At 46.6% G+C, this 57,671-nt stretch carries 53 protein-coding genes and 1 pseudogene (1 of these 54 running past the window's edge); 28 read left to right on the forward strand and 26 right to left on the reverse strand.

The features are described from left to right. Nucleotides 1–158: 158 nt before the first annotated feature. The 6 genes from ACQEXR_RS09655 to ACQEXR_RS09680 all read right to left on the reverse strand — a co-directional run bounded on the left by ACQEXR_RS09655 (nt 159) and on the right by ACQEXR_RS09680 (nt 8,803). A complete protein-coding gene (locus ACQEXR_RS09655) occupies nt 159–2,036 on the reverse strand; it encodes a propionyl-CoA synthetase (protein ID WP_427020228.1) in 1,878 nt (625 codons plus the stop codon). A gap of 54 nt (nt 2,037–2,090) precedes the next feature. Next, nucleotides 2,091–3,269: a 2-methylaconitate cis-trans isomerase PrpF gene (gene prpF, locus ACQEXR_RS09660; RefSeq protein WP_426950653.1), complete on the reverse strand. Its 1,179-nt coding sequence runs from the start codon at nt 3,267–3,269 to the stop codon at nt 2,091–2,093. A gap of 9 nt (nt 3,270–3,278) precedes the next feature. Continuing rightward, complete coding sequence (gene acnD, locus ACQEXR_RS09665) at nt 3,279–5,876, reverse strand: Fe/S-dependent 2-methylisocitrate dehydratase AcnD (RefSeq protein ID WP_427020229.1); 2,598 nt, start codon at nt 5,874–5,876, stop codon at nt 3,279–3,281. 69 nt (nt 5,877–5,945) lie between these two features. Continuing rightward, nucleotides 5,946–7,088, reverse strand: a complete 1,143-nt coding sequence (gene prpC / locus ACQEXR_RS09670; RefSeq protein ID WP_331417023.1) for a bifunctional 2-methylcitrate synthase/citrate synthase — start codon at nt 7,086–7,088, stop codon at nt 5,946–5,948. A gap of 111 nt (nt 7,089–7,199) precedes the next feature. Next, the gene (gene prpB / locus ACQEXR_RS09675; RefSeq protein ID WP_269376800.1) at nt 7,200–8,096 is read right to left on the reverse strand and encodes a methylisocitrate lyase; all 897 of its coding nucleotides are present in this window, start codon (nt 8,094–8,096) and stop codon (nt 7,200–7,202) included. An 11-nt stretch (nt 8,097–8,107) separates the two neighbouring features. Further along, on the reverse strand, nt 8,108–8,803 hold the full coding sequence (locus ACQEXR_RS09680) for a GntR family transcriptional regulator (protein WP_269376801.1): 696 nt from the start codon (nt 8,801–8,803) through the stop codon (nt 8,108–8,110). Nucleotides 8,804–9,139: 336 nt separating this feature from the next. Between ACQEXR_RS09680 and ACQEXR_RS09685 the strand changes: the two genes are divergently transcribed. The 8 genes from ACQEXR_RS09685 to ACQEXR_RS09720 all read left to right on the forward strand — a co-directional run bounded on the left by ACQEXR_RS09685 (nt 9,140) and on the right by ACQEXR_RS09720 (nt 18,267). Next, complete coding sequence (locus ACQEXR_RS09685) at nt 9,140–9,871, forward strand: hypothetical protein (protein ID WP_427020230.1); 732 nt, start codon at nt 9,140–9,142, stop codon at nt 9,869–9,871. Nucleotides 9,872–10,179: 308 nt separating this feature from the next. Next, nucleotides 10,180–11,151: a tripartite tricarboxylate transporter substrate binding protein gene (locus ACQEXR_RS09690; RefSeq protein ID WP_331417020.1), complete on the forward strand. Its 972-nt coding sequence runs from the start codon at nt 10,180–10,182 to the stop codon at nt 11,149–11,151. A gap of 203 nt (nt 11,152–11,354) precedes the next feature. After that, on the forward strand, nt 11,355–11,873 hold the full coding sequence (locus ACQEXR_RS09695) for a tripartite tricarboxylate transporter TctB family protein (RefSeq protein WP_427020231.1): 519 nt from the start codon (nt 11,355–11,357) through the stop codon (nt 11,871–11,873). Nucleotides 11,874–11,891: 18 nt separating this feature from the next. Further along, nucleotides 11,892–13,418: a tripartite tricarboxylate transporter permease gene (locus ACQEXR_RS09700; RefSeq protein WP_331417018.1), complete on the forward strand. Its 1,527-nt coding sequence runs from the start codon at nt 11,892–11,894 to the stop codon at nt 13,416–13,418. A gap of 118 nt (nt 13,419–13,536) precedes the next feature. Then, on the forward strand, nt 13,537–14,949 hold the full coding sequence (locus tag ACQEXR_RS09705) for a TolC family protein (RefSeq protein ID WP_426950648.1): 1,413 nt from the start codon (nt 13,537–13,539) through the stop codon (nt 14,947–14,949). Nucleotides 14,950–14,960: 11 nt separating this feature from the next. Further along, complete coding sequence (locus ACQEXR_RS09710) at nt 14,961–15,938, forward strand: HlyD family secretion protein (RefSeq protein ID WP_427020232.1); 978 nt, start codon at nt 14,961–14,963, stop codon at nt 15,936–15,938. Between the two features lie 14 nt (nt 15,939–15,952). Then, nucleotides 15,953–17,119, forward strand: a complete 1,167-nt coding sequence (locus ACQEXR_RS09715) for an ABC transporter permease (protein WP_427020233.1) — start codon at nt 15,953–15,955, stop codon at nt 17,117–17,119. Next, the gene (locus tag ACQEXR_RS09720) at nt 17,116–18,267 is read left to right on the forward strand and encodes an ABC transporter permease (RefSeq protein WP_427020234.1); all 1,152 of its coding nucleotides are present in this window, start codon (nt 17,116–17,118) and stop codon (nt 18,265–18,267) included. Before ACQEXR_RS09715 ends, ACQEXR_RS09720 begins: the two co-directional genes overlap by 4 nt. A gap of 71 nt (nt 18,268–18,338) precedes the next feature. Here ACQEXR_RS09720 and ACQEXR_RS09725 read toward each other — a convergent pair whose 3' ends face one another. The 3 genes from ACQEXR_RS09725 to ACQEXR_RS09735 all read right to left on the reverse strand — a co-directional run bounded on the left by ACQEXR_RS09725 (nt 18,339) and on the right by ACQEXR_RS09735 (nt 22,009). Then, nucleotides 18,339–21,065, reverse strand: coding sequence for a bifunctional diguanylate cyclase/phosphodiesterase (locus ACQEXR_RS09725; protein WP_427020235.1), 2,727 nt, complete (start codon nt 21,063–21,065; stop codon nt 18,339–18,341). 135 nt (nt 21,066–21,200) lie between these two features. Further along, nucleotides 21,201–21,638, reverse strand: coding sequence for a DUF3859 domain-containing protein (locus ACQEXR_RS09730; protein WP_138972295.1), 438 nt, complete (start codon nt 21,636–21,638; stop codon nt 21,201–21,203). Further along, entirely contained in the window at nt 21,608–22,009 is a 402-nt protein-coding gene (locus tag ACQEXR_RS09735; protein WP_138972294.1) for an ATP-binding protein, read from the reverse strand. Before ACQEXR_RS09735 ends, ACQEXR_RS09730 begins: the two co-directional genes overlap by 31 nt. A 130-nt stretch (nt 22,010–22,139) precedes the next feature. Between ACQEXR_RS09735 and metA the strand changes: the two genes are divergently transcribed. Next, nucleotides 22,140–23,081, forward strand: coding sequence for a homoserine O-acetyltransferase MetA (metA, locus tag ACQEXR_RS09740; protein ID WP_138972293.1), 942 nt, complete (start codon nt 22,140–22,142; stop codon nt 23,079–23,081). A 162-nt stretch (nt 23,082–23,243) separates the two neighbouring features. After that, nucleotides 23,244–23,936 (forward strand): type IV pilus biogenesis/stability protein PilW, encoded by a 693-nt coding sequence (gene pilW, locus ACQEXR_RS09745; protein WP_138972292.1) that lies wholly within the window; start codon nt 23,244–23,246, stop codon nt 23,934–23,936. Here pilW and ACQEXR_RS09750 read toward each other — a convergent pair. Genes ACQEXR_RS09750 through ACQEXR_RS09760 form a run of 3 tightly spaced genes read right to left on the reverse strand, consistent with a single transcriptional unit; the run spans nt 23,933 to nt 25,706 of the window. Beyond that, nucleotides 23,933–24,124, reverse strand: coding sequence for a hypothetical protein (locus ACQEXR_RS09750; protein WP_138972291.1), 192 nt, complete (start codon nt 24,122–24,124; stop codon nt 23,933–23,935). The genes pilW and ACQEXR_RS09750 overlap by 4 nt on opposite strands. Before the next feature lie 20 nt (nt 24,125–24,144). Continuing rightward, nucleotides 24,145–25,197 (reverse strand): 23S rRNA (adenine(1618)-N(6))-methyltransferase RlmF, encoded by a 1,053-nt coding sequence (gene rlmF / locus ACQEXR_RS09755; protein WP_427020236.1) that lies wholly within the window; start codon nt 25,195–25,197, stop codon nt 24,145–24,147. 5 nt (nt 25,198–25,202) lie between these two features. Further along, on the reverse strand, nt 25,203–25,706 hold the full coding sequence (locus tag ACQEXR_RS09760; RefSeq protein ID WP_138972290.1) for a M48 metallopeptidase family protein: 504 nt from the start codon (nt 25,704–25,706) through the stop codon (nt 25,203–25,205). A 116-nt stretch (nt 25,707–25,822) separates the two neighbouring features. Between ACQEXR_RS09760 and ACQEXR_RS09765 the strand changes: the two genes are divergently transcribed. After that, nucleotides 25,823–26,056, forward strand: a complete 234-nt coding sequence (locus tag ACQEXR_RS09765) for a glutaredoxin family protein (RefSeq protein WP_269376835.1) — start codon at nt 25,823–25,825, stop codon at nt 26,054–26,056. On the opposite strand, the gene ACQEXR_RS09770 is transcribed toward ACQEXR_RS09765, so the two are convergent. Continuing rightward, on the reverse strand, nt 26,053–26,298 hold the full coding sequence (locus ACQEXR_RS09770; RefSeq protein ID WP_331417011.1) for a Rho-binding antiterminator: 246 nt from the start codon (nt 26,296–26,298) through the stop codon (nt 26,053–26,055). The genes ACQEXR_RS09765 and ACQEXR_RS09770 overlap by 4 nt on opposite strands. A 239-nt stretch (nt 26,299–26,537) precedes the next feature. Here ACQEXR_RS09770 and ACQEXR_RS09775 point away from each other — a divergent pair, with 239 nt between their 5' ends. Continuing rightward, a complete protein-coding gene (locus ACQEXR_RS09775; RefSeq protein WP_427020237.1) occupies nt 26,538–28,145 on the forward strand; it encodes an RCC1 domain-containing protein in 1,608 nt (535 codons plus the stop codon). 76 nt (nt 28,146–28,221) lie between these two features. Here the strand turns inward: ACQEXR_RS09775 and modF are convergent, their stop codons facing one another. Together modF and ACQEXR_RS09785 are read right to left on the reverse strand one after the other, a co-directional pair. Further along, a complete protein-coding gene (modF, locus tag ACQEXR_RS09780) occupies nt 28,222–29,685 on the reverse strand; it encodes a molybdate ABC transporter ATP-binding protein ModF (protein WP_427020238.1) in 1,464 nt (487 codons plus the stop codon). Between the two features lie 114 nt (nt 29,686–29,799). Beyond that, nucleotides 29,800–30,669 (reverse strand): LysR family transcriptional regulator, encoded by an 870-nt coding sequence (locus tag ACQEXR_RS09785; RefSeq protein ID WP_138972271.1) that lies wholly within the window; start codon nt 30,667–30,669, stop codon nt 29,800–29,802. Between the two features lie 107 nt (nt 30,670–30,776). Between ACQEXR_RS09785 and ACQEXR_RS09790 the strand changes: the two genes are divergently transcribed. From ACQEXR_RS09790 to ACQEXR_RS09800, 3 genes are all read left to right on the forward strand, one after another. Further along, nucleotides 30,777–32,024 (forward strand): MFS transporter, encoded by a 1,248-nt coding sequence (locus tag ACQEXR_RS09790; protein ID WP_427020239.1) that lies wholly within the window; start codon nt 30,777–30,779, stop codon nt 32,022–32,024. Beyond that, complete coding sequence (locus tag ACQEXR_RS09795; protein WP_427020240.1) at nt 32,021–32,593, forward strand: DUF1415 domain-containing protein; 573 nt, start codon at nt 32,021–32,023, stop codon at nt 32,591–32,593. The genes ACQEXR_RS09790 and ACQEXR_RS09795 overlap by 4 nt, the downstream gene beginning before the upstream one ends. Nucleotides 32,594–32,752: 159 nt before the next feature. Then, nucleotides 32,753–33,328, forward strand: a complete 576-nt coding sequence (locus ACQEXR_RS09800) for a nucleoside triphosphate pyrophosphohydrolase family protein (RefSeq protein WP_269376938.1) — start codon at nt 32,753–32,755, stop codon at nt 33,326–33,328. A 302-nt stretch (nt 33,329–33,630) separates the two neighbouring features. On the opposite strand, the gene btuD is transcribed toward ACQEXR_RS09800, so the two are convergent. The 9 genes from btuD to ACQEXR_RS09845 all read right to left on the reverse strand — a co-directional run bounded on the left by btuD (nt 33,631) and on the right by ACQEXR_RS09845 (nt 42,100). Next, entirely contained in the window at nt 33,631–34,386 is a 756-nt protein-coding gene (gene btuD / locus ACQEXR_RS09805) for a vitamin B12 ABC transporter ATP-binding protein BtuD (protein ID WP_426950631.1), read from the reverse strand. Beyond that, a complete protein-coding gene (gene btuC / locus ACQEXR_RS09810; RefSeq protein ID WP_427020241.1) occupies nt 34,373–35,368 on the reverse strand; it encodes a vitamin B12 ABC transporter permease BtuC in 996 nt (331 codons plus the stop codon). Before btuC ends, btuD begins: the two co-directional genes overlap by 14 nt. Nucleotides 35,369–35,474: 106 nt before the next feature. Beyond that, nucleotides 35,475–36,503, reverse strand: coding sequence for a succinylglutamate desuccinylase (locus ACQEXR_RS09815; RefSeq protein ID WP_427020242.1), 1,029 nt, complete (start codon nt 36,501–36,503; stop codon nt 35,475–35,477). 204 nt (nt 36,504–36,707) lie between these two features. Continuing rightward, nucleotides 36,708–38,498, reverse strand: a complete 1,791-nt coding sequence (locus ACQEXR_RS09820; protein ID WP_427020243.1) for a M3 family oligoendopeptidase — start codon at nt 38,496–38,498, stop codon at nt 36,708–36,710. A gap of 13 nt (nt 38,499–38,511) precedes the next feature. Next, nucleotides 38,512–39,135, reverse strand: coding sequence for a histidine phosphatase family protein (locus ACQEXR_RS09825; protein WP_427020244.1), 624 nt, complete (start codon nt 39,133–39,135; stop codon nt 38,512–38,514). Between the two features lies 1 nt (nt 39,136). Further along, complete coding sequence (gene cobU, locus ACQEXR_RS09830; RefSeq protein WP_427020245.1) at nt 39,137–39,679, reverse strand: bifunctional adenosylcobinamide kinase/adenosylcobinamide-phosphate guanylyltransferase; 543 nt, start codon at nt 39,677–39,679, stop codon at nt 39,137–39,139. Then, on the reverse strand, nt 39,676–40,452 hold the full coding sequence (locus ACQEXR_RS09835) for an adenosylcobinamide-GDP ribazoletransferase (RefSeq protein WP_426950628.1): 777 nt from the start codon (nt 40,450–40,452) through the stop codon (nt 39,676–39,678). The genes cobU and ACQEXR_RS09835 overlap by 4 nt, the downstream gene beginning before the upstream one ends. Further along, a complete protein-coding gene (gene cobT, locus ACQEXR_RS09840) occupies nt 40,452–41,483 on the reverse strand; it encodes a nicotinate-nucleotide--dimethylbenzimidazole phosphoribosyltransferase (RefSeq protein ID WP_427020246.1) in 1,032 nt (343 codons plus the stop codon). The genes ACQEXR_RS09835 and cobT overlap by 1 nt, the downstream gene beginning before the upstream one ends. A 5-nt stretch (nt 41,484–41,488) precedes the next feature. Further along, complete coding sequence (locus ACQEXR_RS09845) at nt 41,489–42,100, reverse strand: flavin reductase family protein (RefSeq protein WP_138972278.1); 612 nt, start codon at nt 42,098–42,100, stop codon at nt 41,489–41,491. Nucleotides 42,101–42,646: 546 nt separating this feature from the next. Here ACQEXR_RS09845 and ACQEXR_RS09850 point away from each other — a divergent pair. From ACQEXR_RS09850 to purT, 6 genes are all read left to right on the forward strand, one after another. Further along, nucleotides 42,647–43,333, forward strand: coding sequence for an oxidoreductase (locus tag ACQEXR_RS09850; RefSeq protein WP_138972260.1), 687 nt, complete (start codon nt 42,647–42,649; stop codon nt 43,331–43,333). 122 nt (nt 43,334–43,455) lie between these two features. Then, on the forward strand, nt 43,456–44,880 hold the full coding sequence (gene sbcB / locus ACQEXR_RS09855) for an exodeoxyribonuclease I (protein WP_427020247.1): 1,425 nt from the start codon (nt 43,456–43,458) through the stop codon (nt 44,878–44,880). A 151-nt stretch (nt 44,881–45,031) separates the two neighbouring features. Next, complete coding sequence (locus tag ACQEXR_RS09860; RefSeq protein ID WP_331428293.1) at nt 45,032–45,397, forward strand: CidA/LrgA family protein; 366 nt, start codon at nt 45,032–45,034, stop codon at nt 45,395–45,397. Continuing rightward, nucleotides 45,397–46,074 carry a CidB/LrgB family autolysis modulator gene (locus ACQEXR_RS09865; RefSeq protein WP_331428292.1) on the forward strand — a complete coding sequence of 226 codons (678 nt, stop codon included), beginning with the start codon at nt 45,397–45,399 and terminating at the stop codon, nt 46,072–46,074. Before ACQEXR_RS09860 ends, ACQEXR_RS09865 begins: the two co-directional genes overlap by 1 nt. A gap of 318 nt (nt 46,075–46,392) precedes the next feature. Beyond that, nucleotides 46,393–47,280: a cytidine deaminase gene (cdd, locus tag ACQEXR_RS09870; RefSeq protein WP_331416995.1), complete on the forward strand. Its 888-nt coding sequence runs from the start codon at nt 46,393–46,395 to the stop codon at nt 47,278–47,280. A gap of 243 nt (nt 47,281–47,523) precedes the next feature. Then, complete coding sequence (gene purT, locus ACQEXR_RS09875; RefSeq protein ID WP_427020248.1) at nt 47,524–48,699, forward strand: formate-dependent phosphoribosylglycinamide formyltransferase; 1,176 nt, start codon at nt 47,524–47,526, stop codon at nt 48,697–48,699. Between the two features lie 45 nt (nt 48,700–48,744). Here the strand turns inward: purT and ACQEXR_RS09880 are convergent, their stop codons facing one another. Continuing rightward, nucleotides 48,745–49,395 carry a thiopurine S-methyltransferase gene (locus tag ACQEXR_RS09880; protein WP_426950676.1) on the reverse strand — a complete coding sequence of 217 codons (651 nt, stop codon included), beginning with the start codon at nt 49,393–49,395 and terminating at the stop codon, nt 48,745–48,747. 313 nt (nt 49,396–49,708) lie between these two features. On the opposite strand from ACQEXR_RS09880, the pseudogene ACQEXR_RS09885 reads away from it, so the two are divergent. Then, a pseudogene (locus tag ACQEXR_RS09885) lies at nt 49,709–50,047 on the forward strand (phosphoribosylglycinamide formyltransferase); the annotation flags it as partial. Nucleotides 50,048–50,158: 111 nt separating this feature from the next. Continuing rightward, the gene (locus tag ACQEXR_RS09890) at nt 50,159–51,127 is read left to right on the forward strand and encodes a DUF3187 family protein (protein WP_427020249.1); all 969 of its coding nucleotides are present in this window, start codon (nt 50,159–50,161) and stop codon (nt 51,125–51,127) included. Between the two features lie 5 nt (nt 51,128–51,132). Here ACQEXR_RS09890 and ACQEXR_RS09895 read toward each other — a convergent pair whose 3' ends face one another. Further along, a complete protein-coding gene (locus ACQEXR_RS09895; protein WP_427020250.1) occupies nt 51,133–51,876 on the reverse strand; it encodes a sporulation protein in 744 nt (247 codons plus the stop codon). A 190-nt stretch (nt 51,877–52,066) separates the two neighbouring features. On the opposite strand from ACQEXR_RS09895, the gene hutC reads away from it, so the two are divergent. From hutC to hutH, 5 genes are all read left to right on the forward strand, one after another. After that, nucleotides 52,067–52,780, forward strand: coding sequence for a histidine utilization repressor (hutC, locus tag ACQEXR_RS09900; RefSeq protein WP_331427843.1), 714 nt, complete (start codon nt 52,067–52,069; stop codon nt 52,778–52,780). A gap of 104 nt (nt 52,781–52,884) precedes the next feature. Next, nucleotides 52,885–54,102 (forward strand): imidazolonepropionase, encoded by a 1,218-nt coding sequence (gene hutI, locus ACQEXR_RS09905; protein ID WP_426950621.1) that lies wholly within the window; start codon nt 52,885–52,887, stop codon nt 54,100–54,102. Then, nucleotides 54,095–55,093, forward strand: coding sequence for a formimidoylglutamase (gene hutG / locus ACQEXR_RS09910; protein ID WP_331427844.1), 999 nt, complete (start codon nt 54,095–54,097; stop codon nt 55,091–55,093). The genes hutI and hutG overlap by 8 nt, the downstream gene beginning before the upstream one ends. A 90-nt stretch (nt 55,094–55,183) precedes the next feature. Continuing rightward, nucleotides 55,184–56,881, forward strand: coding sequence for a urocanate hydratase (hutU, locus tag ACQEXR_RS09915; RefSeq protein ID WP_427020251.1), 1,698 nt, complete (start codon nt 55,184–55,186; stop codon nt 56,879–56,881). An 11-nt stretch (nt 56,882–56,892) separates the two neighbouring features. Continuing rightward, nucleotides 56,893–57,671, forward strand: partial view of a histidine ammonia-lyase gene (gene hutH / locus ACQEXR_RS09920; protein WP_427020252.1) — the 5' portion only. It continues 757 nt past the right edge of the window; 779 of the gene's 1,536 nt are visible here — the first part of the coding sequence; the start codon lies at nt 56,893–56,895; the stop codon falls past the right edge of the window.

Here is a 57,671-nt window from a genome sequence, read left to right on the forward strand (position 1 = left end):
ACTGTGAACCATCACAAATGATGAAAAATCAGAAAATACCCCACTGCTACAGAGGGGTCGTTCGCAACAGTATGGTTTGCTATCCAGTGCGTTGCGAACACGTTAAGTGATAGGAGTTGCCTTTGTATGAGGGGCTTAAACTACGTAAGGTGCGCCAACTAAGAGTGAAGTGCTTTTTCTATCTCTTCTAGACTTGTTGGATCATCAATGGTTGATGGTACCGTGTATTGCTCACCATCAGCAATCTGGCGAATGGTACGACGTAGAATCTTACCAGAACGTGTTTTAGGTAAACGCTCAACCACCAGCGCGTGTTTAAAGCAGGCTACCGCACCAATCTGTTCGCGTACCTTATTGATCAATTCACCTTCGAGTTGTGCATCATCAACTTTCACACCATCTTTAAGTACGACGAGACCAAGAGGTAACTGACCTTTTAAGTCATCATGCACGCCAACGACAGCGCATTCGGCAATTGCAGGGTGGCCGCCAACTATCTCTTCCATCTCACCGGTTGATAGACGGTGTCCCGCAACGTTAATCACGTCATCGATACGCCCCATAATGAATAGGTAGCCCTCTTCATCGAGATAGCCACCATCACCAGAAACATAGTAGCCTGGGAACTGGCTTAAATAACCCGATTCAAAACGGTCATGGTTACGCCACACCGTTGGCAAACAGCTTGGTGGCAGTGGGCGCTTCAAAGCAACAAAGCCCTGTTGATTCGCCTCAACAGCCTCGCCAAGCTCATTAAGGATCTCAACTTGATATCCTGGAATAGGTTTAGTCGCTGAGCCCGCTTTCACTGGCATCATCTCAATACCCGTCGGGTTTCCGGCAATTGCCCAACCTGTTTCAGTCTGCCACCAATGGTCAATCACTGGCTTGTCGGCCTTGCTTTCCACCCACTCCAATGTTGGTGGATCTAGGCGCTCACCGGCCATAAAGATTGTGGTTAATTTTGATAGGTCGAACTGCTTAATGAAGTGACCATCTGGATCTTCCTTCTTAATCGCACGAAACGCGGTTGGCGCTGAGAACAACACATCAACCTTGTGCTCTTCGCACACTCGCCAGAAGGCACCAGGATCTGGAGTACGCACTGGTTTGCCTTCAAACAGCACCGTGGTACAGCCATGAATCAGTGGCGCGTACACAATATAAGAGTGACCAACCACCCAACCCACATCAGATGCTGCCCAAAACACGCCATCTTGTGGGATGTTGTAGATGGAGGTCATTGAGTACTTCATCGCGACCGCATGACCGCCATTGTCTCGAACAACCCCTTTTGGTTTGCCCGTTGTGCCCGATGTGTAAAGGATATAGAGCGGATCCGTTGCCAGAACAGGAACGCAAGCATATGGCAACGCAGTTTGATACGCTTTGTGCCAATCAATATCACGTTCACTCTCTAGAGAAGCTTCACACTGAGACCTTTGCAGTACAATGACGTGCTCAGGCTTCCAACGGCTGTCCATGATCGCTTTATCGACCAATGGTTTGTATGGAATGACTTTGTTCACTTCAATTCCGCACGAGGCTGTCATAACGACTTTGGGCTCAGCATCTTCCAAACGCACCGCAAGTTCATTGGCAGCGAATCCGCCAAATACCACCGAATGAATAGCACCAAGACGAGCACAAGCGAGCATCGCCATTGCCGCTTCAGGTATCATCGGCATGTAAATAACAACGCGATCGCCCTTTTCAACGCCCTGCTGAGCAAGCATGCCAGCGATTTTTGCCACCTGATCACGTAACTCACGGTAGCTGTAGCTTCGCTTGGTGTCAGTGACCGGAGAATCATAAATGAGTGCAGTTTGTTCACCACGCCCCTGCTCACAGTGATAATCCAGTGCAAGCCACGAGGTATTCAGTAGCCCATCGGGGAACCAACGCTCTACACCATTCTCGTCGTTCGCCAATATGGTTTCCGGTGCTTTGAACCAATCGATCTGTTTTGCCTGTGCCCCCCAAAACGCTTGTGGTTGATTGAGGGCCCATTGATATTCTTTTTCATATGCAGACATATTGCTTCCTCCAGTATGTCTCGACATTGCTTGTAGGTAGTCAGATTCAGTCAACTACGCAAAGACATCGGAGGGTACGTACACAAATCCCTCCATAATGATTCGAGCACTTCGGCTCATAACCGCTTTTTCAACGAGCCATCCGTTGTCGCTCTCGCTCGCCTTAGCACCTACTTTCAAAGTGCCAGAAGGGTGACCAAATGTGACCGACTCACGCTCCCCCCCTCCTGCGGCTCTGTTTACTATCGTACCTGGTACACATGCAGCGGAAGCAATGGCGACCGCCGCTGTGCCCATCATCGCGTGGTGCAACTTGCCCATTGACAGAGCACGGACCAGCAGATCAATCTGTTGCTCTTCAACCACTTTACCGCTCGAAGAAACATACGTTTTCGCCTCACTGACAAAGGCCACTTTCGGCGTGTGTTGTCTCGCTTGTGCTTGTTCGACTGAGTCAATCAAACCCATCTTTAGCGCACCATATGCTCTAATTGTTTCAAAACGCTCCAAAGCATCTTGATCATTGTTAATGTCTTGCTGAAGCTCACTGCCTGTATAGCCAAGGGCATGAGCATCAATAAAGATGGTTGGAATACCCGCATTGATCATCGTCGCTTCGAAACTACCAACCGACGGTACATTGAGTTCATCAATAACATTGCCGGTCGGAAACATACTGCCTGAGCTGTCCCCTGGCTGCATAAAATCAACCTGAATCTCCGCTGCTGGGAAGGTCACGCCGTCTAGCTCAAACTCCCCAAGCTCCTGCACTTGCCCATCAACAATCGGCACGTGAATCACTATCGTCTTGCCGATGTTTGCCTGCCACACTCTGACAACAGCAATACCATTGTCAGGGATGCGTTCAGGGTCGACTAGCCCTGCATGGATCGCAAACGGGCCAACGGCCGCAGACAAATTGCCACAGTTACCGCTCCAATCGACAAACGGCTTATCTATCGCAACCTGACCAAATAGATAGTCAACATCGTGTTGCGGTTTTTCACTCTTAGAAACGATCACCGTTTTACTGGTGCTAGACGTTGCTCCGCCCATGCCATCAATTTGCTTAGCGTAAGCATCAGGGCTGCCAATGACACGCATTAGCAGACGGTCACGCGCTTCACCGGGCTGTTGAGCTTCCAACGGCAGGTCTTGCAGACTGAAAAACACCCCTTTGCTGGTTCCGCCACGCATATAAGTGGCGGGTACTTTAATCTGACGTAGTTTCATGACCGTCACCTACTGAGCTAAGAAGTCTTGAGCAAAGCGTTGCAATACGCCGCCAGCATTGTAGACATTAACCTCGTCAGCCGTATCTAATCGGCATGTCACAGGCACATCAAATTTCTCACCGTTTGCGCGAGTAACGACAAGTGCCAGATCCGCTCCCGGCTTGATCTCACCGATTACGTCGTACAATTCACAGCCATCAAGCTCAAGAGTTTTGCGGTCTGTCCCCTGTTTGAATTGCAGCGGCAAGACGCCCATACCCACTAAGTTGGTTCGGTGAATACGTTCGAAACCTTCAGCAACAATTGCTTCGACACCCGCAAGGCGAACCCCTTTAGCAGCCCAGTCGCGAGAAGAGCCTTGGCCGTAGTCCGCACCAGCAACAATAATCAGTGGTTGCTTACGATTCATGTAAGTTTCAATCGCTTCCCACATGCGTGTCACTTTGCCATCCGGTTCGATTCGCGCTAACGAGCCTTGTACAACTTCACCATTCTCCTTGACCATTTCATTAAACAGTTTCGGATTGGCAAAAGTTGCCCGTTGCGCGGTAAGGTGGTCGCCACGGTGCGTCGCGTAGGAGTTAAAGTCCTCCTCAGGAACATCCATGGAGGCGAGATATTCTCCAGCCGCACTGCTTGCCAAAATTGCGTTCGAAGGTGACAAGTGATCCGTTGTGATGTTGTCGCCCAATACCGCCAGCGGACGCATGCCTGATAACGTGCGTTCTCCCGCTAACGCCCCTTCCCAGTATGGAGGACGACGGATATATGTGCTCTTCTCACGCCAGTCATAAAGAGGATTGCTGTTACGTTGTTCATCATTAAGTTTGAACATCTGGATGTAAACCTGCTTGAACTGCTCGGGTTTTACATGCTTGCCAACAACTGCGTCAATTTCTTCATCACTTGGCCAAAGGTCACTGAGGTAGATAGGATTGCCATTTTGATCATTACCTAGCGAATCACGTTCAATATCGAAACGCATCGTTCCGGCTAAGGCATAAGCAACAACCAAAGGAGGCGACGCTAAGAAGGCCTGCTTAGCATAAGGATGAATACGGCCATCGAAGTTTCTGTTACCTGACAGCACTGCCGTCGTATAGACATCGCGATCGATGATCTCTTGTTGAATATCTGGGTTGAGCGCGCCACTCATCCCATTACAAGTAGTACAGGCATACGCGACAATCCCAAATCCGAGCTTCTCCAGCTCAGGAAGCAGACCAGCGTCCTCAAGATAGAGTTTGGCAACTTTAGAACCCGGCGCGAACGATGATTTAACCCAAGGTTTGCGAACAAGCCCCAACTGGTTGGCTTTTTTCGCCACCAAACCAGCCGCGACCACGTTGCGCGGGTTACTGGTGTTAGTACACGACGTAATCGCAGCAATGATCACGGCACCGTCTGGTAACTGACCATCTTCAACCTTCGGCTGCTCTGCTGGTGACATCGCAATTCCACGCTGGGTTAATTCCGATGTTGGCAATCTGCGGTGTGGGTTCGATGGACCGGCCATATTGCGGCTGACCTTTGATAAATCGAATTCCAATACACGTTCATATTGCGCGCTTTCTAAATCATCAGCCCATAAACCCGTCTGTTTTGCGTATTGTTCAACCAGAGCCACTTGTTCGTCATCACGACCAGTTAACTTAAGGTAGTTAATGGTCTGCTCGTCGATGTAGAACATACCTGCTGTTGCCCCATATTCAGGCGTCATGTTCGAGATCGTTGCTCTATCACCAATAGTAAGGTCTCGAGCACCCTCTCCGAAAAACTCCAAGTAGGATGAAACAACCCGTTCTGTGCGCAAGAACTCTGTAATCGCTAAGACAATATCCGTCGCCGTGATGCCCGGCTGACGTTTACCAATCAACTTCACACCAACGATATCTGGCAATCTCATCATTGAAGGGCGACCCAGCATGACCGTTTCGGCTTCCAAACCACCCACACCAATCGCGATAACACCAAGAGCATCGACATGTGGAGTATGGCTATCGGTACCAACACAGGTATCGGGATAGGCAATGCCGTCTTTTGTTTGAACAACCGGAGACATTTTTTCTAGATTGATTTGGTGCATGATGCCGTTACCAGCAGGGATCACGCTGACGTTCTCAAATGCGGTTTTACACCACTCAATGAAATGGAAGCGATCTTCGTTACGGCGCTCTTCGATTGCTCGGTTCTTCTCAAATGCATCAGGTTCAAAACCCGCGTGCTCAACGGCTAACGAGTGGTCAACAATCAACTGAGTTTCAACCACTGGATTGACTTTGGCAGGATCGCCGCCTTGCTTTGCAATGGCATCGCGAAGACCAGCCAGATCGACCAATGCCGTTTGACCAAGAATGTCATGGCATACAACACGAGCGGGATACCAAGGAAAATCATGATCACGCTTGCGTTGGATAATCTGTTGCAGGCTTTGAGTTAGCGTGTCTGGATCACAGCGACGAACTAGCTGTTCGGCAAGGACACGTGAAGTATAGGGTAATGTTTCATATGCCCCTTCACAAAGGGCATTGACAGCTTCTCGGGCATCATAAAAATCAAGATGAGTTCCCGGAAGCGGTTTGCGATATTGGGTGTTAACAGTCATAGCGGCTTCCATTCAGGTAAATCGTTTTTCTTCGCTCCCTCAAACTGCGAGGGAGCAGTTTTTGTGGGGCTACCTGTTTTCGATTGGTACCCAATCTTGATGATCAGGGCCTGTATAATCCGCGCTCGGACGGATGATGCGGTTGTTTGCACGCTGTTCGTAAACATGCGCTGCCCAGCCAGTTAAACGGCTCATCACAAAGATTGGCGTAAACAGTTTGGTTGGGATGTCCATAAAGTGGTACGCCGAAGCATGGAAGAAATCGGCATTACAGAATAATCCTTTCTCGCGCTTCATTACCGCTTCTACGCGCTCGGAAACCGCGTACAAATGAGTATCGCCCACAGCCTGTGAGAGCTCTTTTGACCAACGTTTGATCAGTGCGTTACGAGGGTCACTCTCACGGTAGATCGCATGACCAAAGCCCATGATCTTGTCCTTATTGGCTAACATCTGCATGATATTAGCTTCAGCTTCATCAGGCGTTTGCCAATCCTCAATCATCTCCATAGCCGCTTCATTCGCACCACCGTGAAGTGGCCCACGCAATGTGCCGATAGCCGCCGTGATACATGAATGCAAATCGGACAATGTTGATGCACACACCCGCGCCGCAAACGTCGACGCATTGAACTCATGCTCTGCATATAAAATCAATGAGCAGTGCATCACCTGCTTGTGCATGTCTGTGGGTGTTTTATCTGTCAACATTTTAAGGAAGTAGCCACCGATACAAGTCTCAGACTGATCTGCCGTGTCTATGCGCACACCGTCGTGACTAAAGCGATACCAGTAACAAATAATGGCAGGAAACAGCGCTAGCATACGTTCTGTCGCAGCAACCTGCTCATCAAAGCTGGTTTCTTGCTCCAAGTTGCCCAGCACAGAACAACCTGTGCGCATAACATCCATCGGATGCGCAGAGGCTGGGATCAACTCCAGTGCCTGCTTTAGCTCTGCTGGCAGGCCACGTAAACTGATGAGGCGTGTTTTGTATTCATCCAGTTCTGTTTGAGTTGGAAGGTGACCGCGTAACAATAAGTGTGCAACTTCTTCGAACTGCGCATTGTTCGCTAGGTCGGTAATGTCGTAACCACGATACGTCAATCCTGTACCCGTTTTTCCGACAGTACACAAAGCCGTGCTACCTGCGCTCTGACCACGTAGGCCTGCGCCGCCTAACTCTGCTGTTTTGTTTGATGCTTGAGACATTTTGAACTCCTTTTCCATCGGCTACTGCTCTCTTTAGCGGAGCGATTTGATAGCCGACGATTTCACGTTATTGGATTAATTCCGAATTCGTTTTCCTGGGCTTCCGAGTGATTATTTTCCTTCTGAAAATAGCTGATCCAGCTTATCTTCATAATCGTGATATTTGAGGTGAGCGTAGAGCTCTTTGCGCGTCTGCATGGATTCCGTGAGCGCTTCTTGGTTCCCTACTTCCAACAAGTGTTTGTAGACGGTTTCCGCCGCCTTGTTCATCGCTCGGAACGCACTTAACGGGTAAAGCACCATATCCACTCGCGACTTAGCCAGCTCTTCACAACCATACAAAGGCGTTTGGCCAAATTCAGTAATGTTGGCCAGGATTGGAACATGTCTGCCCGTCGCCTGCTCTAACGCTTGAGAAAACTGAACGTACTGCTCTAGTTTGTTCATCGCCTCGGGGAAAATCATATCCGCCCCAGCTTCCACACAAGCGATAGCACGCTCTATCGCACTGTCGATACCTTCCACAGCCAAGGCGTCGGTGCGTGCCATGATGACAAAGCTTTCATCGTTGCGAGCGTCAACGGCCGCTTTGACTCGGTCGACCATCTCCTGCTGGCTAACGATCGCTTTATTCGGTCGGTGACCACAACGCTTTTGAGCAACTTGGTCTTCCATATGTACCGCACCAGCACCGGCCTTCTCCATCGCTTTGATGGTACGCGCGATGTTAAACGCTCCACCAAAACCGGTATCGATATCAACCAGTAACGGTAAGTCGCATGCGTTTGTAATACGCTCTACATCAACCAAAACATCGTTTAGAGTGGTGATACCCAGATCAGGCAAACCATACGAAGCATTGGCGATACCGCCACCTGACAAGTAAATCGCCTGATGACCTAAGTTTTTCGCCATCATGGCGCAGTACGGATTAATCGTTCCGACGATTTGAAGTGGGTTATTTTGCTCGACGGCAAGTCTGAACTTCGCCCCTTGAGATAAACTCATGACTGTTTCCTCTAGTCCCTTAGGATTTGTTGTTCAATCAGTGTGCGGCTTCCAGAAATATGACGACGCATTAGCATTTCAGCCAACTCTTCATCACGGTTACGGATCGCCTGTAAAATGTATTTGTGCTCATCCAACGCTTCTACCGGACGAGACTGTGCTCGCGGTGACTGATAGCGGTACATGCGCAGTAAGTGGTAAAGCTCATCGCATAACAACGAAATCAGCTGGCTGTTGCGACTGGCTAAAATGATTCGGTAGTGAAAGTCGAAATCACCGTGCTGGTGAAAATAGGACGCGCCTTCGACTTCATCAATATGATTTGAATGTGTCGACAAAACGGCTTCAAGGCCCGCCAACTCTTCAGCTGTAATATGCCTAGCGGCTAAACGAGCTGCCATCCCTTCTAGAGCTTCTCGCACTGAATAGAGCTCGATAAGTTTTTCGGGAGAGAAGGTAATCACACGTGCACCGACATGAGGAATGCGCTCAATCAAACCTAATCCCTCAAGGCGCATGATCGCTTCACGCAACGGGCCACGGCTAACTTGATAACTCTTTGCCAGTTCCGGCTCAGAGATTTTACTGCCTGGTGCAATATCGCCATTGACTATCGCCTCGACCAAAGACTCTGTCAGCGTCTCAGACTTAGTATTCTCTTTTTCGGCCGCGCCTTCTTTACGACGAGATTTAAGTTCTAGGTTCATATCTGAATTACTCACGCTAACGACAGCAGACTGTCTACAATTTGTTGGTACAGAATTAAAATAGACCATTATATTGTCGACAATCAAGTAGATTGTCGACAATTTAGACTAAGGTAGTAGGCTAAATGCCAGTAATGAGATAAGCACACAAAGGCAAAGAAAAACGGTGACGTGACCTAGGGCAACATTATTGCAAGGATATCAATGACTCTCAGTCAGCATACAATTAGTATCCTAGATACATTCACCAATAAATAACGACAAAGGCTTATGCGCGTTGGTAAGGTTAAAACCATACTATTAGGGTTAACAGTAGTTACTTTGGCTGGTTGCTCGATGTTTTCTCCAGCAGAACGTCAGCCCTACTATCCCCAGATACGAGACGTAACGTACTCAGATGATGACATCACTGTTATCGAATCGAACAATGTGCTCAAAGCGGCGATTGTGCATAACGAGTTCGTGCTGGTTGAAGACAAACACAGTGTGAATCAGTCTTTCGAGAAGATCTTCGCTGAAGCGATAGAAAACCAAGCGGTGACGGTAGAAGATCTAAAAAGTGAGCAATTTCATCTAGCTTTAGAAGAGATAATCAAACAGTTCAGCTGTGAACTTTATGCAAGCCAACAAGCCAGCGATTCTGTTCAGCTATGCCCACAGCAAAATCAGATTGTCGACAATTCCCTAGATTACCTCCCTTTTCAACAAGGACTACGTTTCACCCAACGCATTAGCACGATAAAACAGAATGAACAGAATACATTACAGTTAGAGATGTTTCTCAAGAGTACCCATGAGCGTTCATTAGACTCTCTGTGGGGAGCCGTTCACGAGCTGGGTAAATTTAAAGGCAGTAGACTCGCCCCTGAACAATTGGTACTGACCATCAATCTCAAGGCATACAAAAAGTCCTCTAGTGACCATACGTGGAAGTACATCTATCCAGAACCACTGGTGTTCTTTGTCGTACTTCCTTCTGTCGATCATCTCATCCAGCGACCAAACGAAGTGGAAAGCATGGCTTTCGCTTATCGCACAGCCAAACTACTGATAGTGGATAGCCAATAAGCTATCGTGGTTAATAGCCAAGCGATTGTGACAAAAGGATCAGCAACTGACCTTAATCGATTTGGCTCTGGCTTGCCTATTTCTCAGTTTTGCCGACTTTTGGTTGACGACGTCATGCCGTGAACTTTATGAACAAAACCACCAAAATGCCCAATATTGTTTTTATCAACGCATTACAGACAAAGTTTTAACACACTATTAACCTTATGTTCATCTACTAGCAAGTATCCCTTCCTTGGTAGCAGATAATTGATAACGATAAGCCAGTTCTCAATGAAGAACAGGCGTACACATAAGGAACGTGAATCATGTTTAAGGTACTCAAACCAACACTGGCAGCATCCATCATCGCTGCGTCTTTTTCTTTCAACGCTTTTGCAGCAGATGTTGAGAAAATCCACTTTCTAATCCCTGGTGGCGCTGGTGGTGGCTGGGACATGACAGCTCGTGGTACAGGCGATGTTCTTGTTAAATCTGACATCGTTGAAAATGTCTCATTCCAGAACCTATCTGGTGGCGGCGGCGGTAAAGCGATTGCACACCTAATCGAAACAGCACAGCGTCAAGAAGATACTCTGATGGTTAACTCTACACCGATCGTCGTTCGTTCGTTGACTGGTATTTTCCCTCAATCATTCCGCGACCTAACTCCAGTTGCAGCAACAATCGCCGACTATGGTGCAATAGTGACGGCCGTTGACTCTGGCTACAACACTTGGGAAGACGTAGTTAAAGATTTCGAGTCGAACCCACGTAAAGTGAAAATTGCTGGCGGTTCAGCACGAGGCAGTATGGACCACCTAGTGGTTGCTGCTGCATTCAAAGGTGAAGGCTTCGACGCGAAGAAAGTACGTTACATTGCGTACGATGCAGGCGGTAAAGCAATGGCTGCTCTACTTTCTGGTGAAACTCAGCTTCTTTCTACTGGTCTGGGCGAAGTACTAGAAATGTCGAAATCTGGTCAGGTTAAAATTCTTGCTGTCACCGCTCCTAAGCGTCTAGAAGTGGCTCCAGATATCCCAACACTAACGGAATACGGCAACGAAACTGTGTTTGCTAACTGGCGTGGATTCTTTGCAGCACCAGGTGCTAGCCAAGCGAAGATCGACGAGTGGAACGCAGCACTTACTAAGATGTACAAAACGGATGAGTGGAAAGTGGTTCGTGACCGTAACGGCTGGATCGACAACTACAAAGCAGACAAAGAATTCTACGCTTTCCTTGAAGATCAAGAGAAGCAAATGGGCGACCTAATGCGTGAGCTAGGCTTCCTGAAATAGATTTTTAACCTAGTTTGAGGGTGAACAACTCACCCTCTTCCCCTTTCGCCGTACATGAGTAACAAACAATCTCCTCTGTTTATGTATAAACAGTTAAGCCTCCTTGACTAGCAGCAAATGGCTTATTTGTTAGTGAAACATGCTCATTAACTCTCTTGTACGGCTTTTTATTTCCCCTGCCTGTTACGTTTATGGAGTTGGATATGTCGGACTTGCCAACGAATTCTTTCAAAAACGGGAGCTTTTTCTCTAAAGAGAATCTCCTATGCCGTGACCGTGTCGGTGCGATGATTTTTTTAATCGTCTGCCTTTGCTACGGCTACCAAACGTCCCAAATCCCAATGTTCCCTGGTGATGAGTATGAACCGTTCACCGCTCGTACTTTACCAACCATATTGACCTTTATTGGCGTTGGACTCTCTTTGATCCTGCTCGTTACGGGTCAACCTGATGTTAAAAGTGGAGCTGTGCTTGAATTCAAATGGAAACTGCTGATTGGCTTCTTAGTGTTAATGTCACTTTATGGCGTCGGTCTGACGTACATCGGATTTGTGTTAGCAACCAGTCTGTTCTTGCTGGCTGGCTTCTATTTGTTAGGTGAACGTCGTGTGAAAGTGTTGCTTGGTGCCTCTTTCCCATTTGTTATTGCGTTCTACCTACTTCTTACCCAAGGCCTAGATATCTACTTAGAGCCTGGTGTTATTTTCAGCTTGTGGTCGTAATTTATAGGAAATGACATTATGTTAGATGGAATCTTACAAGGCCTATCTACTGCCGTAATGCCAATGAACATCATGATGGTGATCGTTGGTTGTTTCGTCGGTACCTTTATTGGCATGCTGCCGGGTCTCGGCCCTATTTCTGCAATCGCGCTAATGATACCTATCACTTACGGTTTAGACCCTTCGTCAGGTCTGATCCTGATGGCAGGTGTTTACTACGGTGCCGTATTTGGTGGCTCAACTTCATCCATTCTGATCAACGCGCCAGGCTGTTCCTCAACTGTTGTAACCGCATTTGACGGCTACCCTATGGCTCAGAAAGGTCAGGCTGGTAAAGCGCTTGCACTCGCTGCTTACTCGTCGTTCACCGGCGGTACGCTATCTGCCATCATGCTGCTTGTTGCCGCTCCTGCTCTAGCCAGCGTTTCGCTTAGCTTCCAGTCTTCGGACTACTTCGCACTGATGCTACTTGGTCTATCGGCTGTTGCAGCCTTTGCAGGTAAAGGTCAGGTAATCAAAGCGTGGATGATGACTGTGCTTGGCCTGATGCTATCAACCGTCGGCATCGATAAAGGTGTCGGTGTTGAGCGATTCACATTTGGTCTTACCGATCTAATGGATGGTTTCAGCTTCCTATTGCTCGCGATGGCAACATTTGCACTGGGCGAAACGCTGATGGGCATTCTAAAGCCAGAGAATGATACCAGCGCGGAAGAGCAAGCTAAGATGAGCAACATTGGTAGCATGAAAGTGACCAAAGAGGAGTTCAAGGAAGTCGCTCCCGTCTCAATTCGTTCATCAATTCTTGGTTTCTTTACAGGCGTATTACCAGGTGCAGGCGCGACAATTGCCGCTTTCCTTAGCTACGGTATGGAACGAAACCTTGCACCAAAAGGTAAAAAAGAACAATTTGGTAAAGGTAGCATCCGTGGTTTGGTGGCACCAGAATCTGCAAACAATGCGGCGTCCAGCGGTTCATTTGTACCGCTACTCACTCTGGGTATTCCTGGTTCAGGTACGACTGCGATCATGCTAGGTGCGTTGATAGCTTACGGTATCCAACCTGGTCCTCGCCTGTTTGTAGAGCACCCTGATGTATTCTGGTCAGTTATCATCTCAATGTACTTTGGTAACATTGTACTGGTTATTCTCAACCTACCATTGATCCCGTACATTTCTAAACTGCTTGCAGTGCCAAGAACGGTATTGTTGCCAATGATTCTGTTCTTCTCGATAACGGGTGTGTACCTAGTGTCATTTAACACTATGGATGTGTTTGTGATGCTGTTGATTGCCATGGCGGCTATTGCTTTGCGATTAGCCAACTTCCCGTTAGCGCCGCTGCTACTTGGTTTCATCTTAGGCGGTCTAATGGAAGAGAACTTACGTCGAGCACTAATGATTAGTGATGGTGAACTGAGCTTCCTATGGGAACGTCCTATCACTCTGGTCTTCACTGTACTAGCAACTCTTGTTCTGTTTAGCCCAGTGTTAGTCAAGCTGTTGCAAAAGCTAAAACCGACCCCAAGTAAGGTCGAACAATAACTGAGTAACATTCCTATGTTGGTTTTTGGGGGCTTCGGCCCCCTTTTTTGTGCGTTGCGATTGCCACACTGCACACTAGAGTATAAACTCTATTTTTTAACAATTAGGGTACATTACTATGTCGTTGCGTCCCGCTGCGCTGCTCCTTGGTTGCCTTGGACTCTACTCCCCTGTTTCGCACTCTGCGGCCATAAGCTTTGAGCAAGCATGGCAGGTCTTACAGCAAGAGAACTATTCACTGGCGGCTCAACGGTCGAATGTTGAACGTTATGAGCATCTCGAAAATGCAACGGATAATCTCAATCTACCCTCGGTATCGATCGGTGCCAATTTCACTCGTTTAGACAAAGACGTCACGGTCTCTGGTGAGCAACTTTTTGAAAGTACCGGTCAGGCACTGCCAAATTTGGGCCCTGTACTTGGTCCTATGCTCACTCCACTGATCTCCCAGCTAGGTGGTGTGACATCAACCATCAGCGAACGCGACATCTTCACTTCTTCAATTCGCGCTATTTGGCCTATTTTTACTGGTGGTCGAATTAATGCTGCGCAATCGGCAGCGGAAGGCAAAAAAGATCAAGCCCGCAGTGAACTCGCGATGGAAACACAAGCGCGCTTTGAGGATTTGAGTAAATATTACTTTTCTGTCGTACTGGCGCAAGAGGTGGTGAAAACCCGCCAACTTGTCGAGCAAGGCCTCACTCAACACCGTGACAATGCAGTAAAGATGGAACAACAAGGGCAAATAGCTCGCGTTGAAAGACTTCAGGCAGAGTCAGCCCTCGACAAAGCAGTGGTTGAGCGCAAAAAGGCACAAATGAGTTTAGAAATTGCTCGCGCCGCATTGACCAAAATCCTTAACCAAACCACCACCGTTGAGCCCGCTGATACGCTATTCGTCAATCAGAACTTGCCGGATCAAACTCTATTTGTCGAACAGACACTGGCAACTTACCCTGGCTTAGCGCTACTTGACGCTAAAGAGAAGCAAGCATCAAGCTTGATCAAAGCAGAGCAAGGCAAGTACTACCCAGAGGTTTATCTTTACGGCGATTATAGTCTTCACGAAGACGACTCATTGGCAAGTCAAATGAAACCGGACTGGTTGGTGGGAGTCGGAGTCAACATTCCGCTGATCGAAAACTCAGGTCGCAGTGATCAAGTAAAAGCCGCGCACAGTGCGGTTTCTCAAGTCCGTTACCTTAAAGCACAAGCAAAGCAGGACTTGTCTGTTCTTGTCCAGAAAACTTATCTTGAAGCTCTGCAAGCGCAGCAAGAGGTGGAAGGATTAACCTCAAGTCTCGATTTGGCCAACGAAAATCTTAAGCTTCGTCAGACCGCATTCTCTCAAGGTCTTTCTACATCAACGGACGTGGTTGATGCTCAGCTTTATCTGGCCAGTGTACAAACCCAGCAATCTGTCGCGAGCTTTAACTACCTCATCTCGCTATCAAAACTGCTGGCATTGTCCAACAAAATGGACGCATTTAGCCAATACCAACACAATGCTATCAACACTTCTCGTTTATAAAAGGGTCTAAGATGAAAAATGCAAAACCACTTCTGATCACTGCCGTTGCATTCGGTGTCGCATCTTGGATTGGCTATAGTTTCTATCAAGCATACCAGCCTAAACCTGTGCGTTTGCAAGGTCAGATTGAATCTCAGCAATACAGCATCTCTTCCAAAGTACCGGGGCGCATTGATCACGTTTTGGTCCGTAAGGGCGATCAGGTTAAACAAGGTGACCTGATTTTCACCCTACACAGTCCTGAAATCGAAGCGAAACTCGAACAAGCGAAAGCGGGTGAAAAAGCGGCTGATGCTATGGCGTTGGAGGCTGAAAAAGGCGCCAGAATTCAGCAAATTCAAGCCGCTAAAGATCAATGGCAAAAAGCCAAAGCCGCTTCTGCGTTAATGGAAAAGACTTACTTGCGCGTTAACAATCTCTATCAAGATGGTGTCGTCGCCGAACAAAAGCGCGATGAAGCTAAGACTCAATGGGATGCGGCAAAATACACCGAAAGTGCGGCTTACCAGATGTACAAACTGGCTCAGGAAGGTGCGCGTAGTGAAACCAAACTTGCGGCAGCCGAAAAAGCTCGCATGGCGGCGGGCGCAGTAGCCGAAGTTGAAGCCTATGCACAAGACACCACCATCAAGAGTTGGTTCAAAGGTGAGGTTTCACAAGTTATGCTGCAAAGTGGTGAGCTTGCTCCTCAGGGTTTTCCTGTCGTGACTGTGATTGACACAGCAGATTCATGGGCGGTATTGAATGTCAGAGAAGACTGGCTGAAGTACTTCAACAAAGGCGCCACATTCAACGCTTACCTACCAGCACTTGATAAGCAAGTGGAATTCAAGGTCTCACACATTTCAGTTATGGGTGATTTCGCAACCTGGCGCTCCACTGATGCCTCACAAGGGTTTGATCTCCGCACCTTTGAAGTCGAAGCCATTCCTACCACGCCACAGCAAGGGCTGCGTATGGGAATGAGCTTAGTCGTCGAGTTAGACTAACGGTTGCAAAATATATGCAAATTCACAACACCTCTCAGTTAGCAGTGATCCGTCGTGACAAGTGGTTGCTCTCCAGTCTGACGTGGATCCCTATTCTACTTGCGGTGATGATTTGGGCGATATTCTCGCAAGGAATAGCCCAAAATCTCCCTGTTGGGGTGGTTAATCTGGATAAAGGTGCGTTGTCACAGCAGTTGATTCGATACTACGATGCAACCTCAAGTATGGCGATTCAACGCGAATACCAAAGTGTCAGTGATGCAAAACAAGCGCTAGTTCAAGGCGATATCTATGCCTATGCAGTTATCCCATACAACTTTGAGCAAGACACATACAAACAGTTGGCGCCGCAAGTCAGTGTGTTTTACAACAGCCAGATGATCCTTATAGGAAAACTGGTAAACTCCGCTTTTTTACAGGCTCAAGGTACATTTAACGCCCAGCTAAGTACCATTGGTAACTTAGCTCAAGGCAACCACCATGTTCTTGCTTCTGCAATGGCGAGTGCTGTGCCAATCAGAACTCAAATTACGCCACTGTTTAACAAAAATTCCAACTACGCTCAGTTTTTGGTTTCTGCGGTTGTGCCTGCGCTTTGGCAAATCGTTATTGTCGTCAGCACCATCCTAATCCTGTCAGCGAATCTTCGGGATCGTGGGCTGAAAGTTTGGCTACAACTTCAGCCATTCAAATCGTTATTGAACACGCTACTGCCGTACAGTTGGGTATTCGCACTGCAAGGTTTTGCCTTTCTATGCTGGTTTTATCTCGGCTTTAAGTGGCCGATGAACGGTAGCTTTGTCACCCTAGTATTTGCTCAATGGGTCACGATTATCGCGTGCATGATCATGGGTAGCCTGTTTTTCTTTCTCACCTTAGATGCGGCTCGTGCCATGAGTTTTGCCGGAGCATTTACCGCGCCTAGCTTCGCTTTCATGGGCATCACCTTCCCTGTGACCGATATGAGCAGCCTTGCTCAGGCGTGGAGAGCACTACTACCAATCAGCCACTACATCGAGGTGCAAGTTAGTCAGGTCAGTTATGGTTTGCCGCCAATGTCATCATTGCAACATTTACTGCCGATGTTGGGTTACGCAGTGCCATTGCTTATGGTGATGTTACTGATTAACAAGCATCTCTCCATCGATTCAGGATTGCCACAAAGTAAGGAGCAACGATGAGCTTGTTCGAACTTGTCAAATCAGAGATTAGAGCGATATTGACGAATCCTGTCGTCGTCCTGACCGTATTTGGTGGCGTTGTTTTTTACTCGTTTCTCTACCCTTTGCCCTACAGTCATCAGACTCCAAGGGAACAGAAGATTAGTATCGTCAATCTTGACCAGAGCAAAACCAGTTATCACCTTGAACGTATGGTTGACGCGACACCACAGGTTAAAGTCGTACAGCGCGATCACACCATAGCAGATGCACGCGCCGCGTTTCTAAATGGTGAGATCAGTGGAATTTTGGTGATTCCTGAGCATTTTTATAAAGACTTGATGCTAGGTAAAAGCCCAACCCTTGCTTACGCTGGCGATGCTTCTTATTTCTTAGTGTACGGCACAATTGTAGAAGGTTTAGCCCAAGCAGGCGGAACATTATCTGCACAAACTAAAGTGGCCAAACTCGTTCTTGAAGGACACCCACTCTCACAAGCCGTCAATCAATATTCAGCCACGACATTGAACTTAAAACCGACTTTTAACCCAACCATGGGTTATGTAGACTACGTTGTTCCGGCTGTATTTGTGCTAATTCTTCAGCAAACTCTGGCAATGGCGTCTGGTTTGATGGTCGGTAGTCAGCGCGATGGGACAGGTTATTGGAGTCAAGTTTCTCCTTTCAAATTACTTTCTGTACGCTATCTAGTGCTGATTGGTATCTATTACTTTTTGAGTATGTACTACTTTGGCGCCAGCTTTTCCATGCATGGAGTGAATCAACTCGCTCATGCAAGTCAGATTATCTTGCTACTGCTCCCTTTCTTGCTCGGTTCAGCTGCGATTGGTATCTGGCTTGGTGCAGTCACACCGCGACGAGAATTAGTGACCCTAGTGGTTTTAATCAGTTCGATGCCGTTGGTTTTCAGCGCCGGTTTTATCTGGCCGACTGAGGCGATTCCAAGCCCGATCGTGTGGTTGGCTCAACTATTTCCAAGTACAGCAGCAATTAAAAGCTTTCTGACTATCAATCAAATGGGTGGTGACTGGCAAACGGTCAGAGGGCTGTATAGTCAGCTGTGGATTCAAGCATTCGCTTGGTGTGCTCTCGCCCATTACAGCTATCAGAAACATACCGCCCAACAGCGTATTGCTTTAAGTCGATAACACGGCACGTAAAAACAACAACGCCTCCATGTTTGGAGGCGTTTTTATTGAGACTTAGTGCATTGACTTAGCTAACTACGTGAACGATCGAGTAACTCAAAAATCTTGTCGCTCGGCATCGGCTTGTAGAAATAGTAGCCCTGTATTTCTTCGATGCTCCAGCTCTTGAGGCGACGCACCTGAGATGCCGTCTCTACGCCTTCTGCTACTGTGGTCAAGCCAAGTTCTTGAGCCATGTTGGCAATGTTTCGCACCAGACTCTTCGCTCTGTCATTGTGCTCAATTTGGTCAATGTATGACTTGTCGAGTTTTACAATATCTAATGGGAAGCTACATAACGTACTGAATGAAGAGTAGCCCGTGCCAAAATCATCTAGAGCGAACAGCACGCCAAGCGCTTTCATTTGCTCCATTCGACTAATCACTTCCTGCTCACCACTCATCAGCATACTTTCAGTGACTTCAATCACCAACTGACCGGCTTGCAGCTGATAGCTATCGATTAACTTGACCAACAGTTGAGGTAAATCTGCGTGATAGAAATGTGGAGCACTAAGGTTCACATGGACCGTCAGCATCGCCTGCCCAGTTCGCTTCCGCATCAAATTGACTTGCTGAATAAACACGCAAGCTTGCTCTAAGATACTTTCACCTAACGCAATAATGAGTTGATTCTGTTCGGCAAGAGGAATAAAAACACCTGGTGACACAAAGCCAAAATCAGGATGCTGCCAACGCGCTAGAGCCTCAAATCCATTGATTTCACCATTGCTGGCTTCAACGATTGGCTGATACACCGCGAGGATTTCTCCATTCGCAATGGCACCACTTAAATCCCGCTTAATTGCGACTGCTGTTTTCGCCGATTCGAATAGTTCGCTGTTCACAGTGACCACACTAGGGAGTCTACGGACACTTTTGTCTGTTGTAATACTATAAATCGCAGCCTGAATTAATGTGTCGAGGGGCTCATGAGTAATTTCAGGGCTGACAAAAGCAACGTCACATTTCAGATCCAACTCAACATTTTCTACGGTATGTTTGTCAGCTAACCCAATCATCATTTGTTCAGCGCTATGAATCGCTTTCTCGCAATCGAGACGATTCGCAATCAACACCAAGAATTCATGCTCACTGATTCTCCCTACTGGGTATGGCGTCAACATCTCACCAAATTTAAAGGCCATCAATTCCATCGCTGCATCAAAGATTTGGTGACCATACACTTCAGAGATATGAGACAAATTAGGGACGGATACGTACATAAACGAGAATCTATTGGGTGCTATACCGAGTAAATTACGGGCTTGTTCCATAATGGATTTTCGGTTCCATAGACCCGATAGATGGTCTCGTTCAACCAGATCCTCAATCAACTTAGCTTGTTGTTTGTGTTCACGTACATCAACAATCGACAGCATCAGCGTACTTTGTCCCTGATACTGGATCATGCTGATTTCAATTTTACAGTCTATCTTTTCATGACTACTGGTAATCATCTGCGCTTCAAACTGAGTCTGCCCCTGCCTAAAGCTGTGATACATACGGTCAATTTGACATTCAGGCTGCTCAGAATCTGGGCACAACACATCGAGCGGCTGGTTCATTAAATCATCGTACTGATAATTCAGTAGATCTAATGCTGTTGGGTTGATATCGACAATTACCCTAGCTCTCACCAAGAGAATTGCCGTCGTGCGACTCTGATACAACGCATCGAACTTCCGCTTGGCATCCAGTAGCTGCTCTTGGGTAGCGGAAGTGTTATTTGCGAGGGTCTGAACCAGCTTCGTTAGTCTATCCAACTCATCTTTATTAGGCTGATCAAGACCTTCAAGTTGATAGGCAGAAAAAAGCGCATCAATATCTTTCTCTAAGTCAGAGAAACGAACCGCGACGCGGCGCTTAAATGTAAGATAAGTAATCAATGAAATAACGATTGTCGCAATCGCTACGGCAGCGAACAAATAGGTGAACAGCACGTTCCCTTTCTGAAAATGAACACGTTCGATGGTCGTTTCTAGTTGCGCAATAACCTGCCCCGAAACTCCGTGTAAGTCCGCCAGTTGGGTCATGGCTTGCTCGGTCTTGTCAATTTTGGATCTAGAGTCCACATCTGGCGTTGAAGTGATGCTATCCACATTCACGATTTGGTTATCAGCGACAAGAATTGACTTAAAGTCTCCAGGAAATCTGACAGAGAGATTGCGTCCCCAAATCAACCAACCTAACGACGCTGAGGTACCATCGCTGTTTCTCACTGGAGTAACTGCAAGTGTCCAAACGTCACCATTGACCGAGAACAGGCCACTCAAACCATCTCTGGCACTATCCAACACTCGATTCATCAAATTGATATGTTTGACGACTCTCTCATTTGTCGCGACCGACTCAACCAACAGCTGAGTCTCACTTTCAGTCAGAGAAATCCCTTCCACGACCTGCCCATGCAGATCGGTGAGCAACATAAGATCAACGCTAAGTGCATCCAAAGTTTCTGGTGCTAAGTTGCGTTCACGGTAACCTTTTAGATCGCCGCCAAGGAGAACTTCATAGCTCTCATCCCAGTAGGCCCAGTCATAAGAGTGTTCTGCCAGTTTGTCACTCATCATCGCAATGACATGCTGAGCCTGTTGACTGGCTCGATTCGACTCCATTGTTTCCAAATTACTCAGGCTAACAACGAAGAAGTAACGTGTGATATAAAGGCAGCTCAGCGTGACACCCAAAAGACCTAGTAAAAAGTACAGGGCGGTTTTCGTTTGTAGATTAAGGTTTAGCAAGCGCATCTGCTTCATTGACTATTTTTGTAATTCTTTATTAACCATCTAGTCTAGTAAAAATAGCCTATGTTTAGCTTGATATACATCTAAGTTATTAATCTTTAATGAATCAGACGATTTCGCAATGCCAATACTCTGTGGCTCCGTCGCTTAAAAACCTCTTTGCTTCCAGAACTCTCCCTCATCACGTGCGTAAAGTTCAAACGTTTTGTCAGCAACAACATTGTCCCTCATCGAGATGGTCATACGCCACTTGCCGAGATTTGATTCATATCCGTTCATATCACCAAGCAACTGTATGGTATCCCCCAAGTAGAAGTCCCAATCATTGCTCCCAACATGCATATCGCCGGTAAAAGGTTCGAGGATTTGGCCTTTTTTACCCACTATTCCTGGGTGGTCGATGCAAAACTCGATCACCTCTCCTTTGGCTCTTTTAATATTTACAATAAAACCAAATTCGATCCCCTCTTCGGCAACAACCTTGGTCGTGAACTGTGCTATTTTTGGTAGGTTTTTAGATTTGGAATCCCAGCCTTGATAGATTCCATAAGAAGTCATTTCGACGATTGGCGTGCGTTTCGCCATGATTGCCACCGTTTCCTCATACTATTGATCGTTTCTTGCGTCACACCGTGAATGTTGCCGTAATCATTGGTGCATTCAAGCACTTCAAACTCAGCATCATAGCGTTTAGCCATATTGAAATACGGCACTATTTCCCAGCGCTGAACGAAAGTGTTGGATACAACGACATCTCGCTTTTCTTTCAGGCACTGCTCTGTCATCGCTTGACACCATTGATGAGCATCGGCAATTTTGTCTGGTTGATAAACATATTCTCCAGACGGTTCAATAAAGAACATGTCGGCTTCTAGATGTTGTGCGTTGAATGTCTGAGCCAAAGTGCTTTTCCCTGAGCCTGGCAGCCCGCGAATCAGCGTCAGTTTAACCGTCATATTTCACATTGTTTGTGTTCGTTGCTATGAATCATATTATAAATTGGCTCGATATAGCTATCGACATCTCTGTGTGATTGGGTTAAGTTTGGAAGTATAGACGTCCACAATCAAGCTTAGGGAGAAAGCTGTGCCTATTAAGATCCCCGATCAACTACCTGCTTCTGACGTGTTACGCACTGAGAACATCTTTGTCATGCCAGAATCACGCGCGTCGACTCAGGAAATTCGACCGCTAAAGGTTCTGATCCTCAATCTTATGCCTAAGAAGATTGAGACTGAAACGCAATTCTTACGTTTGCTATCAAACAGCCCACTCCAAGTAGACATCGAGCTTTTACGCATTGATGATAGACCGAGTAAGAACACGCCAACAGAACATCTAGACAACTTCTACCGCCAATTTGAAATGGTCAAAAATCGCAACTTTGATGGGCTGATCATTACTGGTGCACCATTGGGCTTAGTTCAATTTGAGGATGTGCTTTATTGGGAGCATCTGCAATCGATAATGAACTGGGCAAGAGACCATGTAACTTCAACACTCTACGTCTGTTGGGCTGCGCAGGCAGGTCTAAAACTTCTCTACGATCTTCCAAAACGAACGCGTAAAGAGAAGCTTTCTGGTGTGTACCATCACAAAATCCACCAGCCTTACCATCCAGTGTTGCGTGGCTTTGATGATACCTTCTTGGCTCCACACTCTCGCTACGCCGATTTTTCGCCAGAGTATCTCGAACAACACACCGATTTAGACATTTTGGCGACTTCCGATGTGGCTGGCGTCTACCTCGCAGCGACTAAAGATAAACGTAACGTGTTTGTTACTGGCCACCCAGAATATGATTCGCACACCTTGCACCAAGAGTATATTCGCGATTTAGGCGAAGGTATGGAGCCCGCGATTCCGGTTAACTACTACCCCAACAATAATCCAGACAACAAGCCTTGTGCGAGTTGGCGCAGTCATGGGCATCTGTTGTTCTCGAACTGGCTCAATTATTGTGTCTACCAGCAAACGCCATACGATCTCGAACACTTCAGTGAAGCGAATTTCACCAAAGACGAATAATTGCGAGCAAATTAAAAGGGGAATGACCTATTCTGTCATTCCCCTTTTACATTATTTTGTTCATTTCCCATTTCCTACATTCCATCGTTAGCCACCGTCCGTTGCACGTTAGGCATTTGTCGTTTTAGCTAAATCATCGACTTCGACACGACTTCAGCCACAATGCGTATTCTCATCTTATCTACATTGATGCTATTCGGATGCATTCAATCACAGACAAACCATGCCCTAGTCACTAAGCAGCGCGCCGACGCGAGAATAACCCTTGGATTAGGCTATCTCGAACAAGGCAACTACGTTAAAGCGAGACAAAACCTCAACAAAGCGATCGAATACCAACCCAAGTACTACCGAGCTCAACTCGCATTTGCCCGTTATCTCGCTAAAGTGGGCGAAGACGTAAACGCTAATCAACTCTATCAACAAGCCGTTCGCGAGCACCCAAATAACGGCGACGTGCTCAACAACTATGGGACATATCTCTGTGAGCAAGGTCACTACCAACAAGCAGAGGAGCGATTTCTGCAAGCCATTCGCTCGCCTGACTATTACAACATTGGCGATAGTTATGAGAACGCGGCGTTTTGCGCTCTTCAAGCACAACAGATAGACAAAGCTCGGCTGTATCTCCAGCAAGCGCTTTTACATCAACCCGACAAACCTCGCGCTTTACTCTATTTGGCAGAGATAGAAATAGCCAATTTTGCATTTGTTGAGGCGCAGAGACGGCTAAATCAATACCAGAAGTGGTATGGAGCGAATGAACTATGGCTGCAGGCTACCCATAAACTAAATCAACAACGGGCACTTTATGCTCAAGGGCAAACGGAGATTGATTTGCGAATTTTGCACTAACGTTTACGACGTGAATGGTGCGTTTGTCTACGCCGTCTAACGTCTGAAGCGCGATGAATCTTGAGATACTCTTTGTAAAGGATATAGATAAAACCGCCAAGCCCAAGTATAAACAGCACAGCGAACAGTAACAGGAAACTGTCACATATCCATACGGGTTCACAAGGCATATAAATCTCAAACTCCATATGCCCTCCTAGACCTCGGCTTATTTATTCAACGTCAACCAACGCTTACGCTGTTCTTGAGTTTGGAATGTCCAGGCGATAAAGCGACTGTTTTTCTGTCCCTGACTCATTTCCACAATATGGATCTCGGTCGCGGCGGCTTTTTCAAGATTCTTTCGCATCCAACGAACGTTGTCTTTTTTAGAGATTAGCGTAGAAAACCACAGCACTTGGTGCGCGAACTCACGACTTTCAAAAGCCATGTTTTTGATAAAGGCGGCCTCTCCTCCTGAACACCACAGTTCGGCCTGCTGGCCACCGAAGTTGAGAACCGGTTGCCCTTTTTCCGTCGCTTGGGTTTTACCCTGACCACGCTTAGCCTTGTTCGCAGACAAATTACTGATCTTTCTCGCACTGCCTTGCTGCGCTTCTTCGAGAGATTTATGAAACGGAGGATTGCACGTTGTGAGGTGATAAAACTCGCCCGGTTTGATGATTCCTTTAAACAGATAACGACTGTTCTGTTGTAAGCGGCATTCGATCTTATCTTTAAGCACCGCGTTATTGGCTGCAATCTGATTCGAGTTATTGACCGATACTGGGTCAATGTCCGACCCCGTATAATACCAACCGTATTGGGTGACACCCACAATTGGATAAATACAGTTTGCACCGACACCGATGTCTAGAGCATTAATGCGCCTCGCAACAGATTGCCCGCAATCGTCAGCCAGTAAATCGGCTAATCGATGAACATAATCAGCGCGACCAGGAATTGGCGGACAAAGGTAACCGTGTGGAATATCCCATTGAGTCACAGAATAATGGTGCGCCAGCAACGCCTTATTAAGCAGTTTAACCGCGACGGGGTCAGAGAAGTTAATACTTGCCTCCCCTTTCGGGTTTTTCACTATGTGCGCGCTTAATTCAGGCAATGCATCGGTCAACGCTTTGAAATCGTAACGTCCATTATGCAGATTTCGTTTGTGCAGACCCGCTTTCGCTGGGCGCTTAATCACTTTAGTCTCTGATGTTGCTGGTTTGGTTTGGCCCATATCATTGCTGGACTTAGTATTGTTATTTCGACGAGTCATCACGATTAATTGCGGTTCACTGTTTCTAGGTAAATCATAAACAAACGAGCATCAAGCTCCAGCTGATGGTATTCCGGTTCCATATGGCAACAAAGCTGATAGAACGCCTTGTTGTGCTCTTTCTCTTTAAAATGCGCTAACTCATGAACGATCAGCATACGCAAAAGCGGCTCCGGCGCATTCTTAAACACGCTGGCAATTCTAATCTCGTTTTTAGATTTGATCTTGCCACCATGAATCTTGTTGGCATAAGTGTGTAGCCCAAGCGCGTTGTTTATCAGATGAATCTTGTTATCGTAGACCACTTTACTCAACGGAGCTGTCTTCTTCATATAGCGGTTTTTGATCGCTAAAGCATACTCAAACAACGCTTTTTCACTTTTGATTGTATGATTATCGGGGTAGCGTTTCTCAAACCAAGCGACTAAACGTCCAGACTCCACCAATTGGCTAACGGGAGTCACGATATGTTCAGGATAACCTTGGATGTAGCGTAATGAAGGATTCATATTTAACACAAAGCGAAGTCTGGTCTACAAAAGGGGCATAAGTCTACCCTATTCACACTTGCCATTCACGGTCTTTTCATTAAACTCTGCGCTGAATATCTGCCTAGGAACACAAGATGAAACGACTCGTACTGTATGTAAAAGACAAATGCCCTCACTGCAAAGACGCTCAGCGTTATCTCGATTCGAAAGGCTATCAGTACCGTTTAACCAACGCTAAGATGCAGCGTGGTCGTAAAGAGCTGGATGCAATTGGCGCTCGCTCACTGCCGGTTTTGAAGATTGGTGACCGTTATATGATTGGTTGGAACCCAAATAACTTTGAAAAGATGTATAACTCCAAGGGTTAGATAAAACGTTTTTGCGCGAAGTGCGGATTCGCCACCAAGACGTCCATTAATGAAATTTCGTCGAGTACGACCAAGTGCTCGACACCGTCTACGTCGAGTTTAATCACTTCTTGCTTGTCCTGATTACGAGCAGTATCACGAGCAATACCTTCCATGCTTTGACCTGTTGTTAGCGTCAAACGAACAGGATAACGGTACAAACACACTATCTCGATATAGTCATAATCGTTGCAGCTAATCATTTTACTCTCCGCTCTAATTCATTGATGGACAGATTTGGCTCACAGCCATTGGCCCTATTGGCACCAACAACAAACACTCTACCCATGCAAGTCATACAACTCAAGTCGTTGTCTCTCCAAGATTTACAGCACTGAGTTAGACATAAACGTTAAATGCCTGCGAGACGTTACCCAACTGAAACATTGGCAGCCTAAAAACGGCACATACTTTTGGTGTTTTGATTATATGGTCCAAAAATATGAACCGAATAGGCTTGTTGTTTATTATCGTCCCCATGTTCATTTTAGGTTGCAATGGCAGCAGTGAGCCAGTCTCCCTTGTGCCCCCTAAAAAGCCTACGCCGCCTCCCCCCATAGAGATCAATAAATTTGGTGCTTGGTACGGCAATTCCAGTACTGGCTATATAGGTGTCAAAGCATTTTGTCATATCTGCACTCACCAAGATTTTGACTACCAGTGGGAAACGGATAGCAACAACGACGGTACGTTTGATCATTCAGACTCCGTATCATTTGGGCCGATTAAAACAATCGATGTGGCGACCTTTGGCAAAAGAGTTAAGTTAACCGTCGCCAATGACGAAGTCAGTTCTCCGCTAATCAAATACTACGCTCCACCTGAAGACCTCATTGAAACTATCTATAGCAACGCTAAAGCTTTCGCCGCACTCAAGAGAAACGGGACGGTCGTGACTTGGGGAGACCCTTATTATGGCGGGAGTTTAAACCGTGATCTTTCGGATATAAAACGCATCTATTCCACTGGAGGCGCTTTTGCTGCACTGAACAGCAAGGGGCAAGTCTTTACATGGGGCGACAACACACTCGGCGCCAACAGTAGTCAGGTCAGCTTTAACTCGAGCGGTGTCAACACTATTTACTCCAATGATTATGCCTTTGCCGCCCTGCAAAATGACGGTAGCGTCGTCACTTGGGGAAGTGCCAATAGCGGTGGGAACAGTTCTAATGTCGATCTTTCAAGGGACATTGAATCGATATACTCCAATGACGCATCCTTCGTCGCAATCAAAACTGATGGAAGCGTTGTCGCATGGGGCAACAGCTTTACTGGAGCAAATCTAAATGGTGTTCACTTCAACAGCACGGTAAAAAAGGTCTTCGCGACGGATGCTTCGTTTGCCGCTTTGCTGGACGACGGTTCTGTCGTCGCATGGGGGCACCCTGATACTGGAGGGCGCCAACCGACTCAAATTAACGACATTGTTGTTGATATATTCTCAAATGACGGTGCATTTGTCGCACTAAAAAACGACGGTTCTATTACTGCGTGGGGGCACCCCTCATATGGCGGTGTCGTGAGCCAAATCAGTAACGTAGAAACCGTTGTTGCAACAAAGAAAGCGTTTGCTGCGCTAAGGAAAGATGGTTCAGTGATCACATGGGGAGACGCGGCTCACGGTGGAAACTCAACCGGTGTCGACTTTTCCGGCGGAGTAACATCGATCTCAGCCACCAAACAAGCATTCTCAGCGGTTAAACTCGACGGTACGGTCGTATCGTGGGGACTCGCTAGCGCAGGAGGAGATTCCTCAACCATAGATTTCTCGCAAGGGGTGGAAAAACTCTTCACCAACGGTCATGCTTTCTTCGCCTTAATGAAGGATGAAACGGTCTTAACGTGGGGACATTCAAATTTTGGCGCTGACTCATCCAACGTTGACCTTAGCAATATACATTCTGTCTATGCTACCGATACCGCATTCGCTGTACTCAAAACAAATGGCACAGTCGTCTGTTTTGGCGACGGTAATGGAGGTGGTGATTTAACTCAAGCCGCTCATCAACTTGAACTCAAAGGCAAAGAGGTGGAATATTCGACACCATAAATGGTGTGAATCGAGCTAGCTGTTACTTAACCTAGCTAGCTCGTATGGAACGAGTTATCGCTGATAAACCAAGATGTTAGTGCGTCTCGCCAGATGAAACATTCGCTCTGTAGCAATGAGCAGTTTCATCAAACACAAACTCGACCTCATTGACAATACTTTCCAGTTTGTCGTTTTGGTAATGTGAAACATAAAGAAGTTGGCTTAAGTTTTCCTTGGCAATCAGCTCGAGAGTATTTTTTACCAGCCGCCTTCCTAGATAATCCAACCCTTGGTATGGCTCATCCAATATCAGCAGCGCGGGCTGTTTAACAATCGCACGAGCAATCAACAGCAACCTCTGTTGACCATATTCCAGTTCTCTAAACGAGATGTTGGCATACTGGCTCATATGGAGAATTTCCAGCCACTCTTTAGCAACCTGAATCTCTTTCTTAGAGGGTTGCTGGTAAAGGCCAATTGAGTCGTAAAAGCCCGAAAGAATGACTTCTAGTGCCTTACAACTGACACGGTATTGGAGATGCAGAGCAGACGACACCATGCCGATGTGCTTTTTTATTTCCCAAATAGATTCACCAGAGCCGCGCTTTTTGCCAAATATCTGGATGTCATTGGAATAACATTGCGGATGGTCGCCAAAAATGAGCCCAAGCAGTGTACTTTTTCCACAGCCGTTTGGCCCTTTGATTTGCCAGTGTTGTCCATTATCAATTCGCCAGTTCAAGCCCGTAAAGATGGTTTTATCCGTGTACGCGACTTGACCTTGTGTGATTTCAAATACCGGGTTATCGAAATGGTGGCTATGTTGGTAGCGGTGGATTAATGCCAACATCTGTGCGCTCTGCTGCTGAGACTGTGCCTTAATCTGACGAATAACAGGATGCGACTCCCATTCACTCTTGGGCATAACACTTTCAAGTTTGCCGTGATTGAACATCGCAATCTGCTCAACCCATGCCGGTATATCCTCTTCACGATTGAAAGTAACAATCATCTGGATAGATTTCGATAACTCATACAGATAGTCGGCTAGCGATGCTCTGTGGGCGACATCGAGGCCAGTAAAGGGGTTATCAAGCACAATCAGTTGTGGCTGTGTTGCCAATGCACGGGCAAGCATTACACGACGAGTTTCTCCCGTAGACAGCACGCGGAAACCGCTTTTTTCTAAGTGGCAAAGATCCAGTTTTTCAAGCAGGTTTTTAGTCACTGACTCAGAATGACACTGACGATAAATCAATGTGTAAACCGATGTGCCTGTATCAATTCTATCTAAAAAATCTGTCTCATCATTGGCGATTTCCTCTTCCAATAATCGTTGCTGTTCAACCAGCGAAACTTGAGCAATGCCTCCTTCGCTTGCTGAAAGCATGGATTCCGACACCGTATATTCGCCCGTAAGTAGACATCCTAATGCGGACCCAATATCGCCTTCAGTACTGAATACGCCCCATGATTGTCCATGGTTAATCGTCCACTCGTCGATTTCGAGTCGATTAGTACCTGTTTCTAAAGCGAGCTGGTTGATAATTATTTGCATAGAATGGTTTCCCTACCCTTCAAAACATAGATTGATAGCCTCAAATTACTTCAAACCTAGGCTTAGTGCGATAGGGAAATAGCAAAGTGTGATATTCACAACGAGATTAGAGCATTAGGCGTATTGCTTAACAAAATCAATAAACGTTCTGTCCGCCATAGATAAGTATCCATCCTTTCGCCACGCCAGTAATAGATCGATTTTGACTCTTGGTTCAAACGGTACTCCAACCACCTCTTTCTCATTTTGGGTCACTAATTCAAGTAGTGCCGTAATCGCAAACTCGTGTTTTACAATGCTTAGAATCATTGGCAACAGATTGGTTTCAAAAGAGAAGCGCATCTCTTTGCTGCACTGCAATGCCTTTTCTTCGAGAAAGTTACGGTGAAAATAACCTTGTTTAAACATCACCAGCTCATGGTCAAAAAAATCCTCGAAGCCGACCGATTTCTGTTTTGCGAATGCATGCTCTTTGGCAACAACGGCCAACATTTCCACTTGCAAAAGATGGTCGGTTTCTAGGTCTTCAGGCACATTTTCATCGTCAATCACACCAATATCGAGCTCGCCGTTAAGTAGCATCTTGCGAATATCTCGAGTGCCCGCATCGACCAAAGTTAATTTCAGATTGGGATAACGGCTGTTAAATGCCATCAGCACCTGTGGAAAGAAATAGGATCCCATCATACTTGGTGCACCAAGCCGAACTTCACCTTTTTCAAGCCCTTTGAGCTCATCAATCGCAAGTTGAGCATCTTCCAATTGCTGTAAGATACGTTTGGCGTGCTCATACAGAACCTCGCCTTCATCGGTGAGCGATATTTGCCGATCTTCACGTCGAAACAGTTCGACTCCCAGACTTTGTTCCAGCTTTTTTATCGAAATGCTCAAAGCCGGCTGTGCGATATGCAGTGCTTTGGCTGCTCGAGTGAAATGCCCATGTTGTGCGACAGCAACAAAGTGCTTGAGATGCTTCGAGTCCATGCTTATCTCTATATAATTTTCATATCACAATAATATTTTTAATATATTTTATTTATCACATTTTGACTGATATTTTGCTCACATATCTCCTTATTTGAAGCGCCACTATGATTGAGCTTAAAACCAAGCAGTACCGGAACGTCACTTTTAGTTTAGCCTTAGGCTCATTTTTGGTTTTTTGTAACCTGTACCTGTTCCAGCCGATGCTTCCGTTTATGGCGACGCATTTCTCCGTTTCCGAAACCCAAATTAACTGGGTGTTTGCCGCCAGTACGCTTGCCTTGTCCGTTTGTCTCGTTCCTTGGGCAGTCGCGTCCGAATCATACGGGCGGCGCAAGATAATGCTCGTAGGTCTGCTGGCTATGCCGGTGATTGGCCTGTCGATGTTGGTCAGTGATTCACTTGTTGTTCTCGTTATACTTCGTGCGCTCATGGGTATGGCGCTGGCTGCATTCGCCTCCGTAGCGGTTGCCTATATGGTTGAAGAGTTGTCTGAACAGGCCTTCGCCCAAGCGATCGGCGGATACATTGCTGCCAATTCTCTGGGCGGTATTGCCGGAAGAATCATTGGTGGTACTCTGACAGATGCACTTGGCTGGCAGCAAGCCGTCATCGTCGTCGCACTGGTGTCACTGTTCGGTGCGTCAGTGGTGTTCTTTACCCTACCAAAGCAGGTGAACTTCACGCCTCAACGAGGTATGTTGCGCTACCATAATCGTGCTGTGGTGAAGCACCTTAAAAACAAAACGATTTGGATTGCGATGGTACTTGGTGGGGTTAATTTTGCCCTGTTCGTCAATCTGTACTCAGTGATGGGATTTCGCTTGGTCGCGGCTCCGCACAACCTGCCAATCGGTCTTGCTTCGTTAATCTTCCTTTGCTATCTGTCAGGTACGTTGAGTTCAAGATTAACTTCGGTTTGGCGTAAGCGTCACCAAAGCGTGTCGGGCATGGTTACGGGGACCACCATTAGCCTAATTGGTATGCTGATCGCTTATGTAGATTCACTGACCTTTATGATTTTAGGCCTACTCCTGATCAGTTTTGGCGCGTTCTTCACTCATACACTCGCGTATGCTTGGGTCAGTCAAAAGGCGACACACGCTAAAGCAACTGCGACTGCGCTTTATCTCGTTCATTACTACATCGGCGGTAGTATTGGTGGGTTCTTCCTTATCTACTGCTGGCAACAAGGGGGCTGGGCGTATGTCATGGCGGGAGGCTCAATGCTTTATGCTTTGGTGTTTATCCTCTGCCATAAGCTGTCGAGAGCCGAGGCTAATGGCCCAATAGACAAGCCAGCACCAGTAGAATCTGCTATTCTTGCGCCAAATTCTAATTTGGAAGCAAAATGACTAACCAAAGCTCAACACAGATGAACAAACAGCAAGTGGCAAGCGCTGTAGAACAATGGCTAAACGATGTGGTGATCGACCTTAACCTTTGTCCATTTGCCGCCAAGCCACAACGCAACAAACAGATTAAAATTTTCGTTAGCGAAGCCGAAACAGAAGAAGCGCTGCTGGAAGATATTCTGACTCAGTTGCTTGAACTGGACTCTACTGAGCCGGAGCAACTTGAAACCACACTGGTTGCGGTTCCCAATATGCTCAGTGACTTCTACGACTACAACCTGTTTATCGACTGGATCGAAGCGCTTATACGCCAGCAAGATTGGGAAGGTATTTTCCAATTAGCCACCTTCCACCCAAACTACTGTTTTGGGGGTGCAGAGCCTGAAGACGATGAGAACCTCACCAACCGTTCTCCGGTACCCGTATTTCATCTGATCCGCGAAGAGAGCATGGAAAAAGTCCTTAAACATTACCCAAATCCTGAGGCGATTCCAGATACCAACATTGCTCGCGTTGAGTCCTTAACGGCTGAAGAACGTCGAAAACTCTTCCCATACCTATTCCGCTAACGAGTTGAAGCGACAAACGACAAGCTGACCTTATTGGGCACTTGATCCCGCTCTGTTCAATTGTTTGTCGCTCGACTGATTTATTTTATAGCGCCGATAGCAGGATTTAACCCGCTTTGGTAGTATTGCTCCACCACAATGACATCCGGATTAATGGATATGCACCTTTCAAAACTGACCACTGATATTTTCAATCACCTTTACCGTGATATTTCTGAGTTCCGTAGCACCTTCGATTTACCTGTCGCTTCTCCTGAGAGCCTAGATGACAAGGCTGACACTCTACACACTTCTCTTGCAATCGAAGAGTTAACTGAGTTAGCAGAAGCTGACAATAAAACAGAACAAGCGGACGCGATCATCGACAGTGTATACGTTTTGATGGGTCGCTTGGTGCATCTAGGCCACGACAAAATTGAAGACAACCTAGCCATCAACTACCTTATCGACCTGCTACTTAACGTTGCGGTTAACCGTGGCATTGACTTTGTTCCATGTTGGGATGAAGTGCACTCAAGCAATATGAGTAAAGTATGTCGTAACGAGCAAGAGTACGCTGATACTGAAGCACACTATGCAGAGCAAGGTATCAAGCTGATGGCAGTACAAAAAGGCGATTACATTATCGCTAAATGTGCTGAAGATTTCGTCGCTGAAGGTAAGACGATCCGTCAAGGCAAAGTACTGAAGTCGGTTTACTACCGTCCTGCGGATCTTGCGCCTCTGACTAAATAGGTCGACGCTAGATAAAAAGACGCCACCTTCGGTTTCCCTTAGGTGGCGTAAGCTGCCATAGTCAAAAACTGACTTCATTAACATTTGGTTTGTTACCACTCTCGTAGAACTCCCCTCTAGTTAAATCCGCCTAACAAGAACGAGAATGTATCGCTATCACTATTGCCAATAGCGTGCCAATCTTGAATAAAATTTAACTCATTGATTTTTAATGGATTTACAAAAAAGCAGCGACACGAGTCATTGACCCGCGATCTAAACCAGTGCAAGACGCACCAAACTAATCCTTTCGGGGTAAATAATTACTCAAACAGCAGGATGGGCTCTCCATCCAACATGACGTGCTTAACTTGGGTTTTAAACACTCGTGACAGTTCGCTTGCGTTCAGCACTTGCGTCACGTCGCCGAAGCTTTGCAGTACTCCTTTATCGAGCAGCAATGCTTTGTCTGCATGCTTGAGGGTCCGGTTGAGATCATGATTGGACATAATCACACTAATTCCCATCTCAGCCACACGGCGAATAAGTTTATACAGTAGGCTTTCCTGACCGATATCGAGCGGAGCTGCGGGCTCATCTAGGATTAGTAAACGAGCATGTGGGTTTAAAGTTGGCCATATTTGCAAACAGATCGCGCACAGACGTACCCTTTGCCACTCCCCTCCAGAAAGGTGATGAATGGAACGGTGAAGTTTGTCGTCAATCTCTAAAAGTTGAGCCAATTCCTCAATAACGCTTTCAATTTCACTGGTTGCAGAGTTAATAAAGGCTGGCAAAGAGAGTGACACATAGTGAACAACATCGAGGTTGAACGCTGGACGGTCACTTTGTGTAAGATACGCACGACGTTCAGCCAAAGTAGAGATTGAACTTTGTGCAACATCAAAATCAAAGATGGTTGCTTGACCTTCAAAATTGAGTAATCCCGCGACCGCAGATAGTAAGGTACTCTTACCACTGCCATTCGGACCAATAATATGAAGGATCTCACCGCGCTCTACTGCGAAGGATAGTGGCAACAATCTAGCGCCGACGGATAAACTGTTAACGTGAATCATGATTACTTACCAACATCCAAATAAAGATTGGTGCACCGATTGACGTGGTGACGACCCCTAACGGCAACTCCGCAGAATCAAGCGCCGTTCTGGCGATCAAGTCCGCAAAGACCACGAGTGTCGCACCTGCCAGAGCGGAAATAGGCAGTAAGTATCTATTTTCACTGCCAAAAGCGAGTCGCAGAAGATGAGGGACTACGAGACCGACAAAACCGATGACTCCCCCTAATGCCACCGCACCACCAACAAGAATCGATACGGCAAGGATCAACTTCCAACGAGCATTATCAACATCGACGCCTAGTTGCTTCGCATGCTGTTCACCCATCATCAACTTATCTAGCAAACGCCCTTTGCAACATAACCAGACCAACACAGGCACTAACAACAAGGTCAACATATGATGATACCAACTTGCCGCGCCTATGCTGCCCATCAACCAATACATCAACTGACGCAGGCTTAGATCATCACTGAAGTAAAACGCCCAAGTGACAATCGCACCAGATAGAATGCCAAGGGCGACCCCTACCAGTAATAACCGAGTGGTAGTCAAACGCAGAGACTTTGCAACAAACACCAATAGCAGAGTAAAGGCTAGCGCCCCTAACACCGCAGCCAGCATAAAGCCAATGGGCGTTGCCAACAGCGGAAAAAAGAACAGTACCAGCACCATCATGACGCTAGCGCCACCTGAGATACCGAGTACCCCAGGTTCTGCAAGCACATTGCCCAGTAATACCTGTAGCACGGCCCCAGAAACGGCTAACGCCGCTCCTACCGCGACGGCCGCCAATAAACGTGGCAAACGTAGCTGCATAATTAACTGTTCTTGCAATGATGAAAGTGTCTCGAAAGGCGAAATGAATACTTCACCGACCATGAGATAAACGGCACTGATAACAAGTAGAGTGATCAAGAAAAGTACACCAAAGTGCGTCCATCTACGTTGTCTACGGTTAAGTAGCTGAGAGAATTCCATGTTGTCGTTATCTATTTGGCAAAGCCGTAAATAATAATGGCTTAACGATACCGTTAAGCCATTAAAATAGAAAGCGTACAAACCTAGTTAGTCACAAAATATGGTCTTAATCGTAAACGACCTGACCTTCTTCATAACGAGTTTTCACTGGGCATACCATTAGCGCAGCACGTTGACCGACAGCGACATAACGGTTAGGGAACACAATCGCTTCACCCTCATTTTTTGCCATCAATGGTTTATCGCCATCATGTCCGAACACTTCACCATGTTTAAATGCCGTAAAGTTTTCGACGTTGTCATCGAATAGGAAATCAAAATCATCGTGAAGACGAACAATCGTACGACTCACACGGTACATGGTCGGTTTGCGTGGCAGATGCTCCGCCTGACTGTCTGACACTAGGTCACGTAATGCCAGATCAAATGCGACCAGCTTATCGAGTTCATTCTCACCGATTTTAGCCACGCGACCAAGTTCAACGGTCAGCGCTTGAGCACCAAAGTTTTCCGCACTAAACCAACTAAAGGTACTCGAAGGTGCATTTGAGAACATTACGGCTTCAAGATGAGCACTGGATACAAACTCCATCAAAGCCTGACTGCGGACAGGATGACGAACCTTAGGGCTAACGACAAACGAGTAATGTTTCGATAGACGAATCGCACAATGTAAATCGAGATGCCAACGCTGCTCTTGCTCTGTCCCAAGATAAAAATCACTCATAACCTTCTTCAAGTTCTTCGCGATCTCAAGCTCTTTAGACGGTTGATACTCTTTCTCATCAAACAGACGGTTGAGATTCATTTCAATGAATCTCGTATGCGCGTTAGTCGCTTCTGGATGAGCATTAATGAAAAGCAGCCGGTTAGTCACCGTTTGGAAACCAGATTGAATATCAGTGATGATCTTATCCGTGATCTCCATCGGCGCGGTCTCATCGCCGTGAATACCACAGGAAATAATGATGTGCTTACTATCTTCAGACAGCTTCGCTGGAATGACCTCCAACACACCACGTTGATGAATTTTAAAGACAGTTCCACCAGCAACCGTGACTTCGTTGGCTGGCATTTCTTGTTCTAAATTTAGACTGTCTAAAAGAAATGATTGGCGAAAGAGGTTTTTCGTCATGCGCTACTCCTTTATTGCACAGCGGGTATGTTAATGAATTGTTCGGATAAATTTTGTAGGTGCGATCCCACTTATTGACACCAATCATGTGCCTCATTGCAATTTATCCAATTGCCACTAACAGATGTGGCAAATAGGTCTTCCACTGTACAAATTGGCCAAGTATTGGCTTGGCCAACCGATAATATCATGATTTTGATATGATTATTTTTGATCTAACAAGGATTCAAACTCATCTATCTTAGTTTTCACTCGATCTATGCTCTGTTGCCAGAAATCTGCTTGTGATAAGTCCATGCCGAGATGTTTCTCAACGACTTCTTCCGCCATCATTGAACCCGTGTCGCGTAATAGACTCACGTAATCGCGATAGAACTGATCGCCTTTGCGCTCACGCTGGGCATAAACACCAATACTGAACAAATAGCCAAATAGATATGGATAGTTATAGAAGCTCACTTCAGAAATAGAAAAGTGAAGTTTACTTGCCCAAAAGTAAGGATCTGGCTCTGACATCGAATCGCCGTACCACTCTTGCCAAGTTTCGCTCATCAGATCACACAGTTGAGTCGGGCTCAGTTCACCTTGGCTACGTTGACTGTAGAAGGCTTTTTCAAACTCAAACCGCACAGGGATATTGATCATTAGTGCGTAGCAGGATGTAAGTTCTTCCCACAACATTTCGAGTTTTTCTTCACGGCTACTCACTTGAGCAAGCAAATAGTCTCGAACGATGTTTTCAGCGAAAATTGAGGCAGTCTCTGCGAGCGTCATTGGGTAGCGAGTTTGACATAAAGGCATATCACCCATCACCCAGTTGTGGAACGCATGCCCCAACTCGTGCGCTAAAGTGAGCAGATCGGAGCGACTTCCTCCCCAAGTCATGAATACCAGAGGCGAACGTGTGGCGGCAAACTTGGTGCAGTAAGCACCTAAACGACGATTTTCAGTCGGTTGCGCATCAATCCAACCATTTTCAACCATCACATCAACAAATTCGGCCATTTCACTATCCACTTGAGCAAATGCGGTGCGGATAATCTCAATCGCTTCATCAAACGCATACACTTTAGGTTCTGCGTTAGTAATACTCGGCATTCCCGCAAGATGATTCCACGGACGCATCTCTTGTAAGCCATGAACTCGAGCCATTAACAGGCCAGCTTTTTGACCTATGCTTCGATTGGCTTTAGCCGTCATCATCATAGCGTCTAGGGTCGAACTCTCTATGCGGCTTTCATGTAAACTGGCATCTAAAAAATGGACATCCGTTAACTTAGAACGTTTTTGATATTCCGTTAAACGCCAACCCGCCAAGGCATTAAGGATCGCAGCAAATGATTCTTGGTTGGCTTTCATCGCGGCCTGTATACCACGCCACGCGGGCTCTTGGCTCACAAAGTCTGTCCCATACAGCAAACTCGCGGCATGAGAAAAACCGACTTTACTACCTTGCCCATCCTCTAACGTCACCTGTAGAGATCCTGTGATGTTGTCATACAGGCGCCCCCAGGCATCACGACCGTCCACTTGCATTGCTGTCAGCAGTTGCTCTTCAGCTACCGATAGCTTAATCGCCGCTTGTTTACGCGCACACTCTATCTGGAAAGCTTGTCCATAAACATCACCACTTGGGTGAGTGAGCACGTCACTAATAAAGCTCTCTGGTGCTAGGGTTAAGGTATTTTCGTACGGTGCAAAAGCCTGCGACAACTCAGAGTTGAGCTTGGCAACACGGCCTATCAGGCTTTTGGCATCATCGTTTGATGCATCAATAGATGCGTGGCAGTGAGCGAAGGTATTGATTGTCGCCAACAGTTTTCCAGCAGCTTCGCTGGTTTGAATAGCATTCTGTGTCACAGACGGTGACTCACGATGATCAACATGGATAGCGAGCGCATGGATACACTGCCTGATCAAATCGATGTCTTGTTCGATTTTCGTGTCGTTCAAATCTTGATAAGCGATGGACAAGTCCCAGCTTGGTGCGGTCATGATACTTCCTTAGCTATCCGTTTAGCGGTTTACCTATCATACAAACCCGAGGATAGCTCTGTTCAGCCTTGGTGATTTGTATATGAGTTAAAGAATGGTGGGCGATATTCAAGCTCGAATAAAGGGCTGGATTGCTCCAGTCTAGCTTGAGTACCTTAGCTAAAATCATTCTGATCGTGCCACCATGGCAAACGATGAGAGTGTCTTTTTCGACAGTTTGCATAAATTTATCCCACGCTGTCGAGATCCGTTGGTAAAAAAGGTCCAAGGACTCAGCATTGGGCAAGCGGCTGTTCGCTGGATCTTGCCAAAACGTATCAAAAACTGGCCATGATTCTGGTACTGTTGCAAAAGGAACTCCATCCAAATCACCAAATGATATTTCGCGCCATTCATGGGCGACAACATAATCGAGATGTTTGGCATTGTCGTATATCAACTCGGCTAACTCTTTACATCGTTTTAATGGTGAAGTAATCAAAGTATCGAAACCAAGCCGCTCACTCATAAGGCTTTGATAAATGTCCTGCTGATGTTCTGCTGCAACCGACACATCGGTGTGACCATACAGAGCAGGCTCACCAAGTGTTTTACCATGTCTAAGCAAGTAAACATTGATGCTTTTGATTTGACTCACACTAGGCTCCATCGACTTGTTTGAGTGTCATTGGCAATCCCGCCGCGATAAGTGTTACGCGATGAGCGACCTGAGCCAAAGCCTGATTCATCCAGCCAGCGTGATCGACAAATAAACGCGAGACTTCGCCCAAAGGCACAACGCCGAGGCCGACTTCATTTGAAACCAAAATCACGTCTGCCTTACAGGAGACAATCGCTTGGTGTAACTCTGAGACGTGCCGCTTTATCTGCTCTTCACTCAGGGTTTGACCATGATTGTAAATGATGTTGTTCAGCCACAACGTTAGACAATCTATCAACACCACATCCCCGAACTCAAAACGAGCGAGCAGTGACGCCAGCTCAATGGGGCACTCATGCTCAACCCAGTCATTGCCTCGCGATTGCTGATGATGAGCAATACGCTTGACCATCTCCTCATCGAAGGCTATCGCTGTTGCGACGTAGTGCTTCACTTTTTTGCTTGCGATGGAAGTAACTTGCGACTCTGCATAACGCGACTTACCCGAGCGTGCGCCTCCAAGTACTAGATGGATAGTCATAAGTTAACTCCCTGTACGGCTATCAAGGAGAGATAGATCAGCATTTCACTCAGTTGTTGCGCTGCGCCTAAGCAATCACCTGTAAATCCACCAATTCTTGCCATCAACCAACGCTTGAACAGCACTCGAAACAGGGCAAGGACAGCAATCAAAATGAGTGTTTGACCCAAGCCAAGTAACCAGCACGGTAGCACACCCGTGAGTAACAATATCACTAACTCTCGACGAGATTGTCGTTCAGCTAAGGGCTTACTTTTACTCGTATCCGTGCCTGTGACATACGGCATATCGTAGATCAGTGAAGCGGCGACAGCCCGACTTAAACCATAGCTAACGACAATGATTAATAAGATTTGCTGCGACTGAATCAACTCTGATAGCAGAACGTATTTCACCAGCAAGGTCATGATTAACGCGCTAGCCCCATAAGTACCAATACGGCTGTCTTTCATGATCTCAAGCCGGCGCTCAACCGTCATACCACCACCGATACCATCGGCCATATCCGTCAAGCCATCTTCATGAAAAGCACCCGTTAGAAGCAAGCTAAACACCATCATCAGCACAATGGCGACAGGAGACGGAAACACCAACTGCAAAGCGTAAAGCACCAAAGCACATAACGCCCCTAGCATTAAACCAACAAGGGCAAAATACCGCCCAGCCTGATTCATTCGTTCAGGGCTATATGGAATAGATACGGGGACGGGGATCCGAGAAAAGAAGCCTAATGCGAGCATAAACAGCTGATACTGATACTTGATTGTAGACATTAGTCGACGACCACTCCTGCTTGCTCAAAACTCGCCATATGGTTATAAAACTCGGCAGCTGCACGCAGCAATGGCATCGCCAGAACGGCACCTGTGCCTTCTCCCAGTCGGAGAGAAAGATCTAATAAGGGTTGTGCGTCTAGCTGTTGCAATAAGTATTGATGTCCAGCCTCATGAGACTGGTGCGCGAAAATCATGATTTCTCGACAATCTGGGTTGAGCATACTAGCCGCATAGGCTGCTGCCGAGACAATAAAGCCATCAACCAATACCGGCGTTTTGCTTTCTGCCGCGGCTAAGAATCCACCCACCATCTGAACGATTTCAAAGCCTCCAACTTCTGACAAGACATCGATGACTTCAAGCCCTTCACAACGATTGACACCTTGACTCACCAAGTCGACTTTCTTTTGCCACTGTTGATCCGTAATACCCGTTCCACGACCGACGCATTGGGTGACAGGCAGGCCACTAAGTGCAGAAAGAATCGCAGCGGCACTACTGGTGTTACCTATTCCCATTTCACCAAACATCACTAGGTTCGAACCTGAATCAATGATCTTACTGACCATCTGTTTACCGAGCTCTATACCCTTATTTGCTTGTTCTGGCGTCATGGCCGCCTGACGCGCCAAGTTATTCGTTCTCTCACCAAGCCGTTGGACAATAAAGGCATCTGAATCATGAGCGACAGGTATTAAGATGCCACAATCGACCACTTTTAACGCCACCTGATTGGTGCGACAAAAACAGTTAATCGCCGCCCCACCTGCAAGAAAGTTCAACACCATCTGCTGAGTTACCGCGCTGGGCGCAATACTTACACCTTCGTCTGCTATTCCATGGTCGCCAGCAAACACAACCGCTGTCGGTTGGCTAATTTTAATATCAGTGACAACGTCACCCTTTGTATTACTTTGGATCAGCGCCAGTTGGTGCGCCAATGTCTCTAATTGTCCTAAAGCACCAAGCGGTTTTGTTTTCTGATTAATGCGCTGCCAAATAGATTCTGAATAACTGTGGTCTAACATAATGCTTATTCTGGCCTCGCGACTGAAAACACGTTATCAATAGTGGCATACTGACTACCACCAAGACGGGAAAGTGGATTGACTTTAAGAGCATCAACAACCAAGCGATCACTGCGCTCACCGATGACTTGCGGGTCCACATACACCTTTTCGATCTCTGCAAAAATCAAACTTTGTGGTGTCTCACCGATCTCTTTCACTTCAACTAACTTGCAAGCAAACGCAATAGGACAACCTTTGACACGCGGCAGTTCAAAGCCGTCGAAATCAACCAAGTCTAGTCCAGTCGCTTCAATTTCTGATTCACCATGGGGTAAGGTTGCCGCAGTTTGAGTCACCTCTTCGGCCTGTGATTGCTGCGCTATGTGGACAACAAGACGCCCCGTTTCCAATACATTTCGCGTCGTGTCCTTCACTTCACCAGTTGGCTTCTTACCCACAGAAAACATCAGCAGCGGTGGATTACTGGATACCGGCGTAAAATAGGAAAATGGCGCTAGATTGTAACAACCTTGGTCGGAGTCAGTTAATACCCAAGCGATCGGCCTTGGGATAATGGTTTGAGTCATTAAGTGGTAAATTTGGGTAGGTGCTAGAGTGCTTAGCTCAATATTCATCGATTTTCCTTGAGTGCCAAATCCTTTGCGCTGAGTGTAACGTGAAATCATACAGTTAACACCCCTAACCGACTCCCAAAAACTCGATGAACTGTCAAAAAGACTCTGAGATTGCATCCAAAACTGCAATTTTTCACCCAAAAGTCCTATCTTTTAGTTTAGGGAGTGCATTTTATAACGGCACAAAGTATGCATTTATCTAGCCGTATCACTGTTTTCTCCCACTTGATGTGCAAGGAGGTTGTATGTTTGCCAATCAAAAGTCAAAAAAACAGAAACAGAACAAACCACAACAACGTAGCCAAAAGAAAGTACCTTTGTCATTAACCTGACGTTACGACCAGACCTCGCCATTCGGGCGAGGTCGATAATGCCCAATATGCCAAATCACTCCCATTTCAGCCCTACACCCCTCCCACTCTCGAGACTATTGGCCAATCTCAAGATCCGATCACAGAATTTATTACCACTTTGTTAGAAGCTTGCTTGTCTCAAGCTATGCGACGACGCGTGGTAAATCATATCAACGGACAAGGTACGTAGGCTTTGGAACAAGCTAACTCCCTCACCACCATAATTGCCGGTTCTACTGGCTTGATTGGCAACGAACTCATTAAGCAGATGTTAGATCAGGCTCCTTTCAATCACATCTACGCGCTAAGTCGACGAGAGCTTCCTTTTTTCCATCCCAAACTCGAAGTGATCCAGCACCCCGAACTTCGTATCCAACACTGGGATGATGAAAAGCCGCAGCCTGAATTTGGTTTTATTTGCTTAGGTACAACCCTAAAGCAGGCAGGCTCAAAGCAAGCGCTAGAAAAAGTCGATTATGAGTTGGTTTGTGATGTTGCTCAGGAGATGAAACTGCTCGGCGTGAAGCAACTTGCGGTCGTCTCTAGCTATGGTGCTTCGGTACGTTCATTTTCTCACTATCTGCGCTGCAAGGGACGAATGGAGCTCGCCATAGAACGAATGGGATTTGAACGGGTAGTATTTGTGCGACCAGGACCATTAAAAGGCTTACGTGAGATCCCACGTAAAGACGAGGTGGTGATTCAAACTATGATGACCTTTCTAAAGCCACTCATGCTCGGCCCGTTGGCCAAGCTCATTCCAATCGACGCGGCTCAAGTCGCCCAAGCGATGCAGTACCAACTTTTTGCGCATTCAAACAAAACGTTGGAGATACTCGACAGCGCCGACATGCGTAGACTGATCCATCAATATCAGTGACCCGTTTGCAAACATCGACCATTTTTCTACCACTCAACCTGATATCGACTCAACCCGATTGCCTTGACCTTGTTGCAATGGTCTAATACCAAAGTGAATTTTAAACACTTGGTAATCAGATAATGCAACAAGAGCATCAACCTACGTTTTTCTTCTTCGACTACGAAACGTGGGGAACCAGCCCTGCTAAAGATCGTCCGTGTCAGTTTGCAGGCATTCGCACCGATATGGACTTCAATATCATCGGTGAACCACTGGTTATCTATTGCCAACCACCCGCTGATTACCTGCCGTCCCCAGAAGCCGCGCTGATAACGGGCATTACCCCTCAAACAGCTGAAACTAAAGGGCTGAGTGAACCTGAATTCATTGCCAAGATTCACCAACAGTTAGCAACACCAAATACCACAAGCCTCGGTTACAACAGTATCCGCTTTGACGACGAAGTGACTCGTTACACCTGCTACCGCAACTTCATCGACCCTTATGCGTGGAGCTGGCAGAACGGCAACTCTCGCTGGGATTTGCTTGATGTGATGCGAGCGTGTTATGCCCTACGCCCTGAAGGTATTCAATGGCCTGAGAATGAAGAGGGATTTATTAGCTTTAAGCTTGAACACTTATCTAAAGCGAACGGCATCGAACACGAAAATGCGCATGATGCGATGGCAGACGTGATCGCAACAATCGAGATGGCAAAGAAAGTCAAAGCGGCTCAACCAAAGCTGTTCGATTACTTTTTAAGTATGCGCCACAAGCGTAAACTCAATGAACTTATCGATATCGTTAACATGACGCCCTTGATGCACGTATCAGGCATGTTAGGTAAAGAGTGTCATTACACTAGCTGGATCGTGCCTGTCGCTTGGCATCCAACTAATCAGAACGCGGTCATCTGCGTTGATTTGGCCAAAGACCCACAGGTGTTGCTCGATCTGGATACCGAACAACTCAACCAACGTCTTTACACTAAACATACGGACTTAGCGCCAGATGAGTTGCCAGTGCCAGTTAAACTGGTTCATCTCAACAAATGTCCGATCCTAGCACCCGCGAAAACATTGACAGCAGATAACGCAGAAAAAATCGGTATCAACCGCGAAAAATGCCTAGAAAACCTTGCACTATTGCGACAGCACCCTGAAGTTCGAGAAAAGCTAATTGGTATTTACGCGATTGAACGAGAGTACGAAAAAAGCTCGGACGTAGACAACATGCTTTACGATGGTTTCTTCTCTCCTGCTGACAAAGCTGCGATGGATATTATTCGAGAAACCGATCCCAATAATCTCGCCGCACTCGATATTGCCTTCAGCGACCAACGCATTGTGCCGCTGCTATTCCGTTACCGCGCTAGAAACTATCCGTGGACATTGGATGAAGTAGAACAACAACGCTGGGCTTCACACTGCCGAGATTATTTCGAAAGTCGTATTGAAGAGTACATGCTAAATCTCGAAAATTTGGTTCACGAGCATGAAAGTGACCAAAAGAAAATTGCAATCTTAAAATCCATCTACCAATACGTGCAAAAGCGAGTATCCTAGTAGTCAAAAATTATAATAGTGACCAAGTCCTGCACCCTACAAGATCGCTCAATCACCAAAATAACCAATAGACGTTGGGATTGGGCCTAAATAAAAATTTATTGAGCCTTATACCCCAGTTTATGGCTCTTCAGTTGGACAATACTAGATTATGGCGAAAACTTTGCTTCATTTTGTTGTGTCTATGGGGCTGATCTTCTTGTGCCTAGTTGCCGGCATTAACATTCAGCACCTAATCGACATTTCTATCCCCGGTAGCATTATCGGAATGCTGATTTTATTTAGTCTGCTTGCCAGCGGGCTCGTACCTGCGCACTGGGTTCGTCCTGGCGCAACTGTGTTTATCCGTTATATGGTGTTACTGTTCGTCCCCATCAGTGTGGGATTAATGGAACATTTCGATATGCTGATAGCCAATGCACTGCCGATTTTAGCGAGTGCTGTTGGTGGTACTTTTATCGTCTTGGTGCTGCTTGGCTTGATGCTAGACCGAATGCTTAAGGGAGGACAAAAGTAATGTGGTTACTTGTTACTATTGCGGTCTTCTTCTCAGCACGTTGGTTATGTCAAAAATTCAATAGCCCGTTAATGAACCCGCTGTTGGTCAGCCTTGCGGTATTGATCCCTTTACTCACGTATCTAAAAGTCCCATTTGAGACTTATTATGCAGACAACCATTGGATCAACTATCTGCTGCAACCCGCTGTTGTGGCCCTCGCCTACCCACTATACGAACAATTACCTCAAATCCGAGCTAACTGGCGAATCATCATGCTTGCCTGTGGCGTCGGCAGTGTCATGTCGATGTTTACAGCCAGTATGATTGCCGTCTACCTAAAAGCGGATATCTCCTTGATTGCGAGCTTACTGGGTAAATCGGTAACCACACCAATCGCTATGGAGGTCTCTAGCCACTTAGGCGGTGAACCCGCAATTGCCGCTATCTTAGTGCTGATTGTTGGTTTGTTTGGCGCCATCATGGCCTACCCAATCTACAACCTGCTGAACATCACTCACCCGATAGCAAAAGGCTTGACGATGGGAACCGTCTCACACGCACTTGGCACTGCTACCTGCGCGGAGAAAGACCCGCGAGACGCTGCGTTTAGTTCTCTTGCCCTAGTCGTATGCGGAGTGATTACTTCGATACTAGCGCCTTCCTTCTTTACCCTAGCGGTTTGGTTGTCAGCTTAAGAGAAAAATCGATACTTTCTGGCAAGGTACAGATGCACAGCAACCAAATGACCGCTAGGATTTAAGATGATGACGTCTCGTTTGCCCTAGGTCTGTTTCGTGCTACGACACACTTCATAAAATTTAATCGTGCAATCGTTATCATGTGTGAGCTCACTCTAATTATGTAACGACAAACGCCATTACAAGCAATATTGTGATTTAGATCTCTGAACATTTTTGAGTCTCACATAAAATGTAATACCAATATCAGAGTTTATTCTTCTCTTTTGACGACTAAGCTCAAAGATATCAATTACGCTGAAACAAGGATTCACTATGAGAAGCCGCATTGAACAAGCGCTGTCAGCAGCGCCAAAAAACGTAGCAGATTTCTTATCGCCTATTCTTCTCGCTGACGATTTTGACGCGACACTCACTGCCGAGCAGTTTGAACAGTTACTGACTATTTCCGGAATGGAAGATGCTGACCTACGCGTAGCACTGCTGCCATTCGCTGCGGCCTACTCTTATGCCCCCCTTTCAAACTTTTATGTTGGTGCTATTGTCCGTGGTCTTTCTGGTAAGCTTTACTTTGGCGCAAATGTTGAGTTTTCAGGCGTACAGTTAGGCCAAACGGTACACGCTGAGCAATCCGCAATTAGCCACGCATGGATGAAAGGTGAACAAGGTGTTGCTGATATCACCATCAACTTCAGCCCATGTGGCCATTGTCGCCAATTTATGAACGAACTTTCGACCGCAGATAAACTGAAAATTCAGTTACCAGAGCGCGAAAGTAAATCACTACAAGAATATCTCCCTGAATCGTTTGGCCCAGCAGACCTTGGTATCAAATCAGCACTGATGACCAACGTCGATCACGGCAAGAGATGTGATGAGCAAGATGAGCTGGTTCAGGCAGCGATTGACGCTCTCAACCGCAGCCATGCTCCATACACTCATAACTTGAGTGGTGTGGCGATCAAGATGAACAATGGCAAAGTTTACCAAGGGGCTTACGCTGAAAACGCGGCATTTAACCCTAGCCTACCGCCACTTCAAGTTGCCCTAGTACAACTGTTACTGGACCGCCAAGATCTCGCAGAGATTGATTCGGCAGCACTAGTAGAAGCTGAAGGCGGTACAATTAGCCATCTGGCCAATACGCAATCCACTCTGGAAGCAATTAACCCTGATATTCCAATGAGTTATTTGGAACTTTAATGCATCTCGAAGGCGCTAATCTAGCGCCTTTTTTAATCCTGCTATTCGCTTCAAGCGCCATTGCGCTCTCGATTGTTTTCTCCATCAGCTATTGCTTATACACCCTCTTTTCGTCACGAGTGGCTGTTGCGGTTCTTTACGACCATTTTACTACAACAAACCCCACGCAAACGTTTGCTTTTTGTTTCACAATCAGTATGATTGCCTCCATTCAGCTAATCCTCGTAGAGTTTAAGGTTAATTATGTTTGGTACAGCAACAGCAAAAAATGCAACCCGTGTGATGCTTCTTGGTTCAGGTGAACTCGGCAAAGAGGTCGCGATTGAATGTCAGCGACTAGGGCTTGAAGTGATTGCGTGTGATCGCTACGAAAATGCGCCTGCGATGCAAGTCGCTCACCGCAGCTATACATTAGACATGCTTGATGGTGATGCCCTTCAGGCAATTATCGATAAAGAACAACCTGACTACGTTGTACCTGAAATTGAAGCCATTGCGACTGACACTTTAGTCGCACTTGAGGCAAAAGGGCTTAATGTTGTCCCTAGCGCAAAGGCAACCAAGCTGACGATGAACCGTGAAGGTATCCGCCGTCTTGCAGCTGAAGAGCTACAACTGACCACTTCACCTTATCACTTCGCTGATACCTATCAAGAGTTTAAGTCAGCGGTTGATGCAGTAGGTATTCCGTGTGTTTGTAAGCCGGTAATGAGTTCTTCAGGCAAAGGCCAGAGCGTAATTAAAAACGCCGACGATGTGGAAAAAGCTTGGAACTACGCTCAGGAAGGTGGTCGAACCGGAGCTGGACGCGTCATCGTAGAGGGCTTTATTGACTTTGACTACGAAATCACTCTATTAACCGTTCGCGCTGTCGATGGTACTCATTTCTGCGCTCCGATCGGTCACCGTCAGGAAGATGGAGACTACCGTGAATCTTGGCAGCCCCAAGTGATGTCAGATGCCGCACTTGAAGCCGCTCAAGATGCCGCGGGTAAAGTCGTCAACGCACTTGGTGGCTTTGGGATCTTTGGTGTCGAACTGTTTATCAAAGGTGATACAGTGATCTTTAATGAGGTCTCCCCTCGCCCACACGATACCGGCTTAGTGACTCTTATGTCACAAGATAGCTCTGAGTTTGCTCTACATGTTCGTGCATTTACAGGGTTGCCAATATCTGCCATTACTCAATATGGCCCAGCAGCTTCAGCGGTGATCTTAGGTCAGGGAACATCGACAAACATTCGTTTTGAAGGCGTTGCGGATGCTTTAGCGCAGCCTTTAACGCAAGTTCGTTTGTTTGGCAAACCAGACATCGATGGCCGTCGCCGTCTTGGTGTCGCGATCACTCGTCGCGAAGATATTGAAACTGCGATTAAAGACGCCGTAGAGAGTGCGAGCAAAGTAAACATACTTTACTAACACCGCATAACAGAAAAAGGCTTGGTTGAACCAAGCCTTTTTCATCTATTCACTTTCGATTAAATAGACTTCCTCGGCAAAACGAGTTAACCCCTTGTTGGCAATCTTAGGGTGTTCTTCATCCGCTTCATCTCGGTAGAGTCGCGTTACTTTGAATTCAGAAAATAACGTTCGAATCTCTTGTTCAGCAACCGAGAACGGAGGGCCAGCCATCTCATCCTGTCGATAATCAAGACTCACCAGTAAAATTCTGCCGCCAGGTTTGAGCAGCGACTTAATCCTTGCAACATATTCCACCCGCATCTCTTCTGGCAGCGCCACCAGTGAAGCACGATCGTAGACGATATCGACAGGCTTAAGGGGAGCAGTAAAGAAGTCTCCGGTGTAAATGGACAACTCATCAAACTGGAACAGTTCGTGCTGACCGTTGATAGGCACTACCATCGGCGTATAGAAATGTTCAGCGAAGAAAGCTCGCACCGCAATATTGCTTAGCTCCACGCCCTGCACATCGGCATGTTTCGTCGCTAGCCACACCAAATCTTCGGACTTTCCGCATAAAGGCACTAGCACCGTATCCTCATGGTTTGGTTTCGTGTGCTGCCAATACTCAATAAGTAATGGGTTCACATCTTCAAGATGAAAACCAATCTGATTTGCGGCCCATTTGCCATGCCAAAACTCGGGATCTCTCATTGTCATTCTCTATTGCTTACTTACTAGCGCATAGCCTATCTGAAAGCATCAAGAAGTGGTATAGCCAAATGCGCTTAGCTGAAAAGTTCATTCAGATTAAGTTCATATGGTCTGTTTATACTTGGTTACATAGTTGCGCTGAACCTTTTAAAAACCGAGGCACTCTAAACAGTGACATAGGATATGAGATGCTGTTCAAACTTTTGTCATTATGGTTCAGCAAGCGATTGGAAACGCGAAATCTACCCCCATTACTATGTAGAGATGAGCGGACTTAGTGATTGAATCTTTTTCGACACCTTTTAGCTAAGCCGAAGTACTGAATCGTGAAACGACCGTGGTTAAGGTGAAAAACCGTTTTAAGAAACCCGCAGCTTCGGGTTACCGAGACCTCAACCTTTTAGTCAAACTACCAAAAACGAACCTAATTGCAGAGGTGCAACTCCATCTTAAAGCTATCGCCGATGTAAAGAATGGTCCTGAGCATAAATTTTACGAACAAATCCAAAAGATAGAACGATTAGCGGCTGTTGAATCTCGCCAAATTAACGAAATTGAACAGGCACAAATTCGTACCATGCGCCACCAATCCAAAGAGCTCTACCAAAATGCGTGGCAACCCTACATCACGACTCATCTAAAAGCCGCTTAATAACGAAAAACTTGTCCCGTGTGGGGCAAGTTTTTTGCGTTATTTAGCAAAGCCTCATATTTTAAACTATATTGTTATCATAAACATAACAATAATAGGTGGAGGCTTAGTATGCGGTTTCCTATCTGGCAATTCACTCTTGTTTTCAGCCTGTTTACCAGCATTCTTTCCTACGGTCATGATGGCTATGGCCCTTTACAAAGCTATACCCAGTCTCCATTTCATACCAACAGCCTTTCGCCTCAGTTACGCTCTGGTTTCTCACTGCAAGACGATCAAAGCGAGATCTACACTTCCGGTACCATTTCCAGTATTTGGGCCGTGACCGCAAGCTACGAACTCGATTACTATCAAAATCAACTCGCGTTTGGTGCTAAGTGGCAACTCGATCCTCTCTGGCAACTCGACCTACATTACCGATGGAACTATGCTGGGAACAATCACCTTGACGGCCTAACCATCGCTTTTCATGACTGGTTTTCACTGGAACAGAACGGTAGAGAAGAGGTCAATAACAACCGCTTTGTTATCAACATGCCTGAGTATGGTATCGAACTGGAAGATTTTCGCGGCGAAACCCTCAGTCATGCAATCACTGGTTATTTGCAGTATCAGGTGTTTACCCAAGAGCATCACGGTTTATCGGTGGGAGCATCGCTTTATTACAACGATACCAAACACGGTATTTTTAGCTCTTCAGAGTTCGAACAAGCGATACAGGCCAACTACGGCTACCGAATAGATAAACACGCTTTAGACACCACGTTAGCACTAACATTTCGCAATACGCCGACTGTCTTTGCACAATTGCCCTATCGCAGTACCACTTGGTCAATGGGCGGCAGTTATCAGTATCAGATGTTTGAACACCATGCTTTTATCGGCCAAATTAGTGTCCATCAAGGGATCACTACAGACAATGGCGAGTTTTCAAAACCTTCAACCGAATTTACTATCGGCTATCGTTATACGCTAAAAAACACCGCAGTAGAGATCACCGCGGTAGAAAATATGTTTAACGCTGACAATAGCACTGACATCGCGTTTGGCGTTGCCTTCCGATATCGTTTCGGCGGGTAGGCCCTTTAGACGGCGAGAATACGGTTCACCGCCGCGGCAATTTCGGCATCAGAAGCTTGGCGCTGGAGAGAAAATGAGAGATATTGATCACCACGGACACTCAAAGAGCGATCCACTTCCGCCAAGCAATGCACTGTTGCACCTTCTAATACAAACGAAAGCTCAATCTCTTTGCTACTTATAAAGCCACTGTTACGAAACTCAATTTCCTGATAACAGCCCGATTTTGAGCTAAAGTTACCGCCACGTAACAAGCCTTTTTCTACGTCTGCTTTTACCATTGCAAAACCCGCCTGCTCTATTGCAGAAAGGATCTTTGCCACCACAGGTAAAGGTCTGACTTCGACAAAATCCCTATCTTTTGGATCGATGGCAAAATCAATATCCAACGTGGTTTCTAGCCAAACGTGGCACTGATTTTTTAATGCATTGAGCGCCGTGATTGGCGTTTCTTCATCTAAACGCATTTCAAAAGGCACCTGCTTGTGCTCATTTGGCTGGATGACAAATGGTTGTACCGCTTGAAGTTTAGCTAAAATAAAGTCCTGGTAACTGGTACTGTCTTCACTTTCGACCTTTACTTCCGTACACAATTTAAGATTAATGGCGTCAATTTGCTGCTCAACGTCTCCGCCTTTGATATGAACCGTACCTTTCAGTGTGTCACCTTGCATAACTGACAAGCTTTCTAGCACTGTATCCACTTTGGCCGCGCCAATACCCAACGACGCTTTTAACTTTCCAAACATAGTAAATCCTTGTAATTTTGTTGCAGTTACTGATCTAACGCGCTCAATGACTTATATCAAGTCGTTTCTTCACTAACGGTGTAAGAAAACGTGCGCTCGAATTCAATTCATTGGCTTAAATTGGGGCGATACTTGCAATCTTGGCACAAATGTATAACCATTTGTATAGTCAATTATAAAGTTAAATATTATGAGTAATTCTCCCCTTTATCTCCAGATCAAACGGTATATTGTCGAGCAAATTGATCAAGGTTATTGGCCTGTCGGCCATCGTATTACCACCGAGCTTGAACTGACGAAACAGTTTGACGTCAGTCGTATGACGGTAAACAAAGCGATACGAGACCTTGTATCAGAAGGACGTTTAGTCAGACGCCCTCGCCTCGGTACGTTTGTTTGTGCCCCAGACGACAAAGCGGAATCACCATTACTCGATATTCGTAACATCGCTAAAGAAGTTGAACAGCGTGGTAGAGCATACAGCAGTAAAGTGGTTAAACAACTGGCATTAACCGCCGATGATGTGGTCGCCATGAAGCTAGGTGTCATGTTAGGTAGTGACGTTTTCTACAGTGAAATCATTCACTTTGAAGATAAATCCCCCATACAACTCGAGTTGCGCTGGGTGAACGCAAGTTATGCTCCCAACTATTTAGAACAAGACTTTACGCAGATCACGCCCAACCAATATTTATCAGAAAACTGTCCTCTCAGCGCAATAGAGCATACGGTTGAAGCTATCGTTGCTGACGAAAGCGTGCGTGCGGCGCTTCGCCTTGCGATTAATGAGCCTTGTCTGCTGCTTAACCGCAGAACATGGAGCCAAGAAAAGCTCGTCAGCACTGCATTACTCTATCATCCTGGCACGAGATACAAATTAAGCTCTAAAGTTCTCCTTCCTTAGAGCATTTCATACTTTTTGACTGATCACATTTTTGCAACATTGCACTTGATCATTTAGCAAACTTGAATCAGTATTTGTATATACATTTGATTATGAGTATTACTATGAAGTCCTCTGTTGATGAAATCATCTTAACCAACGCTAAAGTAGTCACTATGACTCAGGGGAGCCGTGGCTATGCCATTTCGCCTCTGAGCAATATTCATATCAAACAAGGTCAAATCCTATCGTTAAGCGAATCGGCTATCTCTTCTGAGATCAATACATTTGATTGTGAAGGGAAACTGGTCACGCCGGGATTTATCGACTGTCACACTCATCTTGTTTTTGCCGGTAGCCGTGCAGACGAGTTCGAACAGCGTCTCAAAGGCGTTCCATACCAAGAAATCGCTCAACAAGGTGGCGGTATTCTGTCTACTGTACGCGCAACCCGCGCAGCCAGTGTTGATCAACTGACGGAACTGGCATTGCCTCGTTTAGACGGGCTGATTGCTAGCGGCGTGACGTCTGTCGAAGTGAAGTCAGGCTATGGATTGACGATAGAAGATGAAATCAAAATGTTGCGTGCTGCGCGTGCTCTCGAAGCTCACCGAAAAATTCGTGTTACGACCACATTACTTGCCGCACATGCCTTGCCGCCTGAATTTAGTGGACGTGCGGACGACTATATCGAGTTCGTCTGCCAAGAGATCATTCCTCAAGTAGCCGAAGAAAAGTTGGCGACGAGTGTAGACGTATTTTGTGAGTCCATTGGGTTCAACCTAAAGCAGACTGAACGCGTGTTTGTCACAGCCATTGAACATGGCCTAAAAATCAAAGGCCATACCGAACAGCTATCCAATCTTGGCGGTACAGAGTTAACTGCCAAGTATGGCGGCCTGTCTGCTGATCACATTGAATTTCTCGACTCGAAAGGTGTCGCCGCACTGGCACAATCAAACACGGTAGCCACCTTACTGCCGGGTGCTTTTTACTTCCTAAAAGAGACCCAACTACCGCCTATCGAGCTCCTTCGTCAACATAACGTGCCGATGGCGATTGCCACGGATTTGAATCCAGGTACGTCACCTTTTGCAGATTTGACTATGATGATGAATATGGGCTGTACACTATTTGGCCTAACACCAGAAGAAACCTTGCGTGGCGTCACTGCGAACGCTGCTCAAGCGCTGGGCTACGGTGAAAGCAGAGGTCAAGTTGCCCCAGGTTTTGATGCGGATTTGGCGATCTGGGATGTTGAACATCCTGCCGAGTTTAGCTATTTCCAAGGCGCTCCGAGATTGGCTGCGCGTCTTGTTGCCGGAGAGTTAGATCATGTCTAATCATGTCGTTACCAACCAAGATTTTCATTGGCAAGGCCGCCACGATGCGGAAGATGGCGCACTCGGTAAGCGTGTTCATCATGTGATTAAACAGCTCAGAGTTGATGAGCTCGAGCCGTATCACAATGCTGTAAGCTTGTTAGGCTTTTGTAGTGATGCTGGCGTCGCTCGCAACAAAGGGCGTATTGGCGCACGTAAAGCTCCAGATCTCATTCGTCGAGCCCTAGCAAATATGGCGTGGCACAAACAGAGTGCCTTAATCGACTTAGGCAATGTCATTTGTGATGACGACTTACTCGAGCAAAGTCAGGCTCAATGTGCTGACATCATTGCCACGGCTTTAAAATCAACGCCTGTGATCACTTTAGGTGGGGGGCACGAAGTCGCTTGGGCTTCATTTCAGGGGCTGGCGAAGTACTTTGAATTTCTAAACCCAGCCAAACCACCAAAAATCGGCATCATCAACTTCGACGCTCACTTTGATCTTCGCGCTTTCGAGAGTGAACACGCGGAAGTTAAGCCGAGTTCAGGAACCCCGTTTAATCAAATCCAGCGCTACTGTGCGACTCACGATTGGCCGTTTCATTACGCATGTTTAGGTGTTAGCCGCGCGAGCAACACCGAAGCACTATTTAATCGAGCAGATGAGTTGGATGTGTGGTACGTCGAGGATAAAGACCTCGCTCATTTAAACCACGTCTATCACCTAACTCAGTTACAGCATTTTATCGATAAGTGTGACTACATCTACCTGACCATAGATCTGGACGTCTTCCCTGCGGCGACGGCCCCTGGAGTGAGTGCGCCAGCAGCGCGTGGAGTCAGTATCGATATTCTCGCGCCATTTATTGAACGAATTCTGCATTACAAGCAAAAACTGGTCATAGCGGATATTGCCGAATACAACCCAACTTATGATGTCGACAGCCAGACAGCACGTCTAGCGGCTCGACTCTGCTGGGACATAGCAAACGCTTTTTCCGAAAAATAATAATCCATCAGGCAGAGGCTAGTGTTAACGGTGCATAAGCGCCCTAGCCCCCTTTTTGCCTGAACAACGTGAACCACAAGGAGTCTTACCATGACGGAACGCCAAGTAGAAGATAAGCGTCTCGATACGAATAGAACCATTCGCGCGCCACACGGCACGACATTGAGAGCAAAATCTTGGCTAACAGAAGCCCCGCTTCGCATGCTGATGAACAACTTAGATCCAGACGTTGCCGAGCATCCGCATTCTTTAGTCGTGTATGGTGGTATCGGTCGCGCTGCGCGCAACTGGGAGTGTTACGATAAAATCGTTGAAGTACTAGAGCGCCTAGAGGAAGACCAAACTCTTGTCGTTCAGTCAGGCAAACCTGTCGGCGTGTTCCCGACGCATAAAAATGCACCGCGCGTGTTAATCGCAAACTCAAACTTAGTGCCTCATTGGGCGAACTGGGAGCATTTTAACGAGCTAGATAAACAAGGTCTGATGATGTACGGTCAGATGACCGCTGGCAGTTGGATCTACATCGGTTCACAAGGTATTGTTCAAGGTACTTATGAGACTTTTGTCGCCGTTGCGAAAAAACACTTTGACGGTAACGCAAACGGTCGCTGGGTTCTGACTGGTGGTCTTGGCGGTATGGGTGGTGCTCAACCTCTAGCTGCGACTATGGCAGGTTTCTCAATGATTGCCGTGGAATGTGACGAGTCACGTATCGACTACCGTCTGCGTACTGGTTACGTTGATAAAAAGGCAACAAGTCTCGATGAAGCGCTTGCTATCATCTATGAGTCGGATACCCCTGTATCAGTCGGTCTACTAGGCAACGCTGCCGACATCTTCCCTGAGTTGGTTGAACGTAACATCACACCAGATGTTGTTACTGACCAAACCTCTGCTCACGATCCGTTGAATGGCTACTTGCCGATTGGTTGGTCTATGGAACATGCTGCTGTAATGCGTCTAAAAGATGAAGCCGCCGTGGTCAACGCAGCCAAAGAATCAATGGCGATTCAAGTTAAAGCGATGTTGACGCTTCAAGAACGCGGCGCCGCAACACTCGACTACGGCAACAATATCCGCCAAATGGCATTGGAAAAAGGTGTAGAGAATGCCTTTGATTTCCCTGGTTTCGTACCGGCATATATTCGTCCTCTATTCTGTGAAGGTATTGGTCCTTTCCGTTGGGCAGCGCTTTCTGGTGATCCAGACGATATCTACAAAACAGATCAAAAAGTAAAAGAGTTGATCCCAGATAATCCTCATCTTCACAACTGGCTCGATATGGCGAGAGAGCGTATTCAGTTCCAAGGTCTCCCGGCACGAATTTGTTGGGTAGGTCTGAAAGATCGTGAGCGTCTAGGTCAAGCATTCAATGAAATGGTTAAGAATGGCGAACTTAAAGCCCCTATCGTCATTGGCCGCGACCATCTAGACTCTGGTTCAGTAGCGAGTCCGAACCGTGAAACAGAAGGCATGATGGACGGTTCAGACGCGGTGTCGGATTGGCCACTGCTTAACGCACTGCTAAACACTGCTGGGGGAGCCACTTGGGTTTCACTTCATCACGGTGGTGGGGTTGGTATGGGCTTCTCTCAACACTCAGGCATGGTGATCTGTTGTGACGGCAGTCAGGACGCATCAGAGCGTATCGCACGCGTATTGCACAACGACCCTGCAACGGGCGTAATGCGCCATGCAGACGCGGGTTACGAGATTGCAAAACAATGTGCCGCCGATCAAGGGCTTGATTTGCCAATGCTTAACGAAGAACTAAACAAGCTTAAATAAGGATGATGAAGATGTTGAATCTAACGCTTAAGCCGGGACAACTTAGCCTACCAGTGCTACGTAAAATCAGCCGTTCACCAATCAACCTGACTCTTGACCCAGAGGCAATCCCTGCCATAGACGAGAGTACCAAAGTGGTAGAACAGGTGATCGCGGAAGATCGCACTGTTTACGGTATCAATACAGGTTTTGGCCTACTGGCGAACACACGCATCGCTCCGGAAGACTTGGAAACACTGCAAAAAAGTATTGTGCTTTCACATGCCGCTGGCATCGGTGAGTTTATGTCTGACGAAACCGTTCGTTTGATGATGGTTCTTAAGATCAACAGCCTTTCACGTGGTTACTCTGGTATTCGCCTTAAAGTCATCCAGGCGCTAATAGACTTGGTCAACTCACAAGTCTATCCATGTGTACCGCAAAAAGGGTCTGTAGGTGCCTCTGGCGACCTTGCCCCGCTTGCGCACATGAGTACCGTTTTGCTTGGTGAAGGTCAGGCACGCCACAACGGCAAAATCATCTCAGGTGTTGAAGCACTCAAGATCGCAGGTCTGACACCAATTACGCTGGCGCCAAAAGAAGGTTTGGCTCTACTTAATGGCACTCAGGCATCAACAGCCTTTGCTCTTGAAGGCCTGTTTGCGGCAGAAGACCTTTTCGCCTCAGCCACTGTGTGCGGGGCTATGTCTGTTGAAGCGGCACTCGGAAGTCGTCGTCCATTTGATCCACGAATCCACCGCGTACGTGGTCATCGTGGCCAGATGGATGCAGCAATGGCATACCGCCATCT

The sequence above is a fragment of the Vibrio sp. TRT 2004 genome, assembly GCF_050113735.1.
In the GTDB taxonomy this organism is placed as follows: domain Bacteria; phylum Pseudomonadota; class Gammaproteobacteria; order Enterobacterales; family Vibrionaceae; genus Vibrio.

What these genes read in the sequence shown, in the direction of transcription:
- prpF (WP_426950653.1), bottom strand. Translation starts at nt 3,269, where the DNA reads ATGAAACTACGTCAGATTAAAGTACCCGCCACTTATATGCGTGGCGGA.
- pilW (WP_138972292.1), top strand. Translation starts at nt 23,244, where the DNA reads ATGCGTATTCTCATCTTATCTACATTGATGCTATTCGGATGCATTCAA.
- hutI (WP_426950621.1), top strand. Translation starts at nt 52,885, where the DNA reads ATGAAGTCCTCTGTTGATGAAATCATCTTAACCAACGCTAAAGTAGTC.
- acnD (WP_427020229.1), bottom strand. Translation starts at nt 5,876, where the DNA reads ATGACTGTTAACACCCAATATCGCAAACCGCTTCCGGGAACTCATCTT.
- ACQEXR_RS09895 (WP_427020250.1), bottom strand. Translation starts at nt 51,876, where the DNA reads ATGTTTGGAAAGTTAAAAGCGTCGTTGGGTATTGGCGCGGCCAAAGTG.
- ACQEXR_RS09880 (WP_426950676.1), bottom strand. Translation starts at nt 49,395, where the DNA reads ATGAGAGATCCCGAGTTTTGGCATGGCAAATGGGCCGCAAATCAGATT.
- ACQEXR_RS09820 (WP_427020243.1), bottom strand. Translation starts at nt 38,498, where the DNA reads ATGACCGCACCAAGCTGGGACTTGTCCATCGCTTATCAAGATTTGAAC.
- ACQEXR_RS09725 (WP_427020235.1), bottom strand. Translation starts at nt 21,065, where the DNA reads ATGAAGCAGATGCGCTTGCTAAACCTTAATCTACAAACGAAAACCGCC.
- ACQEXR_RS09890 (WP_427020249.1), top strand. Translation starts at nt 50,159, where the DNA reads ATGCGGTTTCCTATCTGGCAATTCACTCTTGTTTTCAGCCTGTTTACC.
- ACQEXR_RS09790 (WP_427020239.1), top strand. Translation starts at nt 30,777, where the DNA reads ATGATTGAGCTTAAAACCAAGCAGTACCGGAACGTCACTTTTAGTTTA.
- ACQEXR_RS09815 (WP_427020242.1), bottom strand. Translation starts at nt 36,503, where the DNA reads ATGACGAAAAACCTCTTTCGCCAATCATTTCTTTTAGACAGTCTAAAT.
- ACQEXR_RS09770 (WP_331417011.1), bottom strand. Translation starts at nt 26,298, where the DNA reads ATGATTAGCTGCAACGATTATGACTATATCGAGATAGTGTGTTTGTAC.
- cobT (WP_427020246.1), bottom strand. Translation starts at nt 41,483, where the DNA reads ATGTTAGACCACAGTTATTCAGAATCTATTTGGCAGCGCATTAATCAG.
- ACQEXR_RS09735 (WP_138972294.1), bottom strand. Translation starts at nt 22,009, where the DNA reads ATGACGGTTAAACTGACGCTGATTCGCGGGCTGCCAGGCTCAGGGAAA.
- ACQEXR_RS09680 (WP_269376801.1), bottom strand. Translation starts at nt 8,803, where the DNA reads ATGAACCTAGAACTTAAATCTCGTCGTAAAGAAGGCGCGGCCGAAAAA.
- prpC (WP_331417023.1), bottom strand. Translation starts at nt 7,088, where the DNA reads ATGTCTCAAGCATCAAACAAAACAGCAGAGTTAGGCGGCGCAGGCCTA.
- ACQEXR_RS09760 (WP_138972290.1), bottom strand. Translation starts at nt 25,706, where the DNA reads ATGAATCCTTCATTACGCTACATCCAAGGTTATCCTGAACATATCGTG.
- ACQEXR_RS09795 (WP_427020240.1), top strand. Translation starts at nt 32,021, where the DNA reads ATGACTAACCAAAGCTCAACACAGATGAACAAACAGCAAGTGGCAAGC.
- purT (WP_427020248.1), top strand. Translation starts at nt 47,524, where the DNA reads ATGTTTGGTACAGCAACAGCAAAAAATGCAACCCGTGTGATGCTTCTT.
- ACQEXR_RS09705 (WP_426950648.1), top strand. Translation starts at nt 13,537, where the DNA reads ATGTCGTTGCGTCCCGCTGCGCTGCTCCTTGGTTGCCTTGGACTCTAC.
- hutC (WP_331427843.1), top strand. Translation starts at nt 52,067, where the DNA reads ATGAGTAATTCTCCCCTTTATCTCCAGATCAAACGGTATATTGTCGAG.
- ACQEXR_RS09685 (WP_427020230.1), top strand. Translation starts at nt 9,140, where the DNA reads ATGTTTTCTCCAGCAGAACGTCAGCCCTACTATCCCCAGATACGAGAC.
- ACQEXR_RS09695 (WP_427020231.1), top strand. Translation starts at nt 11,355, where the DNA reads ATGTCGGACTTGCCAACGAATTCTTTCAAAAACGGGAGCTTTTTCTCT.
- prpB (WP_269376800.1), bottom strand. Translation starts at nt 8,096, where the DNA reads ATGAGTTTATCTCAAGGGGCGAAGTTCAGACTTGCCGTCGAGCAAAAT.
- ACQEXR_RS09865 (WP_331428292.1), top strand. Translation starts at nt 45,397, where the DNA reads ATGTGGTTACTTGTTACTATTGCGGTCTTCTTCTCAGCACGTTGGTTA.
- ACQEXR_RS09775 (WP_427020237.1), top strand. Translation starts at nt 26,538, where the DNA reads ATGAACCGAATAGGCTTGTTGTTTATTATCGTCCCCATGTTCATTTTA.
- sbcB (WP_427020247.1), top strand. Translation starts at nt 43,456, where the DNA reads ATGCAACAAGAGCATCAACCTACGTTTTTCTTCTTCGACTACGAAACG.
- ACQEXR_RS09720 (WP_427020234.1), top strand. Translation starts at nt 17,116, where the DNA reads ATGAGCTTGTTCGAACTTGTCAAATCAGAGATTAGAGCGATATTGACG.
- ACQEXR_RS09845 (WP_138972278.1), bottom strand. Translation starts at nt 42,100, where the DNA reads ATGAATATTGAGCTAAGCACTCTAGCACCTACCCAAATTTACCACTTA.
- ACQEXR_RS09835 (WP_426950628.1), bottom strand. Translation starts at nt 40,452, where the DNA reads ATGTCTACAATCAAGTATCAGTATCAGCTGTTTATGCTCGCATTAGGC.
- ACQEXR_RS09730 (WP_138972295.1), bottom strand. Translation starts at nt 21,638, where the DNA reads ATGGCGAAACGCACGCCAATCGTCGAAATGACTTCTTATGGAATCTAT.
- ACQEXR_RS09690 (WP_331417020.1), top strand. Translation starts at nt 10,180, where the DNA reads ATGTTTAAGGTACTCAAACCAACACTGGCAGCATCCATCATCGCTGCG.
- ACQEXR_RS09785 (WP_138972271.1), bottom strand. Translation starts at nt 30,669, where the DNA reads ATGGACTCGAAGCATCTCAAGCACTTTGTTGCTGTCGCACAACATGGG.
- btuC (WP_427020241.1), bottom strand. Translation starts at nt 35,368, where the DNA reads ATGGAATTCTCTCAGCTACTTAACCGTAGACAACGTAGATGGACGCAC.
- rlmF (WP_427020236.1), bottom strand. Translation starts at nt 25,197, where the DNA reads ATGACTCGTCGAAATAACAATACTAAGTCCAGCAATGATATGGGCCAA.
- ACQEXR_RS09750 (WP_138972291.1), bottom strand. Translation starts at nt 24,124, where the DNA reads ATGGAGTTTGAGATTTATATGCCTTGTGAACCCGTATGGATATGTGAC.
- modF (WP_427020238.1), bottom strand. Translation starts at nt 29,685, where the DNA reads ATGCAAATAATTATCAACCAGCTCGCTTTAGAAACAGGTACTAATCGA.
- ACQEXR_RS09655 (WP_427020228.1), bottom strand. Translation starts at nt 2,036, where the DNA reads ATGTCTGCATATGAAAAAGAATATCAATGGGCCCTCAATCAACCACAA.
- ACQEXR_RS09700 (WP_331417018.1), top strand. Translation starts at nt 11,892, where the DNA reads ATGTTAGATGGAATCTTACAAGGCCTATCTACTGCCGTAATGCCAATG.
- hutG (WP_331427844.1), top strand. Translation starts at nt 54,095, where the DNA reads ATGTCTAATCATGTCGTTACCAACCAAGATTTTCATTGGCAAGGCCGC.
- ACQEXR_RS09860 (WP_331428293.1), top strand. Translation starts at nt 45,032, where the DNA reads ATGGCGAAAACTTTGCTTCATTTTGTTGTGTCTATGGGGCTGATCTTC.
- btuD (WP_426950631.1), bottom strand. Translation starts at nt 34,386, where the DNA reads ATGATTCACGTTAACAGTTTATCCGTCGGCGCTAGATTGTTGCCACTA.
- ACQEXR_RS09715 (WP_427020233.1), top strand. Translation starts at nt 15,953, where the DNA reads ATGCAAATTCACAACACCTCTCAGTTAGCAGTGATCCGTCGTGACAAG.
- ACQEXR_RS09800 (WP_269376938.1), top strand. Translation starts at nt 32,753, where the DNA reads ATGCACCTTTCAAAACTGACCACTGATATTTTCAATCACCTTTACCGT.
- ACQEXR_RS09710 (WP_427020232.1), top strand. Translation starts at nt 14,961, where the DNA reads ATGAAAAATGCAAAACCACTTCTGATCACTGCCGTTGCATTCGGTGTC.
- hutU (WP_427020251.1), top strand. Translation starts at nt 55,184, where the DNA reads ATGACGGAACGCCAAGTAGAAGATAAGCGTCTCGATACGAATAGAACC.
- cdd (WP_331416995.1), top strand. Translation starts at nt 46,393, where the DNA reads ATGAGAAGCCGCATTGAACAAGCGCTGTCAGCAGCGCCAAAAAACGTA.
- ACQEXR_RS09765 (WP_269376835.1), top strand. Translation starts at nt 25,823, where the DNA reads ATGAAACGACTCGTACTGTATGTAAAAGACAAATGCCCTCACTGCAAA.
- cobU (WP_427020245.1), bottom strand. Translation starts at nt 39,679, where the DNA reads ATGACTATCCATCTAGTACTTGGAGGCGCACGCTCGGGTAAGTCGCGT.